Origin of the sequence: Paenibacillus sp. FSL H8-0457 (assembly GCF_038051935.1) — a bacterium.
In the GTDB taxonomy this organism is placed as follows: Bacteria; Bacillota; Bacilli; order Paenibacillales; family Paenibacillaceae; genus Paenibacillus_AQ; species Paenibacillus_AQ lautus_A.
Map to the genome: position 1 here is coordinate 6490001 of NZ_CP150293.1, position 57671 is coordinate 6547671.

The window sequence follows — 57671 nt, forward strand, 5'->3', positions numbered from 1 at the left end:
TTAGTAACCCACTCGAAGCCCAACTGAATAGCTCCGGCATCTGATCCCTCAACCTGATTCCCCAGTACAGGAACTATAACGAAAAATAGCACGATTGCAATGGTTGCATAGAACACTGTTCTATATCTCATTTCCTCCCACCCTTCATCGAATTCAGGCGTTACCAAAATATTACACGCGCTGGAATATCGAATCAACCTATTTGTTGAATCTAACAAGCAGCGAGCGCATTAAAAAAGAGGAGATGCCCCGTCAAGTCGCATGACTTTGGAGCAGCTCCTCTTTTAGCTCAACCTGAATTGTATTGAAGCAGCTTAGCTTTCATTAGATTTTGTTCAGATAATCCAGCAAACGGTACACAATGACGGATACCTGTGCCCGAGTGGAAGTCTCGCCCGGTGCAAACCGGTTACCACTCACTCCCTTCACCAGTCCTTCGTTTACGGCAAAGGCCACGGCCGCACGTGCATCCTCCGAAATCAGATTCGTGTCGCTAAATGACAAGGATGCCGTCTCGGAATCCATCTTCAACGCTTCCGCAATCATGACTACCATGTCCTCGCGGGTCAGCGGATGCTTCGCCCCCGCTTCTTTGCTGCGTGTTTCCCAATCGATGCCTGTCTCGAAAATGCGATCAAGCAGCGTCGCAAATTCGGCACGGGTTACCGCATTGTTCGGCGAGAACCGTCCTGCACCGGTACCGTTCGTGATATGCTGCGAGGCAGCAACTTCAATCTCATCCTTAGCCCAGTGGCTGACGATGTCGTTAAAGGTTACGTTATTCTCGGCAGCTGCATAAGAACCCGGTCCGTTGATACGGAACGTGATCGATCCGCGCTCAGCCGATTGCAGCAATCCTGCGGATTGCAGGTCTCCTTTTTCCGACTGCACGTAGGCACCTACCTTGCGTGTATCCTTCACTTTTGTATGGTCATAATTCAATGTCAGTAAAAGCGGATGTTTAAACTTGTCCCCGTGTTTGACCGAAACGATTGGGGATACAGCGTTCAAGGTGTTCCCGGATCCCGCTTTGCTTGCAGCTACGGAAACCGTCAAACTGAATCCGCTGCTCGTCGTGAAATCATCCAGGGCATCGACAGGCACCGTCAAGGTAAAACCATTACCCGTGATAACAAGCGGTTTGCCTGATGCTTTCAGTTTATCGATTGCTGCCTTACCAAGAGTAAGAGCCACGTCGCTGTATTTGCTGAAATCCAGCTTCGATATGTCCAGCTTCACTTCCTTGCTGTCACCTGTAATTCCTGCCGTAACCACTGCTTCAGACAGAGCCGCCGTTGCGGACTCGGTGCCATCCGCATTTTTCTTCGCCGTTACTTTGGCATCGCCCGATACTACAGGTGCAGGAGTGGACGGGGTTCCCGTGGAACCGCCGCCGGATCCTCCGCCATTACCCGGGTCCGGGTTGCCCGGTCCAGGTGCGCCTGTCAATTGCAGGTTAACCGTCGCTTTACCTTCAAGGCCTTGGCGATCCTTGACGGAAAGCTCGACGGTATAGTTGCCCGAAGCCAATCCGTCCAGTGCGATGGTAAAGTCGCCATCCTGCTCGACATCAAAGCTGCCTTCCTTCGCTACCGTTTTATTGGCTCTTTTAATCACATAAGTGGCATCCAGCCATTCGCTGACGTCAAAATCAATCGTCCATTCATCCCACATTGCTGGAACTACCGTTACATAGAGGTCATCGATCGTGCCGGTTAGTGCAGGCTTGTTCTTGCCGGAGATTTTGACATCAAGCTCAGTTTTGACCTCAGGTGCGGATCTCTTCACGAAAAAAGGAATTGTGGCATAATCCGAATAAACATTCCCATTAGTACCGAGAGAGAGAAGTTCAACCGAATACAGGCCGTCTTTAACCTTCTCGATTTCCTCGGATGTGTAGTTGAGGTACTCACCATCCCAGTAGTGTGTATATTCCGTATTAGCATCAAAAAGATACTCATCCGTACCAAAAATTTGCCCAATCAATCCATCTTGATCTGGTCCTGATTCTGGATGAAGGCTGTCATACAAATCTACGATCACGATTCCCATAGGATTATAGAATTCAAAACCTATATTCAGTTCGCCCAGCTCTCCTTGTTCATTCAAAGGGAAATGCGGCAGATAGTTCTCGTTCTCACTGTAGACCTTCGTATATTTGACGCCGGTCATCTCGAGATTGAAGTAAGCTACGTATGGTACAGAGTAAGTGCGGGTTTCGTTTTTAAAAGTAATGTAGCCTTGCTGTTCCGAAACTCCTGATACACCTGCCGGAACTTGAAGCGTTACAACCAGTTCTTTCTCTCCATTTAGATCAAAGGAAGATTGATCCACTGTAACAGCTACTCCAGGGGTTGATTGCGTTGTAGTAACCTCGACCTCAAACCGTCCGCCAATGTCACCAATCTGTTCTACTTTTACTTTCTTCTGAACGGTTTGTTCGGTTGCTCCTGTAAAATTACCAAAGTTAATGCTTCCAGTAATATTATCCTGCTCTTTACTTGTTCCGTTCTCTTGATACGAAGTCTTGTCCAACACCTTCACCAGCGCCTCTGCCTGGATGGTCTGGAGCGCCTGTACGCGCCCGGCCCCTTGATCCGTCACATCGTAGGATTCGGTATTCAGCACTTTGGCATTATTCATCAAGGCGACTTTGACATCGAACGGAGTCCAGTCGTTGTGCTTCTCCAGGATGAGAGCCGCAAGCCCTGCCACATGCGGGGACGCCATACTGGTGCCTGTTAAACGGTCATAGGACTGACTGTAATCTGCACCAGCAATGTCCTTCCCGTATGCCGGAACGGATGACAAAATGCTCGTACCCGGCGCTACCACGTCAGGCTTGATATCCAGTGTCTTCTTGGCTGGGCCTCTGGAGCTGGAATCGTTGATTTCATCGCCTGCGGTTCGGTTCTTAATAAAGTCCGTGAAATTCACTTTCAGATCCGGGTTGGCATCGAGCAGCGATTTGATATAATCGCCGTCTTCTTTGCTCATACTAAAGGTTGGAATGAAGGCAAAGCTGTCTCCGAGCAAGACGCCGATCGGGCCAGGGTTCTGGTTGAATACGATGGCACCCGTCGCGCCTGCTGCCTTAGCGTTCGCAATTTTTTCGACGAAGGCGAGTTCGCCGCGTTTAATCAATGCGATTTTGCCCGCTACGTCTTTGCCAGCGAAATCCTCTGGTTTACCTAGATCCGCATAAATCAGTCCGAAATCCCCATTCAGGACGACTTCCGGGTCCTCGGCGAGATTCCACGCCATTAATTCAAGCTTATACGTAGCATCTACCACGGTAACCGGAGCGGCATCGTCAGCCTGAGGGGCTACTTCATCGTCGGCAGATTCAACAGGCACTTCATCAGTGGCTGGCTCCTCTGCTGCGCCGTCACCCGATTGAACTGACTCCTGCTCCGGATCGACGGAAGGTGCTGTCTCATCCATAGCAGCCGCATCGTCGGTCGATGCCGCCTGGGCAGCTTCATCGAGCTGTACTTCTGCCTGCTCGTCATGCGTGACGGATGGTGTTGGCCCTGCTCCAAGCTCAACCGTTCCCTCATTGTTTTCAATGGGCTCGCCCGGCAATTCCGCGTCCGTGAAAAAGTGCGATGTTGCCGCCATTTCGTCGCTTGGACCCGTGGAGTTTCCTACCGTAATCGGAAATGCCGCCGCCCCCGGCGATCCAACCGTCCAGCGGTTTGGTCCTGTATTGCCGCTTGCAACAACCGGCGTGACACCAGCCAGCGCAGCATTGTTAAGTGCTACGGACGTTACATAATCCGGATCATTTCGGGAATTGCCCAGGGAGAGGTTGATTATATCCATTCCGTCCTGAACGGAACGGTCAATACCTCCAAGTACCCAGCTGGAATAGCCGCTTCCGTACGGCCCAAGAACGCGGTAAGCATAGATATCCGCTTCGGGTGCAATGCCCACGACTCCATATTCGCCGGCATCGCGGGCTCCGATGGTACCCGCTACGTGCGTTCCATGATCGGTCCAATACGTGCTCCCCCTGTCATCGACCTGCGGGGGATTGGAGGGATCATTCTCCCAGTCGAGCGGAGTCGTCTCATAAGGATCATTATCATTGTCGACAAAGTCGTACCCGCCCTTATAAGCATCCTTCAAAACCGGGTGAGCGTAGTCAATACCTGTATCAATAACGCCGACTTTAATGCCTTTGCCCGTATATCCGAGATCCCAGACATCAGGAGCACCGATGAACGGCCCCGTGTCTTTCATGTATGGATTCACTTCGCCCTTCGGGCCAACCGTTACCTCCAGATCGGGATAAACGCCTAGAACGCCAGGGATATCCAGCAGCGCTTCAACCTTGCTGCCATCGATCTCCATGGACACCCCGTTGAATGCGTAGCTATATTGATCGGAGATTTCATGCGTGATGTTCTTCGTGTTCAGGCTGCGTATAAAAGTCTGCTGCTCCAGTTGTACCTGTGCCTCGACCTTCGCCTCCGCGGAAGAACTAAAGGATTGGCCCTGAATAGAGGAAAGCCCTTTGGCCAGAGCCACTGGTTCGGTCGACAATTCTACGATAACCCTTGTAGGCCCCCCGGCCGATCTTTGCAGGCTTTGATCAAGCGCGGGAAACTCCGCAAGCTTAGCTCGCTGTTTCAGCATATCCTTTAACTGCCTAGCTTCTTCGGCACTGAGCGGGTTGTCCAGCTCGATCTGCCGTTCTGACGGAGCCGCCCCGGCCGCTGGTACAACCAATGATAGCGTTAAAATAAAACTTAGTAGTGCAGACCATAACTTTTTACTCAAGGCTTTGCCCCTCCCATAAGATAGATTTCCCAATCAAATTAGGGTCCGGGATGTCATCAGCATATCTGCGCTGCCTAACGATGGTATCCACTCCTTTCCGCATAAGACTGACCCGTGGTAAATTATTCTAGAATCCAAAATTAGATTCCTTCATCCTTTTCTGTATGTTTTTGTTAAATTCAGTCGAATGTTTAGGAGCTTTTGACGAATGACCGAAAACGTCATAGATTCAAGGAAAATATGGCTTACATCGCAAGTAAGGGAGGAGAAAGGAATTCGGGAAAAAGAAAAAACCGAGGCTATCGATAGCCTCGGTTCTTATGGGTTCAACTGATATTTCAAAATATATCCAGGGTATGCTGTTATTCGTTTAGCAACCGCACGAACTCTTCTTCGTCCTCCAGGATGTCGATGCCGAGCTGCTGGGCTTTGGCCAGCTTGCTGCCGGCTTTTTCGCCTGCAATGAGGAGGTCGGTTTTCTTGGATACGCTGCCTGTGACCTTCGCTCCGAGCGCTTCCAAGCGTTCGGTTGCCTCTTCGCGGGTCAGCAGATGGAGGGTGCCTGTCAGCACAACCGTTTTGCCGCTGAAGTAGGAATCCGTGCTGACCGGCTTCGGCGCTTCCGGCGCTTTCGCTTGGACGCCCAGCGAGAGCATCTTCTGGATGCTTGCTTGGGCAAACGGGTCGGCGAAGTATCCCGCGATGCTGTCGGCCACGATGCCGCCCACGTCCGGCAGCTCGACCAATTCTTCCGCGGTCGCGGCCATCACGCGGTTCAGATCACGGTAGTGATCGGCCAGCATTTTGGTTGTGGATTTGCCGGTATTCGGTATGCCCAGTGCAAATAGGAACGATGCAAGATCCCGCTCCTTGCTCTTCTCGAGGGCATCCAGCAGATTCTGGGCTTTTTTCTCGCCGAAGCGCTCCAGCTTCAGCAAACTGTCAAAAGATAGCGTGTAAAGATCAGCAGGTTCTCTCACGCCCAATTCATCATATAACTGGATCGCGGTTTTATCGCTGAACGTCTCAATGTCCATGGCGTCCCTGGAGGCAAAATGCGTGATCCGGGCCACGATTTGCGGCTTGCACCCCGTCTTGTTGTTGCAGAAGAGGTGGGCGCCGCGCTGTTCCAGCGGAAATCCGCAGGATGGACACTGTTCCGGATACAGGATCTCTTCGCCATCCTGCTCCTCCGTCACTTTGCCGAGGATCTCGGGAATGACGTCATTCGAACGGCGAATGAAGACCCGCGAGCCCAGCGCGAACTTGAGATTTTTGCGCTCAATATCCCCGATATTGTTCAGCGTACAATTTTGCACCGTAACTCCGGCAAGCTCAACAGGCTCTACACGGGCTAGTGGCGTGATTTTTCCGGTCCGTCCCACATTCCAGGTAACCGACTGCAGCACGGTCGTGGTTTCTTCCGCTTCGAATTTGTAAGCGACCGCCCAGCGCGGGAACTTGTCGGTATATCCGAGCACCTCGCGGATGCGGAAATCGGTCACCTTCACAACCGCCCCGTCAATGAGGTAATCGAGCTCGGAGCGGCGTTTTTCGATATCGGCCAGCTGCTCCATCACATCATCAAACTGCTCGAAATAGAAAATGTACGGGTTGACCTTGAGCCGGTTCTCGCGCAGGAAATCCATCATTTCCTTGTGGTCGGCAAAAGTGATTCCATCCGAGTAGCCGACATTGTAGAAGTACGCGTTCAGCTTACGCTCGGCCGTCACCTTCGGATTCAGATTGCGAAGCGCTCCTGCAGCAGCATTGCGCGCGTTCTTGAGCGGCTCGGCCGCGGTTTGATTGTATTGTTCCAGCACGGACAGGTTCATGATGCCCTCGCCCTGCACTTCGATCGTGCCTTCCGCGTACGGGATCGTCATTGGCACCGACTTGATGGTCTTCACCTGAGCCAAAATGCCTTCGCCTACCGTTCCGTTCCCCCGTGTCGATGCTTGAACGAGCTTGCCGTCCTGATAGGTCAGATTCAGCGTCAGCCCGTCAAACTTCAGCTCCAGTGCATAACAAGGCGACGGCAGAGGATTGCCGGGATTCTTCGTATTATAGTCATTGACCAGCCTGACCACGCGATCATGCCAGGTACGGAGCTGCTCGATGTTCTGGGCTTTATCGAGACTCCATAACGGAGCCAAATGGCGGTGCGGGGCAAAACCCTTCAGAATCTCCCCGCCCACCCGCTGGGTCGGAGAATCCGGGAGCATCACTCCGGTCTCTGCCTCCAACGCTACCAGCTGGTCGTACAGGGCGTCATACTCCTTGTCACTTACAAGCGGCTGATCCAGCGTGTAGTAATGGTAATTGTAATTGTTCAGCTCCGCAATGAGCTTCTCCATCTTTTCCTTGAAATCCATGCAGGGGCAATCCTCCTTCAATATAATAAGGCCATCATGGGTCACGCTGCTTTAGATGCATATTTACCTAGTTCTATCCTTTATTCCACCTTCGTAATCGGCGCAAAGCCGGCAAGCAGGCGTTTCACGCCCACAGGCGCCGGGAATGCAATCTGCAATTCCATGTCGTTGCCGCTGCCCTTCACCGCTACGATCGTACCGGTCCCCCATTTGCCATGGGCGACTTTGTCGCCGGCCTTAAAATCGCCGCTGCCCGAGGCAGCCGCTGAACGGGATGACCCACCGGTTGTCATCGTCACCCGGCTCTTCGGCGTGGCTTGCGCGGATGCGGTCGATCCGCTGAGGGAGAGGTCCACGCTGCGGCCGCCGCCAAAGTTGCTGCCTCCACCGCCGCCGAAGCCGCGTCCCGCATAGGAACCACCTACATTGCTTCCGCCGCCTCGGCGGTAGCGGTCATGCGCCATCTGAGTGTCTTCCTTCAGCTCTTCCGGGATTTCCTCCAGAAATCGCGATGGCATGTTCGCCGTCGTGCGGCCAAATAAGGTACGCATGCGCGCACAGGATAAGAACAACTGCTTCTCGGCGCGCGTGATGCCTACATAAGCAAGTCGGCGTTCTTCTTCCAGCTCCTCGTTATCCATAAAGGCACGGCTGTGCGGGAATACTCCTTCCTCCATACCGATGATGAATACCACCGGGAACTCCAGGCCTTTGGCGCTGTGCATGGTCATGAGCACGACGGCATCGTCACGTTCTTCCTCGTCATCGTTCATCGAGTCGATATCCGCGATCAGCGCAAGATCCGTGAGGAAGGAGACGAGCGACTTATCCTCGTTGTTCTTCTCGAACTCTTGCGTCACCGACAGGAACTCGTCGATGTTCTCGAGACGGGATCTGGATTCGATCGTATTCTCGTTCTGGAGCTCGAGGCGGTACTCGGACATCTCGAGAATTTTTTCCGTAAGCTCGGTCACCGACAGAAACTCGACCATTCGGCTGAGCGCGGCAATCATGTCGTAGAAGCCCACCAGCGCATTGCGCGTCCGTCCGGCAAAACCGAGGTCGTCCACAATTTCCAGCACGCGGAAGATCGAGATGCCCCGCTCTCCGGCTGCTGCAGCCAGCTTCGCGACGGTTGTGTCGCCGATGCTTCTTTTTGGCACGTTAATGATCCGCGTCAAGCTGATATCGTCGTCCGGGTTGGAAATCAGGCGCAGATAAGCAAGCATGTCCTTGATCTCTTTGCGATCGTAGAACTTGATGCCGCCGACGATCTGGTACGGAATATCCGACTTGATCAGAATTTCCTCGATCACCCGGGACTGCGCGTTGGTCCGATACAGAATCGCGTGGTCCTGATAGCTCTTGCCGTCCTTGATGTTCTTGCTAATTTCCGAGGTGACAAAATACCCCTCATCATGCTCCGTATCCCCGCGGAACACTTTGATCTTCGGTCCTTCACCCTGCTCGGTCCACAGATTCTTCGGCTTGCGGCCCGTGTTCAGGCCAATAACATTGTTGGCAGCGTTCAAAATGTTCGCTGTCGAACGGTAATTCTGCTCCAGCAGAATCGTGCGCGCCTCCGGGTAATCCTGCTCAAAATTCAGGATATTCGTGATATCCGCGCCGCGCCAGCGGTAGATCGACTGGTCGCTGTCCCCGACAACGCAGATGCGGTGATGGCTGTCCGCCAGCATGCGGCAGAGCATGTACTGCGCCCGGTTGGTATCCTGGTATTCATCCACGTGGATGTACTGGAATTTGCGCTGGTAGAAGTCGAGTACCTCCGGCACTTCCTTAAACAGCTGGATCGTGGTCATGATCAGATCGTCGAAATCAAGCGAATTGTTGCTCTTCAAGCGTTTTTGGTATTCGGTGTAAACCTTGGCTACAAGGGTTTCAAAATAGTCTCCGGCTTTCTGTTCATACTGCTGCGGGGAGATCAGTTCATTCTTCGCGGCGCTCATGGCCGCTTGAACCGCCTTCGGCTCGAATTTCTTCGGATCGATGTTGTGATGTTTCATCACGTTCCGAATTACGGACAACTGATCGGTAGAGTCCAGAATACTGAAATTCGAGGTAAAGCCAATCCGTTCAATGTCTCTGCGCAAAATCCTCACACACATGGAGTGGAATGTTGATACCCAGATGTCCTGGCCTTCCCGGCCGACCAGCTTGGATACCCGCTCCTGCATCTCGCGGGCTGCCTTATTCGTAAACGTAATCGCCAGGATGCTCCATGGTGCGGCTTTGCGCGTGGCGATCAGGTACGCGATCCGGTGCGTCAGCACCCGCGTCTTGCCGGAACCGGCTCCGGCCATAATGAGCAGCGGTCCGTCGGTTGCTTCAACGGCCTGGCGCTGCTGTGGATTGAGACGTCTGACGGCGTCGTGTATGTCAATGGAATGCATAAACATTGCCTCCTAATAGATGTAGATTTGATAAGGGATAAGCTTGGGTAAAGGTGTAACGATCAAAAAAGGTTTGAGTCTGGCATATAGATTTATTTAAAGATGATGAATCGTACTGAATGCTGCCTGTCTAAAGCACGGTGCGTTCTGCATGGATATTCAATGAATAAATACATGCTTACCGGCAGAGGAATTGAAAAAGCGATTATAGAGCCTGAGCTGGCTGACTTAACGCGACACTATATTTTTCAGCAGATCAGTTAATAGGACCCATCAGCCCTTAATTGCCTTGACTGTTTCGAGCGCCTGCTCCAGATGATCGTACACCACGTTGCCCACAACGATCGTGTCCGAAATAGTTGCAGCCTTCAGCGCCTGCTCGGCATTGGTTATTCCGCCGCCGTAGAACAAACGGGCGTTATCCAGCGATCTTCGAACCGTGCGGACCGTTTCCATGTCCCCGAACGCGCCGCTGTATTCCAGATACACGATCGGCAGATTCATCAGCTTGTCCGCAATCTGGGCATAAGCGGCAGCCGCGCTCGCTTCAATCGAAGTCTCTGCACCGGTCAATTTGGCCACTGCAGCGTTCTCGTTCAACACGATATACCCCTCGGTCACGACCAGATCCCACGGGATCATGTACCCGTAGCGTTCGATTCCCTCGCGATGCCGGCCCATGATCCAGGTCGGATCCTGCGTATTCATAACCATCGGGACCATATATAGATCAAATCCGGGTACAACGGCTTCCAGATCGGATACTTCCTGCACGCACGGCAGCTCGTAACGCCGAACTCGGGACAGCAGATCCACGGTATTTTCATAGGTGACTCCGGTTGAGCCTCCGACCATAATGGCATCGGTTCCTGACAAGCATACCGCATCCAGGGTCTCGTCATCGATCTCCTTGTCGGGGTCCAGCTTAAACACATGCCTCCAGGATTGTATCATCTCTTTCAAGCGTCATTCCTCCACGTTCACGGGTTACTATCATACTAAAATAAGTCTATGCTAGCACGGTAAGCAAGTCAATTTATGTTCGTATAAAATGCGAACATTTTTTTGGTAATTGCGGTTTATCGGTCCAGCCGATATACGAACTGCGCCGCTGGAAAGGGATTTGGGCGGATACCTGGTTAAGAAAAACGTCTACCGACGTACAATCCCAGACCGCATGACGCACAATCCCAGACATATAGATGGTGGCTTTCTGTGATATCAAGTAGGCCAAGCTTCGAAGTTTATGCTTTCTGATAGCATGAAAAAGCCCGCGATCTATTATGGAGATCACGGACTTCCATGCCCAGCATTATTATGGATGCAAACAAACTTCTCCACAGACGGACGCGATATGATGCGCGACATGTAAGGTTAAGTCTACTCTAGTCACTTTGTTATGGTATATCTCAGGCTGTTCCGCTCCAGCTCCGGCTCTGTCAGCAGATCCGAGTAGACGCCGTACACGCCCCATTTTTCATAATTGTTCACGGTGTTCGTGTCATTGATGGTGTGGACATAGGTCACGGCTCCCGCTTGCCTTAGCTTGGCTACGAAATTCGGGCTGACCTTGTACTCCGGCATGGTAACCGCGTCAATGTGGTTCTCCTGTACGAAGGCGGTGATCTCAGCAGGTGAGTCCTGCGTGGCATACAGCGTATATATAATCGATTGAAACGGATAGATGTCCTGAACCATATCAAGCATCGGCTCATTGTAAATTTGGACGACGACCCGATCCAGAAGCTTCGGATCCCGTTCTGTAGCAGCGTTTACAATCTCCGCGAACAGGTACTGTATATCCCGGTCCTTCTGCTCCTTCGTATCCGTCACGATGTAGATATCGGGATGACGCTCCATCATATCCATAATCCCCTCAATATCCATCGGCTGGTATTGTTCCAAAATCGGCGTGTTAATAAATTCCTCATGGCTTAAGCGGGTGGCCTGCTTATCGTCCGGAAGCTTCTCCTTTTGACCCAGCTGCTGCGTCATGCTCTCCGTCCACTCATGCCTGGCTACGACTTTGCGATCCTCCGTCAGCATCAAATCAATCTCGAATACCCGGGTGCCTTTCTCGTAGTTAACAACCATGGCTTCATAAGCGTTCGTATAGGGCTGTTCGCCGATGCTTCCCATGGCATGGGCAATCAAGCGATAGGCCGCGAATCCTTGCGGCGCTTCCTCCTCCATCTCCAGATGAGTCAGAAGCAGTATCATAATGGCGGAAAATAATAGAAGGACAGCTGCGATCCGTTTCATGGTATCCCCACCCTTTGTTTCGTTCATTGCTGTTGCTAGGTAAATACCCGCTTAATGGAGGGGCCAAACAAAAAAACGCCACTTGGCGGCTGCCAAATGACGGAACGATTTTTATGATGCTACGGATCACTAGCTCTTGGCCTTCAAAAGGTGAATATACCATTTCAATCCCGCGTTGTGGTTAAACACGCTGACTTTATCTACGACATCAAACCCATCACAGCTTTCGATTTCGCCGATCTTATGCTCTACCATGAGAAAATCGGGATCCTGGGTGTTCTTATGTGAATATAGGGAAGATATGATGACGCCATTCGGAGTCAGGAAACGCGCATATTCCAATAGCTTGCTAGCGGTATTAGGCACGTACTGCAGCGATTCATTAAAAACGATGACGTTGTAGCTTTTATGAGGAACATAATGGTTGATGTCCGCGCGCTGAAATAAGTTCCTTGACGTTTTGCCGGATGCGATTCGAATCGCTTCCTCGGACAGGTCTACACCGGTATAATTCGATTTTTCATCGTCCAAGAGCATGTCATACAACAGGCCGGCCCCGCATCCCATATCCAAAATGCCCTCTTCCCCAAGAAACTTTCGGATATATCCGTACACGACCGAGTATCTGGCATATTCCGTGATGTCCGATAAATAATCCCACATGCGGGATCTGTACTCTTCGTCCCATTGCTCTTGGCTGCTTTCGATGAAATCCTGGACCTTGGCGTTTTCCATATCGATTCCTCCCATAATGCGTATTGGATGTGATCCTTCCCTTAGGCAAATGAAGCAGCAAGATAAAAATACGGTTATTTCGAAAACAATAGAAATCTCCATAACACTGAGATTGGACCATCATAACCAACCTGTGATCCTGCGTAATGAACAAACTCTAGCAAAATATCGATGAACCTAGTATTTCTTTATAATAGTATTACAGTTATTTTTTGTAAATCATTCCAGACTACTATTGTCCGCTGTGTTGTACATGCATGTTGAAGTGAGCGGAGTGGATCGAATGTCCGAAGTTTTTCTCGGCTATGTCACAAACTTACAGGAAGCGACAGCATTCGGTATCTTTACAACGGGACTTGGTAAGCAGCTTTAGTCGAAATATGCTTCTAGGACAGGTAAATAAAAGACGCCATCCGGCTAATGCCGGATGACGTCATCACAAAATTACTATCAGTATGCATTTTTGAATCCGTTACGGATCGTGCGCAGAATGATTTTGATATCAAACAGAATGGACCAATTCTCGATGTAGAAAATATCGTGCTTGATCCGCTCTTCAATCGAAGTATCCCCGCGCAGGCCATTGCTCTGCGCCCACCCCGTGATGCCCGGGCGTACGTGGTGTTTCACCATGTACTTCGGAATCTCCTCTTTGAACTGTTCAACGTAATAAGGTCGTTCCGGTCTTGGGCCCACCACGCTCATATGTCCGAACAGGACATTAAAGAACTGCGGCAGCTCATCCAGACTGGTCTTCCGGAGAAACGAACCGAACTTGGTGCGGCGCGGATCATTCTCCACCGTCCAGCCCGTATCCGGCGCCCCTTCCGGCAGCGGCTTCATCGAACGGAACTTATACATATAAAAGTTTCGGCGGTTCAGCCCGACCCGCTCCTGCTTAAAAATGACAGGGCCCCGGGAGGTCAATCGGACACCGAGGTAAATCCCGATCATCACCGGCAGGGTGAGGATAATCGCCACTAACGAGAATACGATATCAAACGCCCGCTTGAACAGTCGGTTTGCCGCCAGGTCCAGCGGAATATCGCGCACGTTGATCATCGGCATACCCGCAAAGTTATCAAACACCGGCCGTGCCGGGAGGTAATCGAAAAAGTCCGGGATAATTAGCGTTCGGACACCTGCTTTTTCACAAGCAGCAATGATCTCCGGATACTTGTGGTGCGCATTTAGAGGAAGTGCTAGCACGACCTCATCGACGAGCTTTTCGTTTAGCACCTTATGTAGATCGCCGACCGAACCCAAAATGGGTTTAAGCCTTCTCGCTTCGATCTCGTCCCACTGCTGGTAATCATCCAGGAAACCGATGACTTCATACCCCAGCTCCGGATACTGCTTCAGATTTTTGAAGAAGCGCTTGCCGAGCGACCCTGCACCCACGATGAGCACGAATTGGCGGTTGTAGCCTTTTTCCCGAAAATGCTTGAGGGATTTCTTAAGGAAGTAACGGTATAGGATGATGATTGCTACATTGAGAATCATGTAGATGGCGAGATACCAACGGGAGATATCCACCTCTTTAACAAAAAACATAATACTGAGGAGAATGAACATCCCGATGAAATGCATCTGGAAGATCTTCATGAACTCGTCGGCAAAGCGCTTTTTCCGCTTCGGCGAGTACAAGGTAATCATGATGCCGACAACCACCGCAACCGCTCCGTACACCAGACTCCACAAAGCATAGGTTTCGAGAGGTAGCGGCTCTTCATAGGGAAACCAGCCACTCTCGAATTTCACCCACCATGCGAGCAGAAACGCCAACTGGATAAAGGCAAAATCGGTCAACATATACAATTTGGTCAGAAAGCCCTGATTCTGGCGGATCATGATTTCACCTCCACTCCACCTGAAGATTGCGTTATCGTTGCTGGACGAATGGGCTTAAGCCGGTTCGTGAGCAGGGACAGGAGCAATTTCAGACCAACGCCCGCATACACGGCTCCATTAACGAATATGTTGTATTTCTGCCGGTAATGCTTCCGATGAAAAAGAATCATCGCCCGATGGAACTCATAAATGATCTTGAACGGCCGGCGCCGGGCGCTGCCGCCTTTATAATGGATGATCGTCGTCCGTGGATAATAGTGAATGCCCCATCCCGCCTGCTTGATGCGATAACACCAGTCGATATCCTCCCCGTACATAAAAAACGTCTCGTCCAGCCCGCCCACCTGATCAATCGTCTCGCGGCGTACCAGCATGAACGCACCGACCAAACAATCCACCGGATACTCTACGTCCGGATTCAAATACCCCAGCTGATACTGGTTAAACTCCGGCTTGTTGGGGAACAGCTTGCTGAGACCAAAGGCATAATAGAAGGACGCCGAAGGCGTTGGGAACCCTCTTTTGCAGGCCTTATCCAGGGAACCGTCCGGAAGGACGATTTTGCAGCCGGAAGCCCCTATGATCGGGTTATAGTCCATAAAAGCGACCATCGTCTGGATCGTATCCTGCTGGATCATCGTGTCGGAATTTAGCAGCAGCATATAGCGGCCTTCCGCCACTTCCATCCCCTGATTGTTGGCTTTGGCAAAGCCGGTATTTTCCGCGTTCTCGATCAGCTTGACCTGCGGAAATAACTCTCGGATGGTCTGAACGGACTCGTCCTTCGAGTTGTTATCTATCAGAATCACTTCGTATGTATATTCCGTCTCCGATGCAAACACGGATCGCAAACAATCCACCGTCAGCTGACAGGTATTGTAGTTCACGATTAAAATGCTTAAATCCATTGCATAACGTCTCCTGACAAATATAGTAATCTATCGACATTATAGCATAGTTCGTAGGGAAATAAGGAATATTATAGCTTAACTACCTTACTTCAACTTTTGGATAATCTATAACCTCTATTTGTTTTTTATTTTTGAAATATTTTTTTAATTTCATCGCATGCTTCTCAATTATATGCCAAGAAAGAAACGCTAGGGCTAACGTAATTGGCAAACTGATGGCCAAGTTCAACCAAGGAGAAAGTTTACTATTAAAAAAATATGTAACTGTCTGCTGTACTGGAAAGGCGTAAATGTATAACCCATACGAAAAGTCTCCAAATTTGGAAAATCCATGAAGTTTAATCTTGGGATGATACACAAAGTACATTATTAAGTAAGTTCCGGAGAACAGTAGTACAAACTTAAATCCACCGAATTGGGAACTTAAAAGTAATAAAAAAAACGATATGCTTGCATACCAGCTACTTATCATAATCTTCTCCCTGTAATAATACATTATCATACCGGCTGCGAAGAAAGGAAAAAGATCGATAAATGATGGCCAATATACTTTAGGTGTTCCCATAATATAAGGTCGCAAATATATTAGTGTGTAAAAGGATAAGCAAAATAAAAAAAGGATAAAATTACGACGTTTATTAAGTTTTAATATTCCAATAATAGCCACAACTGCGTAGCACAGCACTTCAAAAGGGATTGTCCACAATGATCCATTTATGGATGTATTTCTATCTGAACCATATTCAAATACTCCTGGAAGATTCCACTGCATAGGAAAAAGTAACATTGCTTTTAGATACGAGTATGTCTCGCGACTCGAAAAATATTCCCTCATCCCCAGTGTTGTTACTAGCGGTCCAATTAATAATGCTCCAAATAAAATAGATACAATAAGTGCTGGGTATATCCTAAGTATTCTTGCTGCAATAAAATGTATTATATTATTAGATCTATCGTAGCTCTGTGAAATTAAAAACCCACTAATCACAAAAAAAATAGCAACTGCTACATCTCCTAACGACTGTTGGCCTTTAGTAAATAAAACAAAAAACTCACCCATATGACCAGATAGAGGATATGCATGACTAATAATAACCAGGCATGCAGCAATGAATCTGAGAATATCATAATTATTTTCTTTATTTATAATAGAATCCTCTATAGTAATGTTGGCCAATCCTATACCCCCAGACCAGGTTATAATGCCACCGAAACTCAACCACAACATGAACTCTAGACTTATAAAAAAATTGATTAGAAGCAAGGTCTTTTAAACTTCATATTGCTTCGCTTAACTTCATATTGCTTCGCTTAACTTCTTATTGGTTTGGATAGATAATTTAGAAGTTTCAGTGCTTAAGGAAAGAAATTAATCGGTTAATCTCGATGATATTCAAATAAAAAATCCTTTAATCCATCGCGCCATGGCCTTAAATCCTCAAACCCATTTGCCCGAATAGCTATATGCTCAAGTACTGAATTACGAGGACGAGGAGCGGGTCTTGAATAAGACTCCGTTGTACAAGGCTCTATAATTGCTGTAAATGAATTTTCCGCTAAATTGTTCATCTCTTGACTTATGGCTCTGGCGAATTCATACCACGTGCAAAAACTACTATTAGAAACATGATAAACCCCGTATTTTTCCGTTTGAATTAATGCAATTAAAAATCTAGCAATATCTTTTGTAAAGGTCGGTGATCCCTTTTGATCGTTAACTACTTGAAGAACCGGTCTTGTTTGACCATAATTTAGCATTGTTTTAACAAAGTTATTTCCAAAATGTCCAAATACCCATGAAGTTCTAACAATAAACCATTTGGACCCCAAACTTTGAACTAGCACCTCACCCGCACGCTTTGATTTACCATAAATGCTCAATGGATTTGTATTATCATACTCATGATATGGAAGTTCACTCTGTCCATCAAACACATAATCCGTGCTAATGTATACAAGTTTAGCTTTAATATACTCTGACGCAATAACAATATTTCGAGTACCTATTGCGTTAACAAGATAGGCTTTATCAATGTTTGTCTCAGCTAGATCTACAGCAGTATATGCTGCACAGTGAATAATACACTCTGGACGATACTCTGAAATAATTCTCCTGCATTGTTCTAAGTCAGTGATATCCAATTCTTCTTTACTATATCCCTTGACCTTAAAGCCTGTTCGTTTTAGAAGCCTAACCACATCCTGCCCCAATTGCCCACTTGAACCAGTTACAAGAACCTTCATAATTGCTCACCTAATCGCTTAGCATACTGTTCCAAAAAATAGTCTTTGTACAATCCTGATTGAATTCTTCCCCACCAGTTCTTGTTGGCCAAGTACCACTGAATTGTTTCCTTAATTCCGGTTTCAAAGTTATATTTCGGTTTCCAACCAAGTTCATTCATGATTTTCGTTGGATCAATTCCATAACGACGATCATGTCCCGGGCGATCATCTACATAAGAAATCAGAGACTCCGGCTTCCCGAGCTCCTGAAGTATCTTTTGAACGATATGAACATTGGTCCGTTCATTATTCCCACCTATGTTATACACCTCACCGCTAACGCCTTTGTGAATAACCAAGTCAATAGCACTACAATGATCTTCAACGTACAACCAATCCCGGATATTCAACCCATCGCCGTAGACAGGTAGCGCTTCATCATTAAGTGCACGGGAGATCATAAGCGGGATTAGCTTCTCTGGAAATTGAAGAGGGCCGTAGTTGTTAGAACAGCGGGTAATATTGACCGGGAGTCCAAAGGTCTCGTGATAAGCTCTAACAAGTAGATCTCCTCCTGCTTTACTAGCGGAATACGGGCTGTTGGGAGCTAGAGGCGTCTCCTCAGTAAAAAGTCCCGTTTCACCCAGTGACCCATAAACCTCATCGGTTGATACTTGTACAAACTTCGTTACGTTATGTTTCTTGGCCGCATCCAACAAAACCTGAGTGCCAAGCACATTAGTGTTCACAAATACTTCCGGCTCCAAAATGCTTCGGTCCACATGAGACTCAGCAGCAAAGTTAACCACAACTTCAATCTGATGCTGTTCAAAAATTTGTTCAACCGCTTCTTTATTCGCGATGTCCGCTTTAATAAACGTATAGTTAGCGTTATTTTCAACGGATTTGAGGTTCTCTAAATTCCCTGCATAAGTTAAGGCATCCATGTTGACGATCTCATATGTGGGATATTGTTGTAACATGTATATAACAAAATTGCTTCCTATAAATCCGGCGCCGCCGGTAACAAGTAATTTCATTACAGTCCCCCCTAATTAAAATTCAATTCTGCGTTCTTCAGTAACGGGTGGTTTTTATCTTTATCTGAAAGAATCGGATTTGAAGTTGGCCAATCAATCCCCAAAGCCGGATCATTCCATAATATTCCTCTGTCGTGTTCAGGGGAATAAAATTCATCTACTTTATAAAAAACTTGTGTATTTGGAACAAGTGTACAAAATCCATGTGCGTACCCTTTTGGGATCAGTATCTGGCGTTTATTATACTCGCTGAGAATCACACCGATCCAATTGCCAAAGGTGGGGGAATTTTTGCGAATATCAACAACAACATCGTATATTGCCCCTGAAAGGACACGAACCAATTTGGTTTGTCCTTTGGGGTTTAGCTGATAATGCAACCCCCTCAAGACACCTGCATCGGATGAGAGAGAGTGATTATCTTGAATGAAATAATGATCAATATTTTGTTCTTTTAAAACTGCGGTGTTATAGCTCTCCATAAAAAAACCCCTATTATCCCCATGGATTTTTGGTTCAAGCAGCTTAACGCCATCTAATGCCATAGAGGTGATAATCATTGTCCCACTCCTCCTAAATTTTCAATTTACCGAATTCCTCTGTAAACACCAAGTCACGAGCTAGCTCATTGGCCCTTGCTAAGGAAACATGTGTACCAGCATCAGTCCACCAACCATTTAGGATATCATAAGTCAGCTCACCTCTAGCAATATATGCATTATTAACATCTGTGATCTCTAATTCACCACGGGCAGAAGGCTTCAGTGTTTTAACAATTTCAAACACATGATGATCAAACATATAAATTCCGGTTACTGCATAATTGGATTTGGGATTATTCGGCTTTTCTTCAATGGATACAATGCGGTTACCCTGTATCTCAGGAACGCCAAACCTTTTCGGATCTTCAACTTGTTGAATTAATATCTTAGCCCCCTTCTCCTGTTCGCTAAAATTTTCAACAAACTTAGAGAGGTCATCTTCGAAAACATTATCTCCTAGAATAACAACCATTTGATCAACACCAACAAAATTTTCAGCAAGATCCAATGCTTGAGCAATTCCACCTGCTTCATCTTGAACTTTATAAGTAAAAGTAACTCCCATCTCTATTCCACTTCCAAGGAGATTTACAACATCACCCATATGCTCTTTACCAGTCACAACAAGAATATCTTTTATTCCTGCATGTTTAAGTTTAAATATAGAATGAAATATCATTGGATATTTACCTACGGGAAGTAAATGTTTATTGGTAACTTTGGTTAATGGGTAGAGACGTGAGCCTGTGCCACCTGCTAATATAATTCCTTTCAATGAACTCATCTTCTTTCTATTATTATTACTTAAACAAACTCTCTTCACTAAACTTGTTTCCAAACAGTAAATCATATTCCAACAATTCGTATTTATCTAAAATATCTTCCTTATCTACTTCATTTGATATTTCTCCATTACTTTTAATCATTAGATCTTTGGATAAACCAATGTATTCTTGATTAAGTTCATGAAGAAAATCATAAAATAGTGGCGGCTGTATGTTTGCTAGTTGAAAAACTTTAGGAAGAAGAAGAGAAGGACTAATCCCATCTAATTGTGTATCCATACTTTTACCAAGATTGTTCCATATTAATAATGGAGTACTTTTTAATTGTTTTTGTTGTTCAAGTCCTGCATCTCCACCGAAGTCCAAATCTTGATAAACATCCGCACCTAAATTCGGTAAATGATCACCAAAAAAAACTACAATTGTTGGCTCGTCAATATTATCTATTAAATATTTTAATGCTTCGTCTGCATCTTTTACTCCTTGCGAATATATCTCTAAAACTTCCTTTGTCTTTTCTCTAATATCACCAGTAATTTCTATTTCTGATGGATACTTGGATTCTTTGTTATAAGCTGAGTGATTTTGCATAGTTATTGCATATATGAATGTAGGATTTTCGCTTCCCTGTATTTCTTCAATTATTCTTTTAGACACTTCAATATCCGCAATATATACTCCACGTCTCTCGGGATTAACAAAATCGTCTTCACCAATAAATTTATCAAAGTTAAAATGCCGATAAACATTGTCCCTATTCCAAAACCATTTTACATAAGAATGTAGAGCGATGGTTTGATAACCACTCTTCTTCAATACATCGGCTAGTGAAGGATACGGTCTTTTAATGTATTGTTGATATGGCATTGATCCTTGAGGTAAAAAACGCATTGACAAACCTGTTAGAGCTTCAAATTCAACGTTAGATGTACCACCTCCAAATTGGGGCGATAACAACCAACCTGTCGTACTGCTATCTTTTAAGGAATTATAAAAAGAAAGGGGATTCTCTGAAAATTCAATGTTTTTGGATATTGTCGGATCCCAGAATGCTTCATTCATAATATAAATAATATTAGGAGCCTCTTCCAAAGCGTTATATATTGTCAAACTCGTCGGACTATTTATGGAATTGACTATCTGAAGTATGTTTTCTTTATTATAGTTCGCGGGCGGAACAACTATTGCATTAGGAACATTTAATACAAAACCTAACAAGGATCCGTTCTCCTTGTAATTCAGCGACTGCTCCCAATTAATATTTACAATACTCATTTTGTTTAAGACACTTTTGGATAAAGGGATTTTATCCCATAGGCAGAATGATATAATTATACAAACTGAGAAAAAGAATACTACTCCCCTTTCTAGAAGGGATATTCTAACAACTAATACTCGCTTCCTTAATTTAATTGAAGCAATTAATAATACAGCTAAAAAAAGCAGATATATAAAGTTTATTTCTTTATACATACCTGGCAGGAGATTTAAAATTTGTTTGGCAAATATAAAATCCCATGGGAAGAAAGGCTCCTCTAAAAAATTCATTTTGTATTTCTGAATTAATCCAAATAAAGACACAAGCAGCTGAAATAAACTAAAACCAACAATAAAGTTCGGAATCACAGACACTAATATCAATAGAATTGATATACATAATAAATAATTGATAATAAAAGCCCCAAAGCTTTCACCAATCCATACAAATGTTAAAGTTAAACTGCCTCTGACTATAGATTCTAGGATAATCAGACCAACAAAAGTTCCTAATAATACCGTGAGAATTCTATGGATGCGCTTATTCCTGATTATGTTCATTACTTTATAACTGTTCTCCTAGTGTTTATGATGTTTTCAAAGGTTTCAATCACTTCTTGATCGGATAACTTACTGATATCAATATTGTTACTGGAATAAATATAATCATCCGCAATGATTAATTTATAATCAAAATAAAATTGCGCCAATGATCTCAACATCAATTGAGGGTTATATCTAAATCGGATGTACTCTTGTTCCTTTTTATTCCTCTCCTCGTCAAACATTATATGATGATGAATTAATAGAGAGTTTGGAGAATTTACAAGTCGTTTCCCTGAATTCCGCAATAAGTATGAAATTGCAGAATCTTCATAGACATTTGGGTAACCTTCAACCTCTGGGAACCACCCCTTGAACAATGTTGCCCCTACCGGATTCCAATCTGTATCATATCTCTCTAATGTTGAGAGGTCATACACTGATTTGTTAATATTGTACAACTTGAATTGAACTCTATTTCCTGATATTTCTTCATAGCCGCCTGTAAATTGTAGTACATTACTTGGAAATGTCACTCTACAAGTTACCGAGCCTATATCATCTGATTCTTCAGCACGAACTAACAATTCCTCAAGCCAACCTTCAGTAACTTCTATGTCGTTATCAAGGGAGATATAGTATGAATTTGGTGTTGCATACTTCATCGCTTCTTTTCTTCCGCCAGCTGGGCCTAAATTTGATGAATTGTATATAACTTTTACCCCCGGTATGCCCTCGATATGTTCTTTTATAAATGATACGCATGATTCGGAAGAGCCATTTTCGAATAGAATAATCTCATGTGGAATCTTGACTGTACTCTTAATAGATTGGATACATTGTAAAGTCTGATCTTCTTTACCAAAAGAGATCATTATAAATGATATTAATTTATGAAAAACACCATCTCTAATTGACCGACGTAGTTTTGCTTGATCGGAGATGACTATAGACATATTTTTCTGCTTATCGTTAGATTTTATTGATTTTTGATTGGTATGGATACGATGTTTATATAGGAATTCTGGTACATGAACAAATGCGGAGTTCGGATAATGAAACGCTACTCTCAGTACCATGTCATAATCTTGTGCACCATCATATTCCGAATTAAAAACCCCTACTTTTAGAAACACATCCCTACTAATCATTTTGAAGTGTGACGCATACATTCTAACATCCAAATGATCTTCGAATATATTATCTTTCGGTAAGTGGTCACAAGAAAACCTTCCAATCTCCTCCGAATCCTCATTAATATGAATTCTATTTGAGAAGGAATATTTAGTTCCAGGTTCCCAATACTCTAAGCACTTCTCGATAGCATTCAACTCCAAAATATCATCACAGTCCAAAAAAGCTATAATGCTCCCTTCTGATTTTGCCATACAGATATTTTGTGTCTTTGAAATGCCTTGATTATATTCATTCTTAAATAATCTAACCTTCTTATTATTTTTGTAGGTATTTAATATCGAGCTTACTTTTGGATCTGATGAGCAATCATCCACAATAATAACTTCAATATGTCGATACGTTTGATTGATTGCTGAGTCAATGCAAGAAGCTAAGTATTCGACATTATTATAGACGGGAATAATAATTGATACTAAAGGATACTCATTTTTTTCACTTGTATTAACTTGTGTAACTAAATTTGCCTCAGGTTTATATTTTATTTTTGTTTTAAGGGAGAGCAGTTTATAATATGTTTTCTTAAATTGTGATCTAAATGGTTCAGGTGTTCTTCTCATGACGTTGAAAAATTTCCCATGAGCCTTTCTTATTGTTTTTGAATTCTCTGCTTTTACTACCACTGGTTTTATGATACTTTTAATTGCACTATTCGACTTTCTATAAAGAGCTTTATTATATTCATTAATTACTCTTAAAGGTTTGGTGAACTTCCAAGAGGTGGAGTTCAATAATTGATTAACTAGAGCATTCGCCTCCAGATTAGCTTCCACCAAAACTTTATTAACTTCTTCAGCTTTATTCACTTTTTCAACTAGCTCATCCTTTTCATACAACAGGACTTCTATTAAGCTCCTATTTCGAGCGTCCTTTTCACTCAACTCTTGTTCTTTGAGTTGATGTCTTTCTATTAACGATGCAATTTCATTCTTCTGTGAAGCAATCAATTCCGAAATGCCGTTTACTTCTCCGGCAATTGATGTAGGAACATCTTCGGACAAACAGAGCGTGATTTTAAATATACCCTTCGTTCTTTTGATTTCCGGAAAATCACAAATGATCTGAGTAGACTCATCCAGAATCAGAAATCTCCGTGTTTGCATACTTGGTAATTTAATTGCACCTTCACTATATCTAAGTAATGATTCTGTGATAGCTGGGTTAAACCAATCTAAAATAAGATTATTGTTTTCATCCAGGAATTCAAGCTTTGTTATTTCTAAAAACGCGGGTGCAATGCAGTCAATCAGGATATTTAGTTGTTCAGTTCCTGATCCCACGACCTTAAAACTTAGTTCGGTATATCCACCATTACTAGGCAAAGATACTACTTCTGTTTCGCCTTGAAAATCGGGTGTAAATTTCAGCGATGCTTGATGGTACGGATTCACTTCGTTCACATAATTATTTACTTTCTTGGAATTGACAATCTTTTTCCTGGATACGTTAATAAATTGATACACATCGCTATCAGATTTCCTTTGAAGATATTTCTGCAAACTATTAGGAAAATCACTATATCGTTGCCTTAACTCTGTTTCTTCAGGTTTTAGAACTGACTCGTAAGAATCAACGATCTCTAATCCCGCATGTTCCATAAGGCTGTGTACGCTTTTTCTTGTAAAAAAACGAATATGGGTGTTATCTAACAGCCCTAAATTGGTATAATCAAATTCACCAAGGAGCAGTTTCATGATTACAGCATTATGTCCTATATTGGGAATAGATGTTAAGACCTTCCCCTCTTCATCAAGAAATTTTTTGGAGTATGTCAATACATTCCATGGATCCCTTAAATGTTCTAGCACATCCGCAAATATAAGAAAGTCAAATTGCTGTTCTCCTAACTGAGAACCCCAATATTCTAGTTCATCCAAATCTGCCACAATCATTTTATCGCAAAACTGAGAAGCGATAGAAGCTGCATCAGCATCTATTTCCACACAATATACGATGCATCCAAGTTCCTCTTTGAGATACTGGGTCATATATCCAAGTGCAGGACCAAACTCTAGAATACGTGATCCAGGCTTAACTTGTCTCAATATTAATGAAAGAGAATTGTCACTCGACATATCAATGTTATATTTATACTTCATTGCTGATTGCTACCACCTTACTTTGCCAATTATGATCTAGCAAAACTAAACCTTCCGCAACATACTCCGGATGTTCAACCCAAAAAGAATTCACACGACTTTTATAGTCATATCTAATAAGAGCTGAACTCTCAAAAAAGCCTACATCAACTAGGTACGTACCCGGTAACAAGTTTAATTCCTTATACTCAAGAATTAATTTATAGGTTCCACAACTTCCTTCTAAAGCTTTTTCATCAATCTTAGTGTTTAGTCCGCAAATGTAAGTGCCCTGATTATCGAAAATTGCAACACCGCCTACAAGACCATCAATTGGTTTGTGGATTGTGTATGTTACTTCAACAAATATATTCCCACCCATTTTAAACTTCGAATTAACTGTACCTGTCTTATCAAGAAAAACAACTTGATCGATGGAAAGATGCTCTTTCCTTTCAATTGCTTCTACTTTTTCATTAGACTCTTCTACTTTTTCAAGTCCGTATTTTACGAAGTCTTCATACTGTTCAATTACAGTATTCACATCACCTCGCGCATGAACTTGACCATCCATCATCCAAATTACCTCATCACAAAAATTCCTAATTGAATATGAATCATGACTAACAAACAGTATCGTTTTCCCCTGTTCTTTAAATGATTTCATTTTCTCAATACATTTTAGTTGAAATTGCATATCGCCTACAGCTAATGCCTCATCAACAATTAAAATGTCAGGGTCTACATGCACTGCACAGGCAAAAGCCAACCTAACCAACATTCCTGATGAGTAAGTTTTAATTGGTTGTTCAATGAATTCACCTATCCCTGCAAATTTTTCGATTGATTCCATTTGATCAAGGATTTGTTTTTTTGTTAATCCCATAATTGTACCTTGCATAATAACATTATCTCTTCCTGTAAACTCCGGATTAAAGCCACTCCCCAGTTCTAGTAAAGCAGCTATTCTACCGTTTATCGTTTTTTCTCCTGATGTTGGGTTAAGTGTTCCTGCTATAATTTGAAGTATTGTGCTTTTTCCCGAACCATTCTTACCGATTATACCTATAGTGGTGCCTCTCTTTACCTTGAAAGACACATCTCTCAGCGCCCAAAATTCATCATATTTTTTTTTGTTTTTCGAGAAACTCTGGATAATCCGATCTTGTGGCCTATTATAAATTCTATAACATTTGTTTATATTTGAAAGTTCAATTGCGTTATCAAAGAACATCTGCAAACGCTCCTTTAGTTTTTCTAAACCAAGCAATACCCAACATAAATATAATCAGACCTACCAATGTCCCCACTAAGCACCATGTCCAATTAGGAGTAGATCCCCAAATTAAGATATTACGCATATCTTCGACAACATAACCTATAGGATTAATGTAATAAATCGGCCTTAATGTTTCAGGAATTATACTGATAGGGTAGAATATTGGACTCAGAAACATAAGTGCTTGGACTACGACCACTAAAATATGTTGAATATCTCTAAAAAAGACACCTACAGAAGAAAGAAACCAAGCAATGCCCAACGAGAGCAGCACAAGAGGTAAAAGGACAAGCGGCAGGAAGACAACAGTCCAATAAATTACCCCATTTATGATTAAATTTCCAATCATAAGAATAACTAAGCTAATTATTAGTTGAACAAATGCAGAAAAAAGAGAGACGACTGGGAGTACCTCTAAAGGGAAAACTACCTTTTTTACATAATTCACATTACTTAAGATCAGAGAAGGAGACTTGGTGACAATCTCAGAAAAAAAATTAAACGTAGAAATACCGCAGAATAATATTAGTGCAAAGTCAAGCGTACTCGTTCCTTGTTGCCCCCAACGAGACTGGAGAACAAAGCTGAAGAAATAGGTATAAATGACTAACATAAATAATGGGTTCAAAATAGACCATACCACTCCGAGATAGGATCCTTTATATCTAAGCAATAAATCTCGTTTAGTTAGTTCCATTATTAAATCTTTCTTATCCATAAAATAAGTGATAGGATTTCTCATGATTCCTCCATAAATTAAATCTGTAAAATGTGTATTAGAATAATTATTATGCTAAAATATTGTCGTATCTACAAGAAAAGGAGCTAATTACGTTGTCGAATCCAGTATACGGTAAAAAAGCCGCTGAGTCGAGGATAGAAGGAAAGAGACCAGCTTTGTTTTGGGTGTTAATACCAGGAATTATCTTGTTTCTGTTTTGGACGCCTTTTCAAACGGCTCTATTTAACGGTCAAGAGTTACAATTTGAAAAACCGATTTTTTGGGCTGCTATACTAGCAACACTATTATTATTCCTTTGGATTGCACAGTACTATAAAAGCATCCAACTCAAGGATGAAAGAGATTGGCTTGCTGTGGGTGTGCTTTTACTACCTCTAACTTACATTCTCTCACTCATCAGTGCAGTTTCTCATAGTCTTGCCATGAATATGGTCGTCATAAATTGCATTTATGCCATGATGTTCATCATTGGATTGTACGTACTTCGTGACAAGTTAGGAAACCGAATCATTCAAAGTACCATCATGGCTATCGCATATCTTATTGTTGGTTTCGGTCTACTCCATTGGTTTGGCCAAGGCAAGACAGCAGGAGCTATTGTAAAATGGTTTTCTAACACGGTGTTAAACGGTACATATACTCATGCTGTAATGACTGATTCTAATGGTCTTCGTCTGACTTCAGTATTCCAGTACGCAAATACTTATGCAGCTTTTCTTATGGGTTTCTTGTTCGCAGCAGTCTTTTTTGCTACAACATCCAGAAAATGGTATGGACAAGCCTTTCATAGCTTCATGCTGGTACCCATTATTGTATCGTTGCTTCTAACGTTATCTCGGAGCGGTCTTGTGCTGTTACCTGTTGTGTTTGTTCTGTTACTCCTATTCCTGAAGCCGGCTAAACAATTATTGTGGATTCTTTATTGTGGTATAGCCGGTGTAGCTTCGCTGATCATTTCCAAACCGGTAACAGAGTTAGGGTTGGATCTGAATGAAACCTTCAACAGCGGTGGCGCCCTTAAGGGCTGGGGCATTTTGCTCGGCACGTCCGCTATTGTAGGACTTCTTGGATGGGTCATTCAAAGTTTCATTGCTCCAAAACTGGAGAAAGCATTAAGCAATTGGTCCGCTAAAAAGGCCTCCAACATGTGGATTCCCATCAGTTCCTTAGTTTTGGGTGGCTTGCTGATCTTCCTATTCATCGGCACCAATCTCAAAAATGTATTGCCACAAAATATCAGCGTCCGGCTCGAAAACATTAATTTCAACCAACATAGTGTCCTTGAACGGTTCACATTCTACAAGGATGCCATGAAAGTGCTGGCAGACTACCCTATCATCGGTGCTGGTGGCGGCGCTTGGGCTTCACTGTATGAGCAGTATCAGAACAACCCCTATACAAGTACTCAGGCCCATAACTTTTTCCTTCAGTACTTAATAGAGGTTGGTCTTATTGGATTTCTAATATTTATGTCATTCATTGCGTATGTCTTCTATAAATACGTCCGGGGGTATATTCGAGCTGATGATGAGGGACGCAACAATCATTTCCTATATCTCATCTTAGTACTGTCAATTTTGATTCACAGTATTTTGGACTTTAACATGAGTTATGTATTCATGGGAATCCTTGTGTTCCTTGGACTCGGTGGCATGGCATCCGTAATGGATAGCAAACCAATCAAAAAGTGGAATATGCAAGATTCGACAGCAAGAAATATCTACTCTGCTGTTGTAGGCCTTGCCTCTATTATTATACTAATTACTTCAATACGTTATGTGCAGGCTGCTGAAGCTGGTTTGGAGGCTCGAAAAATTGTCCAGGTCAGTACATCGTTTGAAGAGATTAAAGCACCACTGGACAAAGATCTCAGCATTCGACCTAGCCACCCGGAATCCGTCCTTCTATTAAACTCATTGTATCAATCTCTTTACCAACAGAGTCAGGATGAAGGCTTTTTCCGACTATCTACTAATCTCTTAAATCAAGTTCTTGAAGATGAGCCTCATAACAAATCTATGCTGAATCAATTAGTAAAGAGTTATGAAATGAACAAACAGCCTGAACAAGCTTATGAAATTCTTATCAATAATGCCTATAAGTTTAAATGGGATATCAATTGGTACGAGCAGATAATAAATAAAGGATATGACCTGGGAATGAAAGCCCTAGGTGAAGGGGATACTGCCGGAAAAGAAAAGTACTTTAATTTGGCAACAGCGGCCTTTGTTAAAGTACAAGAAGGCATTCAACATTTAAAGACATTACCTGAAGGACAATTCCAAGGTAACCCTTTTGAGAATTCTGCTGACATGATTCTCCATGCGGGCAAAATGTACTTCATGATGAATCAACCGGAACAAGCGTCTGAAGCTCTTAAGATTGGCATACAAGAAGATCTCACCCAGACAACCCAACAGGAGATTGTACGTTGGTATCTGGCAGCATTACAAAAACAAAACTTGAGTGATGATGCCCTTATGGCGAAGCTAACCCAAGTTGATCCGAATGCGAAGCAAAATGTTCAACAGCTTGCTGATCTTCAATTCTAACTAAAAAAAGGGACAGTTCGTGGTAGAAAACCTCTACCCAACTGTCCCTTTTTCCTTATCGCTATGAACGTCTACTACTGCACCTTCGCCAAAACCCCACTCAAATAAGCAATCAAATCATCTCTCAACTCTTCACGCTGCAATGCATAATGAATGCTGGTTTCAATAAAACCCAGCTTCTCGCCGACATCATGGCGCATCCCATCAAAGTGATACGCGTGGATGGGGCTCCGATGAGCTAAGGTGGAAAGCGCATCAGTCAGCTGAATTTCTCCGTTCTTCCCAACCTCCTGATTCTCCAGCAAATTGAAGATATCCGGCGGCAATATATAGCGGCCCATGATGGCCAGGTTGGAAGGCGCCTCGGCACGGGTTGGCTTCTCTACCAGTCTCGATGTTTCATAGATTCGATCTGATTTTTGCAGTCCATCTACGATCCCGTACCGATCGACTTCGTTCCAATCGACGGGCTGAACGCCTACAATGGCTGATTGGTAAGTGTCGTAGACCTTCATCATCTGTTTTAAGCAAGGTACTTCCGACTCCACGATGTCGTCGCCGAGAAGCACCGCAAACGGCTCGTCCCCGATGAATTTGCGTGCACACCAAATGGCATGGCCCAGCCCATTGGGCTCTTTTTGCCGAATATAGTGAATATCCGCCATGTTGGAGGGTTTACGCACTTCTTCGAGAAGTCCCCACTTGCCCTTTTCCGCTAAATAATGTTCCAGCTCAAAGGAAGAATCAAAATGGTCCTCAATCGCCCGCTTCCCCTTACCCGTTACAATGATAATGTCCTCTATACCGGAAGCGACCGCTTCTTCGATAATGTATTGTATGGTCGGCTTGTCAACAATGGGTAGCATCTCTTTCGGCATCGCTTTCGTGGCCGGCAGGAAGCGAGTGCCCAGTCCCGCCGCCGGTATGATCGCTTTACGAATGTTCATCCTATCTTCTCCAATCCCGTAAGTCTCCCACTTTGATGACAGTGTATCATGAGTCTGGGTAAATCTCCTGGTATTCGGGGAGCAAAACCGTTACCACACACCCAAAGATTCTGGAACTTGTACAGAAATATAAACCGGACTTCAGGACACCTATCTACTACCTGTAATAAGGTAGGTATAAAAAGACAATCCACCTGATCAGGAACGTGGACTAACTGTCCTTGATTTTTCTAGATTATAAAAGATTGATTTATATTATAGGTAGTGGGAAAAACGACCTGGTTTGCTCTGTTATGTATTAACTCTGTACTAAATTACAATGTAGTGAAAGTTTTATTAGGCTTCTCCTCCATACTGTTGTTATTTCCCTCTGTAAAAACAAAATTTAAGTTTGGTTCGATTATCCATCTCGTGCAATGCCTTACCAAATTAGTAGATAGCAAAATCGTGATCAAAAGCCCAATTCCTATTAGTATTAGCTTATCTATTGTACTTGTGAAATATCTATAATATTCAACGTGTTCAAGATATTTAATAATAAATCCGTGAAGAATAAAAACATACAATGTATTTTTACCTAAGTTTGATATAATGGGCAGTTTCTTTGTTGGCGTCAGTGATAGGATACAAGCACCAACAACAAGAGAGAATACATAACCTACTAGTCTATATACTCCTGAATACCAGTCTTCATATCCCAAAGATTGATAAGGCAGTGTACCAAAAAACCATTTAACATGAATCGAATCATTTATCATTAACAGTAAAAAAAAGCATGCCAAAAGCAGGATCACAGCTCCTATTTTTATTCGTGGCTGATTTAATTTTTTTATCCATTCTCTTTTAGAGTAAAAACCTAAAAGAAAAAACGGGAAGAAGTACAATATACGAGAAATGCTTGCATAGTATTCCACATCCTTAGCGTAACCTGCTAATAGGGAAATAACGACACATACCAGAAAAATAAATTTTATTTTAATTAAATAAGGAGTGATTATTTTCCAAATAATCATACTGAACATAAACCACATGATCCAATAAGGATAGAAATAAGTAAACTCGAGCTTATCTTGCTCAAAAATGTAGTAATCAAAAATAGTATAGATGGTTTCAAATATTAAATAAGGAATCACAAAATTGATTATGACCTTTTTATTATAGTTTTTGTTATCGACATTTTTAGAAAAATATCCTGCTACAAAAATAAACAACGGCATATGAACCGAATAAAGGAATTTAAATATTGGGCCAATCGTTATCCCTCCATTGAATGGTTGAAACAAATGACCCATCACTACCAGTAATATAAGGATGAATTTTAGATTGTCAAAATAAACATCTCTTTCTTTCACAAAAAATTAGCTCCTTTAAAAGTTTATTGTTCTATATTTCGACATAGTTCATGTCTTTCCTCTATTTACGAAGTTTACAAACGATTAGAAAATTAATTATCACACTTAGAAAACCACCGTTTAAAAAATCCCTATTAAAAGCCCCTCTCACCCTACTCCAAATACAAAAAACATGCCTGACCCTTTTAAAGATCAGACATGTTGTATTTACAATCCGTTCCTTACTTCACCAACTGCCCCCGAGTAACCCCAAGCTGGTTGGTCGCCTTCAGCTTCTTCCACACCTGGGTGCCGCTGATCTCGCCGCGCAAGGCGCGGTTGTAGAGATCGATGACCTCGTGGACTTGCTCCGGCGTTTCCTCGAGGAACTCTACGCGGTAGCTGGATACGCCAAGCTCCATGAAGTTGGCCAGGTACTCGGCGCCGGATTGCTCGATGGCATTGTACACCGTGTTCCGGCAGCCTTCGTCGACCCGTACCGGATGGGACATGCCGATCCGGTCCTGCAGGGAGACGCGGCTCTCTTCACAAGGACGTCCACAGTTCGTGAAGTCCGTTCCTTCGCTGAGGAAGGTACAGTACACGCAGTGCTCCGTATGGAACATCGGCAGATGCTGATGGATGACGATCTCCATCTTGGATGTGTCGGCCTTCCCGAGAAGATCCACCATCTGCTGGATGTTCAGATCATAGGAAGGCGTGACGGTGTCGCATCCGGCTTCGACGAACAGGTCAACCGCCTTGTGGTTGGCAATGTTCAGGGAGAAGTCGCCGATCAACCGGGGATGCTTGGCCCCCGGGTTCTCCATCCGGTGGCGCAGGTAGAAATACAGCGCACCGGTGTTGCGCACCAGCACGGCGTCCGGCTGGAGGCGCAGGATGTTGTTGTGGTAGCCGTTCTCGCCCGGCATGTGAATGCGCGGCGTTGCCAGCGCAATCTGCTTGCCGGCTGCACGCACGGCTTCCACCGCTGCCGGGAACTGCTTGATGAACTCGAAGTCGGCGTAGATCATCTCGACGCCAGCCTCAAGCGCAGCCTCAACCTGCGGGAGGCTGCGGCACAGCGCGGTGAGCTTCGCCTCACCGCGGGCCACGGGCGCTGCGGGCACAGCCGCATCGCCATACACCGACACCGCCCGTTTCACGTACACGGGCGGCTTCGGCCGCTCGCCGGCGAGCAGCTCCACCGCACGGCGGCGGATGCTGTTGAGCTCGCGAATCGGCACGATGACGTCGCCGTACAGGTCGACGTCGAGTGCCTCGAGCTGGAACACCGTTCCGCCCAGGCGGCCAAGCTGCTCCTCCAGGATCTCCTGGCTGAGCGGCCGCTTCTGGGCGATCTCCAGTTCCAGCTCCGAATCCACCTGGACCGTCGTGCCCTTCTGCACATCGGTCCACCAGGTCGAAAGCGGCTGTCCGGGACGGCCGCTGACGCGCACATGTACCGGGAATACCCGGTACGGCTTCTCCGTCTCGTACGTCTGACGGAGGCGCTTATCCAGCGCCGGATCGTTGGTCTTCCAGATCCGGTCGCCGACATGCAGCTTGCGCAGGTCCACGTCGCTCCGGCCGGGAACGATATCGACGATCCAGCCTTCCTGCGCCTCGCCCTCCAGCTTGACGCCTTTGCGGCGCACGTCGTAGACGCGACCGCCTTCTTCTTTTTTCGTTGGGTCGCCGGCATCGAATACGATACCGTCCCCGCGCTTCAGCGGCGCGTCCAGCTTGCAGACGACGCCGTCGCGCAGAATCTGCTCCACCCGGCCGAGGTACACGCCGCGGCTTTTCGGGAACGTGCCTTCAACCAGCTTTTTATTGTTCGTTCCATCCAGGAAACCATGGGTGAAGCCGCGGGAGAAGCTCTGCTGCAGCTCACGCACCTCTTCCTTGCTCGGTCTCACATCCTCGCCGTCAAAATACCGATCGATCGCCTTCCGGTACTTGCTTACCACGTTGGCCACATATTCCGGGCTCTTCAAACGGCCCTCAATCTTGAACGAGGTCACGCCCGCTTCAATCAGCTCCGGCATCAGATCGATCGCCGCCAGATCCTTCGGAGATAGCAGGTAGGCAACGTCGCCCATCGGCTTCTGCTCGCCATCCACGATCAGATCGTACGGCAGACGGCAGGCCTGCGCGCACTCTCCGCGGTTGGCGGACCGGCCGCCCCACATTTCGGAAGTCAGGCATTGGCCCGAGTAGGATACGCATAGCGCACCATGCACGAATACCTCCATCGGCAGCTTCGCCTGCTCCCCGATCTTCTGGATTTGCTTCAGATTGTTCTCACGCCCGAGCACGACGCGTTCCATGTTAAACGGCTTCGTAAACTCAACGGCCTCCGGCGACGTAATCGTCATCTGCGTTGAGCCGTGGATCGGGAAATCCGGAGAAATCTCGCGAATCATTTTCACCAAACCCAGATCCTGCACGATCACCGCGTCCACACCGGCATCCACGCAGGCATCGATCAGCTCCTTGGCATCCTCCAGCTCGTTCTCAAACACCAGAATATTGAAGGTCAGAAACCCCTTAACCCCATAACTGTGCAAAAAGGCCATAATTTCGGACAGCTCGTCCATCCGGAAATTGTTCGCCCGTGCGCGCGCATTGAATTTTTCGACCCCAAAAAAGATCGCGTCCGCCCCGTTCGCCACCGCGGCCCGCATGCAATCCCAATCCCCTGCCGGCGCCAGCAGCTCCACGTCTTCTCTTCGTAATGCTTTCGTGTCCATCTATATCCTCCCAGACCGGTCCAAGCCGGCGTGCTGTGTACTACTATTCTTCCATTGAAACCTGCTAGCCATACTCTATGTTCATAGAACAAGGCATCCGACATCTATATCAAATGTTTGTAAATACTTTGAAAGCTTTTCAACTTATCTAGTGTACCAAAAGTCCGGCTTCTCTTCTACCTGCTAACTGGATTTCCACACATTTGATAGTGTTGCCATAATCCGCATGGCACTCGGTTTTGTACAAAACAAAAACAAGCCCTCCCATCGGAAAGCTTGCCTCACATTATCCTCTGCGGCTATTACTGGCGCATGATCACCGTGCGGGCTAGTGCTCTTAACTCTCATTTCTCTGCCTAAGGAGATTACTTCCCCTTTCCTTTACCAGGGATATTGCATTACCAATACTCCGAATCCTTTAGTCAGAGCCTTCTTAACATCTCAGCGGTCGACAGCCATCCAAGAATGCCCCAACGACCACGCACCGTGTGCAGAGGGAGCAGTGCACACGATGTACAAAACTTTAGATCGGAATCGTCCCGTACCGTCACCTGGTTCCAGGATTCTTTTCCACAGGTTTGTCTTTGCACGACCTGCCCCAGGTTTGCCACTACATCGTCCTGCACCACGCCCCCTACTCTTACTCCGCACCCTCCAGCACAAAATCCATGCTCGCCAACCGCTTGCCGTTCACGACGATGTGAAGGCGGTGATCGCCGGAATAGAAACGGCGGGTGGAGATCGGTTTAAACGATTGCTTCTTCTCGACCTTCCAGCATCCCGGCGCATAAATCTTGTCCGAGCATTTATAGCGTTTCGGCGCAAGCTTACCGCTTGCCTTCATATAATCGATCTCGTAGTCGATGCGGAGCGCCATCGGATAGCCGGTTTCGTTGACTACCTGAAAAGCGAACTCCAAATCGTCCCCCATCGTAATCACGGAACGTTTGATGCGCAGCTCGCGCACCTCCAGTCCTTCCAGCTTCTCAAGCTCCTCGTATCCGAAAATAGCCAGTGCCCGGATATCCCCTTTTCGCAGCAGCGAACGCAGCGCATGACGTACGATCCAATCCGTTAGCGGATGCTTGCCATACCATTTGGCGGCGATCTCCAGCACAAGCTCCGGGTGATCCTTGGAGATATCGTTCAAGTGATTTGCGACGCTTTTTCTAACATACAAGGAGGAGTCCTCTTTCAGCTGCTCCAGAATCGGCAGCGCCGGGCGCGGATCCTTGATCAGGGCCGGCAGCTGCGGCGCCCAGGGCAGGCGCGGTCTACAGCCTTCGCTCGCCAATCGGCGCAGATGCTCGTCATCGGACTGCGCCCATGCCATCATCTGGGCCAGCATCCGATCCTGGTCCCGGATAATAAAAGGCCGGACGGCAAACTCCGCCGTGGAAGAATGCGTGAATACCGCCAAAGCTTCCATCGACGTCTCCAGATCATCCATGCCGTTCACCTCGACATAGTCGGGAAAAAACACGTATTCCACGCCTCTGAAATGCGGAGCCACCTGCTTCAGGATCCCGACGGCTTCAGGGTAAGAAGCAGGCAGCGTGTCCGTTAAGGCCAGCGTAATATGCCGGATGCGCTGCTTGAACTCCTCCTGCTCCCAGGCTTCATTATGAATCAGCGTCATGAACCGGTCCGCATCGAATGCCGGATAAGCCTCCTTCAGCCGGTCGGTCACTTGCTGGAACAACGTATTCGAATATAGATCCTTCAGCGTTTCTCTCATATCAGATCTCCCCAAAAAAATAATTTTTACGATCTTGCATCCACGTCTCATGGAATCCTGAAAGCCCTTTATTTATGCGATAAACCGGCGGTTCCGCCTCATCCCCAAATGAGCCGTCGGCCGCTCTAACCCCATTCCCCGCCTCTTCCCAATCCAAAACATGTGGTGTAGGATGAAGTTGCACGCCTTTCGCTTTAGTGCGGTAGTCTGGTTGATTCCAGTTTACCAAATTGGGGGGGCGTTTTGCTTTATCCGCATCCAGATTACCCTGTTGGGACCTAAACCGATGCACGGATGGACTGAACACCAATCGAGACCGCAAAGTCATACGTTTATCGACGTACTTACTCAAGTGAAAGATCCACATGTAAAGGAAGCGTTTCTTCCAAAAATAAGGTGGGTAAGCCCATGAAGCTTACACTTTCTTATTTCTGATACATGTAATACATACACCATTACTTATTTAAAAAGACAGGAGGCGAAGCTCGAAGGAGTACAACAAATCGCACATCAGGAGATGAAGAAGACATGGAAAGTTGGAAAAAGAATTTATGGATACTATGGTTCGGCTCATTTATCGTTTCATCAAGCTTCTCGATGGTCATACCATTTCTCCCGCTTTTTCTGATTGAGCTCGGCGTTACCAAGCATACGGAATTGTGGTCGGGACTGCTGTTCAGTTCCGCTTTTTTTGCGGGCGCCTTGTCCTCTCCCTTCTGGGGAGCCGTCGGCGATAAATATGGACGCAAACCGATGATTATCCGCGCGGGCCTGGTGCTCTTTGTCATCTATGTACTGATGGCATTCGTCACGAACGAGTATCAAGTGCTGATTCTCCGCCTGCTGCAAGGCCTTCTCTCCGGCTTTATTCCGGGCGCGATCGCGATCGTAGGCACCAATACCCCCGAGAAAAAAGTCGGCTACGCCCTCTCCATGATGTCCACGGCCACCGCAACCGGCGGCATCATGGGTCCAATGATCGGAGGCACTCTGGCCTCCCTGTTCAGCAACCGGATGGCATTCGGATTGGCAGGGATGCTGTGCTTCGCAGCCACGCTGCTCGTCATATTCTGGGTCAAAGAAGAGAAATTCGTACCGAGCAAAGAGCGCGTCTCCGTCATGAACACGTTTAAGGTCGCCGGACACAACAAGGCGCTGATGACCGTGCTCATGCTTACGGTACTGACGCAGTTCTCCGTCATGACGATCGAGCCCGTACTGCCGCTGTATATCGCTCAGATCGGCGGCTCTTCATCGCATACCTCGATGATTGCCGGCTTTGTGTTCTCCATCGTCGGGATCGCCAGCATCCTGTTTGCGGCCCGCTGGGGACGCCTGGCCGATAAAATCGGGTTCCAAAAGGTGCTGCTGATCGGCCTGCTCGCCAGCGGAATCGGATCGCTCGCCCAGATCCTGTTCAGCAACATTTGGGCATTCTCGGCCATCCGCTTTGCTTACGGCGCGTTCTTCTGTGCCGTGTTCCCAGCGCTTAACGGCCTTGTGGTCAAACATACGCCAAGCGAATTCCGCGGGCGCGCGTTCAGCCTCAACCAAACCGCCAACCAAATCGGCGGGATGGCCGGGCCGCTCGCGGGCGGCATGATCAGCGGCATCTTTAACATTCACTCGGTCTTCTTAATGACAGGCGTCTTAATGCTGATTACGACCGCCATTACGTATTGGACGATGCGGCCGTCTCGCGGGCAGCCTGTAGAAAAAGGCACCCTATCTTCATAAATGCCTCCCGTATGCGCACGCGTTAAGTTTTGATATGACGCGTGCGCAATTCATTACGGATATCAATAAACCCTCTCCCCGGTTCTTTTCGAGAAGACCCTCTTCATGAACCAGCATGTACATACATGAATCCCACAGCTATTTTCAATCACACCTTATTGAATCCATCGTCTCCCTTACAACCGCGAACCTCTTGTCTAACCCCTTAACCGTCTATTCGCTTTCACATTACACCGCATCACACATGCATGTGGCGATCCGCTTCATCCCAAGGCACCGCATAACCGCTGCCCTTGGCGCAGAATATCGAAGAGGAGCTGTATTCCGGGTCTGCGTTCTTGTCGTATCCTTTGCGTTCGATGACCTCTGCCTCGTTATGGCACCGGTCATATCCGCCGTATACCAGCGATATCGTACCTCTTCCTTTGGTGTACGCAGCTAATTCCATTCCATATTTCATCATGGTGGATACGGGTGCCGATCCCGTGACCGTCACCTTGTCTCCGACCGTTTCCGGAGGATCGAAGCTTGCTTTGGCCTGGGTCAAATCCGACATTAACCGTCCGATAAACTCGGCATCCACCTTTACCTTGAAATGATAGTATGGCTCCAACAGCAGACTGGTTGTTTTCTCCAGCCCCTGTCGCAAAGCGCGATACGTGGCTTCCCTGAAATCGCCGCCATGCGTATGCTTGTTGTGCGCCCGTCCCTTCAGCAGGGTAATTTTCATATCAGTGACCGGCGAACCTGTAAGCAAACCATGATGATCCCTCTCGCCAACATGCTGGGCAACCAGATGCTGATAATTGACCGGCAGCATATCGGGATGGCACGCATTAGCAAACACGATGCCGCTGTTCCGCTCTCCCGGCTCCAGCCGGAGGTGCACCTCCGCGTAATGCTTCAACGGTTCAAAATGGCCGCTTCCCACAACAGCCTCCGTTATGGTCTCTTTATATAAAATCTCCGGCTCGCCGAAGGCAATACGGTAACCGAACCGCTCAAACACGATTCGTTCCAGCACTTCAAGCTGAATGATGCCCATCACATGAATATGAATCGCCTGTGCCGGCTCGTCCCACTGCACGGACAGGGAAGGATCCTCCGCATCCAGCAGCCGGAAGCAGCGCAGCATATCCTTGGGATGAATCGAGGACTCGAATTGCACCTTGGACTTCAGCGTCGGCACCAGCTCGTATACCGTCCGGCCGCTAAGAGCCCCCATCCCGACTCCTGCCGCAGCAGCGGAAATGCCGGTTACCGCAAACAGGTCGCCCGCATGCACACGGTCGACAGGGGTTGCCCGCCCCCCATTGATCAAGCGGATATGCGTCACCTTCTCCGTGATCGTCTCCGTTCCGGAGACATACGTGATTTCATCCCGCACCTGCAGCGTGCCGCCAGTGGCTTTGATATAGGTCAGCCGGGCGCCCTGTTCATCATGGCGAATCTTATAAGCCCTCCCGGCAAATGCCGCCTCGGGATCGTAATCCGTTACAGTCAGCAGATCCAACTGATTCATGAAATGGGTTACGCCCACGTTCTGCAGGGCGGATCCGCTGAAGCACGGAAACAGCTTCCCCTTCCGTACCATTGCTATCATTGCATCCAGCCACCGCGAAGCCTCATATCCCTCTTCCATATAGAGCTCCAGCAGCTTCTCGTCCCGCTCCGCAATAAACTCAATGAGCGAAGACTGCATCAGGCCTTCCTGCAGCACATCCTCCTCGGTGATCCAACAGACGTCTTCGGCAAGCTCGCTGCGAATCTCCGCCAGCACGCGCGGCACGTCTGCGCCTACCCGGTCGATTTTATTGATAAACAGGAACGACGGCACGCCATGCTTACGCAGTAACTGCCATACCGTCTCCGTATGCCCCTCGACACCTTCCACGGCGCTGATGACGACAACGGCGGCATCCATGACTTGTATGGCCCGCTCCATTTCCGGCGAGAAGTCGACGTGACCCGGCGTATCGATTAAATAATACGTGGAACCGTTAAAATGCATGGTCGCCTGATCGGCAAATACGGTAATGCCCCGTTCTTTTTCAATGTCATGACGATCAAGATATGCGCTCTGGTGATCCACCCGGCCGCGCTCCTGAATCGTATGGGTCGTATATAACAACTGCTCCGCCAGCGTGGTCTTGCCCGCATCCACGTGGGCGAACATGCCTATCGTTTTTTTCATCCGCTTATCCCTCTTCTGTAAGCCGGTTTCATGAATGATCCATTTGCTCTCACTTTTTAATTTTAACATATCAGGCTCCCTGATCGGCACATATGTTCTACATTATTCGGATGAGGGCCCGTCATTCCGCTGCCTAAACCAAAATAGCTGCCCATCCGCACCATGAGTGCAGCAGGACAGCTATCGGTGTTATCAAACATTCGCTTTATTCCATATGATGTGAGTTCATAATTCCATTCTGCGGGTTATTTCACGAGCTCAAACGAGGAGAGCGTACGCGCCAGCGCCGCTTGCTGCACTTCCGTTGCATTGGCATCATTCAGCGTGGTCATGATCGTGTACGCGATATCCCCGCTTTCAAAGACGATCTCCTCGGTCGTATAACCAACGCCGTTCTTCACCTGATGCACCTTGAACGACACCGCAGGCACGCCGGCAAACGTGATCTTATCGACGCCCAGCAATTTCACCGTCGAAGCTGCGCTGGCCTCGTTATAATACCGTTTCAGATTGCTGATGATGACTTCGGCTGTTGTATCCTTTTGGGCGGTAATTTCAAAGCCGCCCCCGGCAAAGCCGTACTCCACGATTCCCTGCTCGAACTGATCGTTCAGCGGCTCCCAGTACCTTGGAATATCGATATGATAACGGTACGTCTCGGAGCTTTTGCTTCGCATCTTGGTTTTATCGGTCAGGTAGCCCTCTTCGCCGATGCGGCCGAAATTCGCCGGTACCACATCGTAATCGATCTCGATCGATTCGAGAACCTTTTTCCAGTTGGAAGCCGTCCGTTCCTGCCCATCCGGTATCGCATACTCCAGATAATAGCGGTAGCCGTTCTTCTGGACCATCACTTCATATTCCGTTATCCATTTATTCCCGAAGTTGTAGCGTACCTCTTGAATCTGCCCTTTGACGCCGGAAATCTCCACAGGCGTAAGTCCGATGTATTCGTACGATTCCTCGACAAAGGATTCGGCCAGCCAGTCTTTAAGGCGCTGCCCCCAAGCGGCGAGGGTACCATCAGCCCCCGTCGGAGCGGATGTCACCGAGACGGACAGATAGCCCTCTCCTTCGCTGCCGTATAACATGTCCTTGTTGTTGATTTCCCAGCCTGCCGGAATGCCGAACCATATGCCGTATTCTTCGTTCCCTGCTTCGCGGAACCCATCTACGATGGAGGATACGTCTTTTACCGATTTGTCTCCTGCCCGATAGGCCGTTCTGAAAGAGCCCAGCAAGCTTGCGTGTTGGTCCATATCTTTATAGTGAACCGCTTCGGCATCGGCAAAATACAGTTCATAGACGCGGTCGTTGGCATAGTACTGCCGACCTTCCCACAAGACGCCGTCGACATCGCGGGAGATCACTCTGGCATACGGAACCGCCGCGCTTGTGACCGTCTCTTGGTGAAGCACAACGTCTCCGGAGTCGCCCACTTCCTTCAGGAGCCGTTCCAGCAGATCATCGGGACTCAGCTTCACCTTGTGGGAGGATGCGTGCACCTCCAGGTAATAGCGGCCCGTAGCATCATTGAAAGCCGAACCGCTCTCATCGTCCGTGCCTCTTCCAACCATCATCCAGGAGGGATAATTCAAACTCCAATCATAATAGCTGTTCCCGATTCGGGTCTTCCCGGTCGTGTTGTTGATTTCGCCTTCATCCTGCTTCTCTTCCTTATCCGTGACCATGAGGCTGATGGCCAGCTTGCCTTGGGAGGAGCTTACCTTGGCGCCGATTCCCGCCGCAACCGGGCGCAGCGGCACCATCAGCGTACCGGACACCATGGTCGGTTCTACCGGCAGCTGCACCTTTTTCCCGTCGATCCATGCCGTCTTGTTGTCCATGACGAGCACGACCGTATGCGGCCCTTGCAGCAGCCGTATCCGGTTCTCGCCCTCCAGCCTGATCTCGCTGCCAAACGCTTTCTTGAATACGCCCAGCGGTACCATCAATACGCCCTGCTTCAGCTGCGGCTTGGCAATCGTGTAGGAAGTCCCATTGACCGAGGCTGTGCTGCTGCCGTTTTGCACGGTCAGTATGCGCTTCTCCGGCACAACCGCCTCGTCTCCCCATACGGGAAGCGACAACGTCGTAAATAACATCAGCGCCGATAAGGTCCCTGCTGTCACCTGCCGCAGGCGCCGGCTAGTTTCCGTTCTTTCTCTCTTGTCCATTACTCGGCCTCCCCAACGCTTGACGAAGCAGCTCCGTTACCGTCCTGGCTGAGCGTCAGTTTTACGTTCACGATATCCCCATCCCGCTGCATCAGCAGCTGAACCTGCTGACCGGGTATATAAGGCTTTAACCGTTCGTTGATATCAACAACGGAATAAATGCGCTTGCCGTTAATCGCATATAATACGTCATCCTCTTGAATACCGGCCTGCTTGGCCTGCTCGGACAACACCTTTGTAACGGTCAACGGATCGTCCGAAGGGAGACCCACGATGGCGGACCAGCTTTCCTCCAGCTCCAATCCGAGGCCAGCCCTAATAACCTCGCCGTATTTCAATAAATGGCCCACAACGTAGCGGACCGTTTCCGCAGGTATGGAGAAGCCCATATTTTCAATGCCGACGGCGGCGAACTTCTTGCTGTTGATCCCGATGACCTCGCCCTTCAAGTTGACGAGCGGACCCCCGCTGTTGCCCGGGTTAATGGCGGTATCGGTTTGAATCAGGCGATAAGAGCCGTCTACGCTCCGGTTTAGCCCGCTTACCACGCCCACCGAGGCCGAGTTTCGCAACGAGAACGAGATCGGCGTGCCAATGGCAACAACCGTTTCTCCAACCAGCGCATGCTGCGCTGTTGCCGCAAATTTGGCCGGCTTCAGGGACTTGGCATTGATTTTGACCAACGCAATATCGCTCTTGGGATCGCTGTATACGCCCTTGGCTTTATAGGATTTGCCATCTGCGGTCACGACCGTGATTCCGGTAAGCCCGTCCACCACATGGGCGTTCGTCACGATCCAGCCGTCCGACTTCCAGATGACTCCTGTGCCATGCGCCAGGTTGTATCTGTCGTCCACTTCGCCGCTTCCTTGAGCGGCCTTCCCGATAATGCCGACCACCGACGGCGACATCCGGCTGATGACTTGAGGCACTTCGTTTTGCTCATATGTATTCTTAGGCTTCGCGCTTGCTGCATCCGCAACCTCTGCCTGTGTGAGCATGCCGCTGCTTCCTGCCAAAATGACGGTCCCCAGCAGCATGGCCGCGGATCTTTTTTGCCATTGTACGTTTTTCAATTGGTATGTTCCTCCCCCGGTTCCATCCTCTACCCAACTTGTACTCCTCAATTTATCATGTTTTTCCATTTGTAACCATTGCTGATAGACCTATTTCTTTTACGTTTTTCCTGCGGATCGTGTAACTTGCCCTCGAAGAAACAAAAAGACGCCTTCACACTGCAGGCAGCAGAAGGGCGTCTTGTTTGTATGTATTTCATTTCATTCGTCATGAAGCCGCTTTAATAGCGTGCATCACGCCAACCTAATTGTTAAACCATCCTGTAATCATGGCATAGTCAGAATACAAGAACACAAATAAGCTGACGAGACCGAAAGCGATTGCGAATTTATTTTTTTGACGGGCCATCAACAGGCGAACCACGCCAACAAAGATCAGAATCGTAAACAAAATCATGAAAATATCAAATGTCTTAAATGTCGCGGTCGCATCCGATGCTGCTGCAAGGATCATGAAACGTACCTCCTCGTGGGTTTCTTCTCGGGCAAATTTACATATCTTCTTCTATGTTATCCATGTGCCCGTCCAGATGCAAGCCCCTCGCCCCTAAAAATGAAAAAAAGTCATAGAAATTTCTCATTTTTAACCAAATTGTCAGACATTAGCATGACTTTCATCATGGCAGGGACTAAATCAAGCCTACGAAATGGAGCCTAACACAGGTTGTTCCGTTATCCAAGAGGTACCCGGGTGGGATCGAGAAAGGGATCCTCATACTCCACCTGATCCTCTTGTTCCTCTGGAGCCGACTCCTGCTCGGTTACCGTCTCCTCCGCCAAATCCTCGCTTGGCAAAGCTACGGAAGGATCCGTGATCGTAATCCGATCCACGGGGTCCTTTCTGACATCCAAAGTTACCTCGTTGGACGGTTCGCTGCGGATATGCCATTCGTTCACTGCGACCACATGGATCGTATACCGGCCGGGCAGACCTGCCAGCATATGGAGATTCGGAATGAGATAGGCCGGGCTCTTTAACGGTTCATCGTTCAGACGTGCCCCCACTCCGTCGGGTCCTGTGTAGTATACATGATAGGTTACGCCTTCCTGTGCATCGGACCAGGTTAAAGCAATGGATTCATCTTCCTCATTTAGGATGGCCTGAAGGCCCGACACTTTATTCGGGCGGCTCGAAACTTCGTTAGAGTAACCGCTCTTGCCGAAGCTGTTCACAGCCTCGATCACATAGTAAGAAGGCTCTTGAAAACGTACATCCGATATCGCATAAGAACCTGCGTCCACATTCGATCCCTCAGCTAATAAGGCATACCCCGCTCCCGATTTTCCGCTGGAATAGATATTGTAGGTTACGCCCTGCTGATGCGTCCAGGTTAATTGAGCCTGCCCCTTCACATTGTGGAACCTCAGATCATTCGGAGCTGATGGTGCCGTTGTTGGCAAAGCCTCCGATACGGTAGCTGAAGGTCCCGTCTCTGTCGGAGCTTGCGTTGGTCCGGAATGAACAGGAGTTGCCGAGGTTGATCCCGATGAAGTAGCAACGACGCCATGAATGACCGGAAGAGGGCTTTTCGGCGGTGTTTCCGTTTCGCCCACGTCAGCATTCAAATCGATTGACGCCACGGATTCCAGCCATTTGGCTGTAGCCCGGACAGCTTCTTCCCGAGTGACGATACCCTTGGGGTTCAAACCGTCAATGCTGGATACCCGAAACAGTCCTAATTCCAAGGCCAGTGCCATAGCTTCCTTAGCATCATTGCTGGAGGACCCCTCCTGTAAATTCTGCTGAGAAGGTTGCGCGCCGGATCCGATCTTATCGGAAATCCCTCGCAGAGCTCTTTGATACAGCATAGCCATATCCTGGCGCGTCAGCGGCAATCCAAGCCCGAATCTCCCGTTGCCGACCCCTTTTACCAGCCCTTCCTGAACCGCAGCTTCGATTGCGGTGAAGGCAAAATGATCCTTAGGCACATCCTTAAAGGTAATGACTTCCGGAGGACTATCCGCATTCAGGTTTAACGTATGGACGATGAATATGACAAAATCCTGCCGGCTTATAGCCTCTGTCGAGCTAGACTTCCCCTGCCCGTCTAGAGGAAGGAACCCTTTATTTAATCGGGTAAGGGCTTCCTGTGCATCGAAGTGTTTCACACCCGAAACGGATACCCCCATCTCTGCCTGCACGCGATCCGAAACGGGTATCCCTACCTCTGCCTGTACACCGTCGGTTGAGTTTATGTATAAAGCACTTGCTGCCAAAACGATCAGAATGGAACAGGTGATCCTCTTCATACAATCCCTCCGTTTTATCGAAATCACCAAGATCATACCATATCCTGGAATGCGAGGATATTGGAGGATAGCATGAAAATAACACCGGACATAGGTGCATTCCTTGAAGGTTTCTCTAAATGACTTGCTCGCACCACTCCCTGTCCGCAGGGCTCGTGGTCCGGGGCATGCTTCGATGGCTGTCGACCATCATAGAAAAAAGAGCCCCTGGTAATTCCGCCAGGGACTCCTCTCATTTTTATACCGATACCGGCATTGAAAATGGCAATGCGCCATTCCATGGCTAGGCAATTCCCATGCCGACAAGGAACAGATTCACGTCCGCTGACGTTTATTAGCGGGCTGCTTCCACCTTGTTCAATTCCTTGGTTCGCTTCGTATCGCGTTCCAGAATCGGCTTCAGATATTTGCCTGTGTAAGACTCAGGCACCTTGACCAGATCCTCAGGCGTTCCCGTAGCGATAATGGTACCGCCACCGCTGCCGCCCTCCGGACCCAGGTCGATCAGATAATCCGCGGTCTTAATGACATCGAGATTATGCTCGATGACGAGGACGGACTCCCCGGATTCCACCAGGCGGTGAAGCACGACGAGCAGACGATCGATATCGTCCACGTGCAGGCCGGTGGTCGGCTCATCCAAGATATACATCGTTTTGCCTGTGCTGCGGCGGTACAGCTCGGAAGCCAGCTTCACGCGCTGCGCCTCGCCGCCGGACAGCGTGGTGGCAGGCTGACCCAGCGTAATGTAGCCCAGGCCCACATCCATCAGCGTCTGCATCTTGCGGTGAATTTTCGGAATGTTCTGGAAGAACTCCGTTGCATTCTCCACCGTCATCTCCAGGACTTCGGCGATGTTCTTGCCTTTATATTTGACTTCCAGCGTTTCGCGGTTGTAACGCTTGCCCTTGCACACTTCGCAAGGCACGTAGATATCCGGCAGGAAGTGCATTTCAATCTTGATAATGCCGTCTCCGCGGCAGGCCTCGCAGCGTCCGCCCTTCACGTTAAAGCTGAAGCGGCCCTTCTTGTATCCGCGAATCTTCGCTTCATTCGTCTGGGAATAGATATCCCGGATATCGTCGAAGACGCCTGTATAGGTTGCAGGGTTGGAACGCGGCGTACGCCCGATCGGAGACTGGTCGATGTCGATGACCTTCTCGATGTGCTCCAGACCTTTCATTTCACGGTATTGCCCAGGCCGTACTTTCGCCCTGTTCAAATCCCGAGCGAGCGTCTTGTACAGGATCTCGTTGACCAGCGTCGACTTGCCGGATCCGGACACACCCGTTACCGCCGTGAAGACGCCAATCGGAATTTTCACGTTGATATTTTTCAGATTGTTCTCTTTCGCGCCCTTAATCTCCAGCCAGCGTCCATCGGTCTTGCGGCGCTTGCTGCTGACCGGAATGAACTTACGGCCGCTCAGGTATTGGCCCGTCAGCGAGTTAGGGTCGTTCATAATCTCCTTCGGCGTTCCTTCCGCAATGACCTGGCCGCCATGAATGCCCGCGCCCGGGCCGATGTCGATGATATAGTCCGCGGCCATCATCGTGTCTTCGTCATGCTCGACCACAATCAGCGTGTTGCCCAAATTCCGCATATGCTCCAGCGTCGAGATCAGGCGGTCGTTATCCCGCTGATGCAGCCCGATGCTCGGCTCGTCCAGAATGTACAGCACGCCCATGAGGCTCGACCCGATCTGCGTGGCTAACCGGATCCGCTGCGCTTCGCCGCCGGACAGCGTTCCCGCCGAACGGCTGAGGGTCAGGTAATCCAGCCCGACATTAACCAGGAAGCCCAAGCGGCTGTGAATCTCCTTCAGAATGAGATTGGCAATCTTTTTTTCTTTCTCGCTAAGCTCCAGATGATCGAAGAATTTCAGGGATTCTCCGATCGACAAGCTGGTAACATAGGCCATGTTGCGATTATTGATCGTAACGGCCAAGCTTTCCTTGCGGAGACGATGGCCTTTGCATACATCGCACGGCTTGCTGCTCATATAGCCTTCGATGTATTCGCGGATACCCTCGGAGTTCGTATCGCGGTAGCGGCGTTCCAGATTCGGAATGATGCCCTCGAAGGTGACGTGCGCTTCCTTCCGCTGACCGAAGTCATTCTCATAACGGAAGTGAACCTTCTCTTTGCCCGTGCCATACAACAGCTTGTTCATCTGTTCCTGGCTAAAGGTACTGACCGGCTTGTCCAGCGGAATGCCGAAATGCGCGCAGACCGATTTCAGAAACTGCGGATAATACGTGGATGTGCCCCCGCTCCATGCGGCAAAGGCGCCTTCCTCGACGCTTTTGCTCATATCCGGCACAAGCAGTTCGGGATCCACGATCATCTCGACGCCCAAGCCGTCGCAATCCGGACAAGCACCGAAAGGGGTATTGAAGGAGAACATTCTCGGCGTCAGCTCTTCCATGCTGAAGCCGCAGATCGGACAGGCAAAGTTGGAGCTGAACCGCAGCTCCTCCTGACCCATGATATCGACCAGGAGCTGGCCGCCTGACAGGTTCAGTGCCGTCTCGATCGAATCGGCGAGGCGGGCCTCGATATCTTCTTTAACCACGATCCGGTCCACAACCACCTCGATCGTATGCTTTTTATTCTTCTCGAGCTCGATGTTCTCCGACAGATCGCGAAGCTCCCCATCGACGCGCACCCGAACGAAGCCCTGCTTCGCAATGTCGGCAAACAGGTTCTTGTGCTCGCCCTTGCGGCCGGAAATGACCGGCGCGAGAATTTGCAGCCTCGTCTTCTCGGGATACTGCATGATGCGGTCTACCATCTGCTCGACCGTCTGGGAGGTAATTTCCACCCCATGGTCCGGACAGTGCGGGTGTCCGACCCGGGCGAACAGCAGACGCAAATAATCGTAAATTTCCGTCACGGTGCCTACCGTCGAGCGCGGATTGCGGCTCGTGGTTTTCTGGTCAATCGATATCGCCGGCGACAGGCCTTCAATGGAATCGACATCCGGCTTCTCCATCTGTCCGAGGAACTGGCGCGCATAAGCGGACAAGGATTCCACGTAACGGCGCTGACCCTCGGCATAAATCGTATCGAATGCGAGGGAGGATTTGCCCGAGCCGCTAAGCCCCGTCAGAACGACAAACTTGTCACGCGGTATCGTGACGTCGATATTTTTCAGATTGTGTGCGCGGGCGCCTTTGATCACAATTTTTTCACTGGCCAAACGATATCATCTCCTACTCCATATGGCATGCATGTGGTGCTTATATTTCACAAAGAGAACGACCGCATAGGCCGTCCCCCTTGTCATTCGTCTCTCCATATTACTCGACCTGCAGTTCCAGCAGCGCGTCACGAAGCTCGGCCGCACGCTCGAATTGCAAATTCTTCGCCGCTTCCTTCATCTCGGCCTCGAGGCGCTGGATCAGCTTCTGACGCTCTTTCTTCGACATCTTCTGTCCTTCGCCCACCAGGTAATCCGCCTTGCCCTCGGCGACCTTTGTCGCTTCGATGACATCGCGTACCTTCTTGCGGATCGTCTGCGGCGTGATGCCGTGCTCCTCGTTGTAAGCAACCTGGATGCTGCGGCGGCGCTCGGTTTCCTTGATCGCCCGATCCATCGAATCGGTGATCTTGTCGCCGTACATGATAACCTTGCCTTCCGAGTTCCGGGCCGCCCGTCCGATCGTCTGGATGAGCGAGCGGTCGGAACGCAGGAAACCTTCCTTGTCCGCATCCAGAATCGCTACGAGGGAAACCTCCGGCAGGTCAAGACCCTCCCGTAGAAGGTTAATACCCACCAGCACGTGGAATGTACCAAGCCGCAGATCGCGCAGGATCTGCATCCGCTCCAGCGTCTTGATATCGGAGTGCATGTAACGGACCTTGATTCCGATTTCCTTCAGGTAATCGGTCAGATCCTCGGCCATTTTCTTCGTGAGCGTGGTCACTAGCACGCGCTCGTCCCGGTCCACACGGTCATGGATCTCGCCGATCAAGTCATCGATCTGCCCTTCGGTCGGGCGCACGTCGATGATCGGATCGAGCAGGCCTGTCGGCCGGATGATCTGTTCGACCATCGTATCGCAGTGCTCCATCTCATACGGTCCCGGCGTGGCCGATACATAGATGATCTGGTTCACCTTCTCCTCGAATTCCTCGAACTTCAGCGGCCGGTTATCGAGCGCGGACGGCAAGCGGAAGCCATGATCAACCAGCACCGTTTTACGTGCCCGGTCACCGTTGTACATCGCGCGGATTTGCGGCAGCGTAACGTGCGACTCGTCAATGACGAACAGCATGTCGTCCGGGAAGTAATCGAGAAGCGTATATGGCGTAGCCCCAGGCTCCCTGAAGGTCAGGGGACCCGAATAGTTCTCGATCCCGGAGCAGAATCCGACTTCCTTCATCATCTCGATGTCGTAACGGGTGCGCTGCTCCAGCCGCTGAGCCTCCAGCAGCTTGCCTTCCGAGCGCAGCAGTTCAAGGCGCTCTTCCAGTTCGCGTTCGATATTCACGAGCGCTACCCGCATCGTCTCTTCGCGGGTGACGAAGTGAGACGCCGGGAAAATGGCGATATGCTCGCGTTCCCCGACCAGCTCGCCCGTCAAAACGTCGATCTCCGTGATCCGTTCGATCTCGTCGCCGAACAGCTCGACGCGGACGGCATGCTCTCCCTTCGAGGCCGGGAAAATCTCGACGACATCCCCGCGCACGCGGAACGTGCCGCGCACGAAGTTGATATCGTTCCGCTGGTATTGGATATCGACCAGCCGCGACAGAATCTCGTTGCGAGGCTTCTCCATGCCCACCCGGAGCGAAAGCAGCATTTCCCCGTACTCGTGCGGCGAACCCAAACCGTATATGCAGGATACGCTCGCCACGATGATGACGTCGCGCCGTTCGAACAGCGAGCTCGTGGCGGAGTGGCGAAGCTTATCGATCTCTTCATTAATGCTGGAATCCTTCTCGATATACGTATCAGAGGAAGGAATGTAGGCTTCCGGCTGATAGTAATCGTAATAACTCACGAAATAATCCACCGAGTTGTTCGGGAAGAATTCCTTAAACTCGCTGGCCAGCTGCGCAGCCAGCGTCTTGTTATGCGCGATGACGAGTGTGGGACGGTTTACCTTGGCGATTGTCTGCGCGATCGTAAACGTCTTACCCGTTCCTGTTGCACCTAGCAGCGTCTGATGTTTTTTCCCTTGGCGGAGTCCTTCGACCAACGCATCAATAGCCGTGGGCTGATCGCCCTGCGGCTGGAATTCAGACTGGATCTCAAAGGATTTGGTACTGACAACTAAATCGCTCATTGCCCTTCATCACCCTCATACTCTAAAATGAAATTCATGCTAAAAGATATGTCGAAACTTCCCGATGATATACTATGGGAAATTAGTGGTGTCTGCGTAAGGAATAAGAATATTTGTTCCCGTCTCATTATACCCTTTACGTTTTTTTGATGCAAACAGTTTAATGAAAATTTCAATAAGTTCCAGGGCAAATGTTTAAGTCCACGGCTTCCACGACTTCGGGAGCCTTCAGCGTTCATGTCGAACGGGCAACATACGAGCCGATGATCTTAATTAACTTCCTTAAGGAGATGATACAGCGTTATGGATATTACGATTATTCTTGGCATTCTCGCCGGTCTGGCCGCGTTGATCGGAGGGTTTTTATGGGAAGGCGGGCATCTGAGCGGCCTGCTGCAAGGCGCGGCTGCGCTCATCGTATTCGGCGGGACCTTCGCCGCCGTCATCGTCAGTTTCCCCGCCACCCGGCTCCGCACGATCCCCGCTGCGCTCAAGCTGGCCTTCGGCCGCAGCAACCGTTCGACGGACGAGCTGATCGATGCCATCGTCGACATGTCGGTAACGGCCAGAAGAGACGGGGTGCTGGCGCTCGAGCGCATCTCGGCCGAACACGAGGATCCGTTCCTGCGGGAAGGCATGCAGATGGTCGTGGACGGCAACGACCCGGAAATGGTGCGTCAAATCCTGGAGCTCGATATTAATGCCGCCGAGCAGAAGCACGAAGGCTATGCCAAAATTTTCGAGTCCGCCGGGGGCTATGCCCCTACCATGGGGATCATCGGTACCGTCATGGGATTGATCCACGTGCTGGGCAGCCTGCAGGACCCGACCGGTCTCGGCCCGTCCATCGCTGTCGCGTTTACCGCCACTTTATACGGCGTCGCAAGTGCCAATATTATCTTTTTGCCCATTGCGTCCAAGATTAAAGCACGTTCCGAAGAAGAAATTGTAAAAATGGAGCTGCTGCTCGAAGGAATCATGGCCGTTCAGAACGGAGAGCACCCGCTGTTGGTTCGCAAAAAGCTCGCCTCCTTCGCTTCCGCAGGCAACACGGACATTCCGTCCTCAAGGGGGATCGCGCATGAGACAGCCGAATAGACGGCGGCGTCAGCGCAAGCAGGCCGAAGGCGAACAGCGCGACCGCTGGATGATCACTTATGCCGACCTGATTACGCTGCTTCTGATCTTTTTTGTTGTGATGTATGCCATGAGCCGGCTCGACACGGAAAAATACAAGCTCGTCACCCAATCTCTCCAGGCCACCTTCCAGAGCGGGGACAGCATCCTGGAGATGGGCTCGGGGATTACCGGCACTGCCGACACGGAGAACCATAAGAATCCTCCGCCGAAGCCTGCTGCCGATGAGGAGGGCGAGGACAAGGATAACGGGCAGGAACCCCTAACGGAGCGCGAGCTCGCTTTCCGTGCCCAGGAGGAAGAGCTGGCGAACTTTATGGGGCTCATTCAGCAATACGTGAAGGATAACCAGCTCGAAGAGGACATCTTCATCTCGGACGAGCCGCAGGGGATTGCCATTACGTTAAGCGACCGCTTCCTGTTCGATGTCGGCAAGGCCGAGCTTAAACCTGGCGCCGCTCCGGTTCTGGGCAAATTAGCCAGCCTGTTCGGCGATTTAAACACCACGGTGAGCATCGAGGGGCATACAGACAACGTGCCGATCGGCCGCTACTCCAGCTATAAGGACAACTGGGAGCTTTCCGGCGCCCGAGCGATGTCGGTGCTGCGATTCTTCCTCGAGCACAGCAAGCTGGACCCGGCAGGCTTCCAGTATGCAGGCTATGCCGATACGAGGCCGGCCGCGGACAACGCGACCGCCGAAGGCAAGCAGAAGAACCGCCGGGTTGAAATCACGGTGTTACGGCAGCTGAAGGAGTAGGCAATTGCCGCAATGACCGGCCCATGTACTTCCATGCTTTGCGTTGAAGGAAATCGTAACACATCCGCATAAACCGAATAAGCGCCCGGCAGACTGAATCGGCATGGATTCAGATCTGGCCGGGCGCTTTTGCATATATAAACAATGGTTGGATCACTAATAACAAACCTGGGCCTCACGATACGGCACCAGGATATGCAACTTCCGGTCGAATCTTCAAGATTTTTATTACGTAGGAACTCCTGGAGCGAATAATTTAAGCGCCGTGCCCAACCCCGCTCTCGCTCGGCCGCAGGACAGCGGAACCGACGGCCAGCAGAATGACCGCCATCAGGCCCAGCACGGCCAGCGGCAGTGCGATATCGGATAACGTGCCGCCCGTAGCCGCGGTCTCCACCGCCTCAATGGCCCATTTTTGCGGGATGAAATTGGCGATCTTCTGCATGAATTCCGGCATGATGGCAAGCGGCCAGAAGCACCCGCCCAGCATGCAGGTCGGCGTGACAATCATGGAATTGATCATGGCCGCATTTTGCCCATTCCGGATCAGCCCGGCGACCGTGCTTGCCACGCCTAACGATACGAGCATGAAGGCCATCAGAATAAGGAAATGCAGCATGAACGGAACTCCGTAATCGTAGCGAAGGACATACCGGCTGAGCACGAGCACGATGATCACCTGCAGCGAGCCTACCACCAGGCTGCCCAGAAAATTACCTAAAGCGATCTGATAGGCACGCACCGGCGCCGTATACATGCGGGACAGCGTTCGCTGCCTGCGGTCATCAATCATCATCGACACCACGCTGGAGATAAGGGTCATCATGAACATCAGAGTAAATCCCGTTACGTTCGAGAGCCCCGGCTTCGCATACAGATTCAAATCCGTGACTTCGGTGTCCACCCGATTCAGGGCGGATTGCTTGAGCACCTCTTGCAGCGCCAGCATACGATCCGCGTCCGGCTCCGAGGTTTCCCGGATCAAGGCAGCCGTACCGCTCAGGCGCGTAACCGCGGAGTCCGCCGTCATTCGGATCATTACCGAGGCCTCCGAGGTGGAGACTTCGTATATTTTAACCACCGGCCGTTGGCCTTCTATTAATCCGTCGCTGAACCCCTGCGGAATATAAACGCCCACCGTGCTTTTATTCTCCACCAGGTCTTCCCTTAGCATATTCTCGGACCCGGACTCCTTGAGCACGTATTGGCCGCTTCGCTCCAGTTCATTCATCAAGTACCGCCCTGCAGGTCCCTCATCCTCGTTCACGTAAGAGACCAGAATGCTCGCGGCCGTGGTCTGCCCCAGAAGAAACACCGTCAAGGTAACGACCACGCAAGGAACCAACAGATAGACGATCCAGCCTCTTTTTCGTCCCAGCGTGCGTCTCACCATATGCCAGGCAATGGTTAAGCTATGCATGGTATCCCACCTTCCTGTACGTAATCATGGCTGCAGCCGACAGGGCCGCGGTAATGGCCGCCAGCATGCCCACGCAAGTGACAATCAAATGCACGTCGCTGTCCAGCATCATCCGCAGCATGCTCTGCATTGCCCAATGGTTGACGGTGAAGGCGCCGAGCTTCTGGAAGAACTCCACCGGCAGCGGCATGAACCCTCCGCTGACAAACGTCATGGCGATAATGATCGCCTGCATCAGCCCTCTGGCTCCTGCTGCCGTTGAGGAGACCAGGGTTATGAACGTGGCTATGGTCATGGACGATAACGTGATTAATACGCAGACTATGATGAGCAGCAAGGGGTGCGGCCCCCATTTGACGCCGTACAGCCACATGGATCCTAGGACGATAGCGGCTGCCTGTGCCAGCGTGATCAGGCTGCATCCGATAATTTTTCCGGCAAACACGGTTCCGGGGTTAACGGGCGCGCTTTGCAAGCGATACAGGGTCCGGCTTTCCCGCTCGCCCAGCAGGCTGCTGCTGGCCATCAGACCGGAATACAGCAAGAACATGATCAGCATGGAGGCTGCGTAATATTGGGCTGCGGAGTACGTCGCTCCTTTCTCGCTCAGCTGCCCGATCGTAACGTTGGGTCCGTCCGACGCATCGACAGGCGCTGCCGCTTGAGCCGCAAGAACTTGGTCTCCGCCCATAACGACTACCTCCGCCTGTTTGTGATTCGCATCTGCGATAAAGGTCTTGAAGACAGTGTCTGCCACGAGGTTTAGTTCACGGTCTCTTCCAGGTAGCAGCTCAAGCTTCACGTCCGCTCCCTGGCTCATTCGTTCATCAAAGGAAGCAGGAACCACCACCGCGTAATCGACCTCGCCCCGGCGCAGCTTTTCTTCGGCTTCTTCGCGGCTGGATACCACCTCAGGTTCCAGTAGGTCCTGAATCTGCGGCAAGCCGGTCAACGCCTGCATGCTCCCCGGCAGCTGTCCTCCAGCCTCGGCATCCAACACCAATCCCACTCGGACCGATGGCTGTTTAAATTCCTGATCATTGCCAAACCAGCCCGACAGCGCATTTCCCAATATGAAAATAAGGATCAGCGGCAGCAAAAATTGGTTGATCAGCACCGATCGGCTGGTGGCCATCCGCTTCAGCTCGAACCAGGCGATAATCATCGTATTCATCTTCGATATTCCTCCTTCATGGATCCCTCTGCTCGTGTCGGTTATGATCAATCGCGAAGCGTTCGCCCGGTCAGGCTGAGAAACAGCGTTTCAAGCCCCGGCTCCTCGCACTGCAGGGAGCGAAGCGTCGTATGGTGTTTACTGCAGATAAAGAGGATATCCTGCAGCTCATCCTGAGCTGACGGTACATAGACTTCGACCTCGTTATCATTCTGCGCGACGCGCCTAACGCGCGGGTGAATGGTCAGTTCCTCCACCAGATCCGGTGTGATCCCATCTGCAGTAAGAATGATTTTTTCCTCATGCGCCACGCGTGCCCGAAGCTCCTGCTGCGTCCCGCAGGCGATAACATGACCCTGATCCATGATGGCCACCCGGTCGCTGATCGCGGCAACTTCCTCCATGTAATGACTTGTATAAATAACGGTAGAACCCATGCGGTTCAACGTCTTCACCGATTCCAGGATATGATTCCGGGACTGCGGATCAATCCCCACCGTCGGCTCATCCATAATAATCAGCTTTGGACGATGCGTAATCGAGCAGGCAATATTCAGTCTTCGTTTCATTCCTCCGGAGAAGGTGGACGGCCTTTCTTTTGCCCGATCCTGCAGGCCGACAAACGCCAGCGCCTCCTCCACCCGTTCCTTCAGCAGATGGCCGCGCAGGCCGTACAATTTGGCAAAAAAAGCGACATTGTCCCAGGCCGACATCTCTTCGTACAGCGCCAGATCCTGAGGCACCAGCCCAATTCTCCGTTTCACTTCCAGCGGCTGCTCCTCGATGGAGATACCGTCTATTTTGATGATGCCCTGATCCTTCGCCAGAAGGCCGCAGATCATATTGATGGACGTGCTCTTGCCCGCTCCGTTCGGTCCCAATAATCCAAAAATCTCGCCTTCGTGCACTTCCAGGTTCATATGATCCACCGACAGCTTGCTTCCATATCGTTTTACGACATCCTTCATCTCCAGAAAGACCGTCATCATCATCATCTCCATTTCCCTCGTATCCATCTGTTGATTACATTTTATCTGGAATCGCCGGATTTTTGAGGTAGAGGAAGTCACCTTATAGGGTGACGAAAGTCATCTCCTTGCCGAAAACATCCATGTGCTATAATGAAGCCAATCGTTTGAACGGTTTGACTTTACAATGGAAAAGGGTTGGATCGCACGTGACATCTCCACTTGCCTATCTCAGGTACGGCCTCATTCTCCTGCCCGCCGCAGCGGACATCTTTTTGCAGCAGCTCGACGATTACGGGGAGTATATGGTGTACTTCCTGCTTTTTCTGGCGATTGCGGTGCTGAGCCGCTTCCTGCCTTCGCCTGCTTACCGGAAAGCAGCCATACTGCTGGAAATCCCGTTGTCCCTATGGCTATGCCACCAATACGGCTTCATGATGGTATTCCTGTCCTTATCCTCCCTATGCGTCTATCTGCCCTTGTTCGAGCGGCCTGGCAAGCTGTGGCTGGCATTCGGTCACCTTGCGCTGCTCAACATCGCGATTACCGATTACGATGCGCTACTGCATACGACGGCCAATCTGCTGTTTCTGTTCTTGGCGGTCACATTCCACCGCATCCATGAAATGAACCAGAAGGAATTGGATCACATTCATTTATACGATGAGCTTAAAAGACTGCATTTCCAGCAGGACGAAGCAGGCAGGCAGCTGCTGCAGTTCGCCCATCAGGTGGAAAGCGCGGCGCAGGCCGAGGAGCGTAACCGCATCTCCCGCCAGCTGCATGACGATATCGGCCATCGGCTGATTCGCGTCAAAATGATGATGGAAGCCGCTCTTCATATCGTGCCGCAGGATACCGCCCGGGGCATGGATATGCTCCATCAAATCCGCGACCAGCTGGGGGAGAGCATGGAGCAGATGCGGACCGCCGTGAAACAGATGAATCCGTCCAGGCGGATCACGGACGATTATTCCCTGGATCGGCTGCTGGAGGAGACCGGCAGGGAGACCGGAATCGAGACCGAGCTTGTGCTGCAGGGAATTCCTTATCCGCTTTATCCGAGCCAACAGGTGGTGTTATACAAAAATGCCCGCGAAGCCATCACCAACGCCATACGCCACGGCGAGGCCAAGCAGGTCCA

General features: G+C 48.6%; 37 protein-coding genes (1 of these 37 cut by a window edge). 5 read left to right on the forward strand and 32 right to left on the reverse strand.

Going from position 1 to position 57671, the window contains the following annotated elements:
- Window positions 1-324 precede the first annotated feature (324 nt).
- The 17 genes from MHI43_RS29425 to MHI43_RS29505 form a co-directional block, all read right to left on the reverse strand.
- Window positions 325-4785 carry a S8 family serine peptidase gene (locus MHI43_RS29425; protein ID WP_036660280.1) on the reverse strand — a complete coding sequence of 1487 codons (4461 nt, stop codon included), beginning with the start codon at window positions 4783-4785 and terminating at the stop codon, window positions 325-327.
- Window positions 4786-5147: 362 nt separating this feature from the next.
- On the reverse strand, window positions 5148-7160 hold the full coding sequence (ligA, locus tag MHI43_RS29430; protein WP_036660281.1) for an NAD-dependent DNA ligase LigA: 2013 nt from the start codon (window positions 7158-7160) through the stop codon (window positions 5148-5150).
- A gap of 80 nt (window positions 7161-7240) precedes the next feature.
- Window positions 7241-9571, reverse strand: coding sequence for a DNA helicase PcrA (gene pcrA, locus MHI43_RS29435; RefSeq protein WP_036660283.1), 2331 nt, complete (start codon window positions 9569-9571; stop codon window positions 7241-7243).
- A 273-nt stretch (window positions 9572-9844) separates the two neighbouring features.
- Window positions 9845-10534, reverse strand: a complete 690-nt coding sequence (locus tag MHI43_RS29440; protein ID WP_036660285.1) for a heptaprenylglyceryl phosphate synthase — start codon at window positions 10532-10534, stop codon at window positions 9845-9847.
- A 426-nt stretch (window positions 10535-10960) separates the two neighbouring features.
- Window positions 10961-11833, reverse strand: coding sequence for a phosphatidylinositol-specific phospholipase C/glycerophosphodiester phosphodiesterase family protein (locus tag MHI43_RS29445; RefSeq protein WP_036660286.1), 873 nt, complete (start codon window positions 11831-11833; stop codon window positions 10961-10963).
- Between the two features lie 129 nt (window positions 11834-11962).
- Window positions 11963-12568, reverse strand: coding sequence for a methyltransferase domain-containing protein (locus MHI43_RS29450; RefSeq protein ID WP_036660287.1), 606 nt, complete (start codon window positions 12566-12568; stop codon window positions 11963-11965).
- 450 nt (window positions 12569-13018) lie between these two features.
- Window positions 13019-14419, reverse strand: a complete 1401-nt coding sequence (locus MHI43_RS29455) for an undecaprenyl-phosphate glucose phosphotransferase (protein ID WP_036660288.1) — start codon at window positions 14417-14419, stop codon at window positions 13019-13021.
- Complete coding sequence (locus MHI43_RS29460; protein WP_036660290.1) at window positions 14416-15327, reverse strand: glycosyltransferase family 2 protein; 912 nt, start codon at window positions 15325-15327, stop codon at window positions 14416-14418. The genes MHI43_RS29455 and MHI43_RS29460 overlap by 4 nt, the downstream gene beginning before the upstream one ends.
- A gap of 82 nt (window positions 15328-15409) precedes the next feature.
- Entirely contained in the window at window positions 15410-16507 is a 1098-nt protein-coding gene (locus MHI43_RS29465) for an acyltransferase (RefSeq protein WP_051425288.1), read from the reverse strand.
- Window positions 16508-16707: 200 nt separating this feature from the next.
- Complete coding sequence (gene rfbD / locus MHI43_RS29470) at window positions 16708-17574, reverse strand: dTDP-4-dehydrorhamnose reductase (protein WP_036660292.1); 867 nt, start codon at window positions 17572-17574, stop codon at window positions 16708-16710.
- Entirely contained in the window at window positions 17571-18596 is a 1026-nt protein-coding gene (rfbB, locus tag MHI43_RS29475; protein WP_036660293.1) for a dTDP-glucose 4,6-dehydratase, read from the reverse strand. The genes rfbD and rfbB overlap by 4 nt, the downstream gene beginning before the upstream one ends.
- 11 nt (window positions 18597-18607) lie before the next feature.
- Window positions 18608-19156 (reverse strand): dTDP-4-dehydrorhamnose 3,5-epimerase, encoded by a 549-nt coding sequence (gene rfbC, locus MHI43_RS29480; RefSeq protein ID WP_036660294.1) that lies wholly within the window; start codon window positions 19154-19156, stop codon window positions 18608-18610.
- Window positions 19157-19169: 13 nt separating this feature from the next.
- Window positions 19170-19913, reverse strand: a complete 744-nt coding sequence (locus MHI43_RS29485) for a sugar phosphate nucleotidyltransferase (protein ID WP_036660296.1) — start codon at window positions 19911-19913, stop codon at window positions 19170-19172.
- 25 nt (window positions 19914-19938) lie between these two features.
- On the reverse strand, window positions 19939-21741 hold the full coding sequence (locus tag MHI43_RS29490; RefSeq protein ID WP_051425289.1) for an LTA synthase family protein: 1803 nt from the start codon (window positions 21739-21741) through the stop codon (window positions 19939-19941).
- Complete coding sequence (locus MHI43_RS29495) at window positions 21741-25016, reverse strand: glycosyltransferase (protein ID WP_051425290.1); 3276 nt, start codon at window positions 25014-25016, stop codon at window positions 21741-21743. The genes MHI43_RS29490 and MHI43_RS29495 overlap by 1 nt, the downstream gene beginning before the upstream one ends.
- Entirely contained in the window at window positions 25006-26265 is a 1260-nt protein-coding gene (locus MHI43_RS29500; RefSeq protein ID WP_341283193.1) for an ABC transporter ATP-binding protein, read from the reverse strand. Before MHI43_RS29500 ends, MHI43_RS29495 begins: the two co-directional genes overlap by 11 nt.
- Window positions 26219-27016: an ABC transporter permease gene (locus MHI43_RS29505; RefSeq protein WP_015737670.1), complete on the reverse strand. Its 798-nt coding sequence runs from the start codon at window positions 27014-27016 to the stop codon at window positions 26219-26221. The genes MHI43_RS29500 and MHI43_RS29505 overlap by 47 nt, the downstream gene beginning before the upstream one ends.
- A 92-nt stretch (window positions 27017-27108) precedes the next feature.
- Here MHI43_RS29505 and MHI43_RS29510 point away from each other — a divergent pair, with 92 nt between their 5' ends.
- Window positions 27109-29568, forward strand: coding sequence for an O-antigen ligase family protein (locus MHI43_RS29510; protein WP_036660299.1), 2460 nt, complete (start codon window positions 27109-27111; stop codon window positions 29566-29568).
- A 74-nt stretch (window positions 29569-29642) separates the two neighbouring features.
- Here the strand turns inward: MHI43_RS29510 and galU are convergent, their stop codons facing one another.
- From galU to MHI43_RS29535, 5 genes are all read right to left on the reverse strand, one after another.
- Window positions 29643-30515 carry a UTP--glucose-1-phosphate uridylyltransferase GalU gene (gene galU / locus MHI43_RS29515; protein ID WP_036660300.1) on the reverse strand — a complete coding sequence of 291 codons (873 nt, stop codon included), beginning with the start codon at window positions 30513-30515 and terminating at the stop codon, window positions 29643-29645.
- A gap of 314 nt (window positions 30516-30829) precedes the next feature.
- A complete protein-coding gene (locus MHI43_RS29520; RefSeq protein ID WP_051425291.1) occupies window positions 30830-31867 on the reverse strand; it encodes an acyltransferase family protein in 1038 nt (345 codons plus the stop codon).
- Window positions 31868-32088: 221 nt separating this feature from the next.
- Window positions 32089-34602 carry a U32 family peptidase gene (locus tag MHI43_RS29525; RefSeq protein ID WP_036660301.1) on the reverse strand — a complete coding sequence of 838 codons (2514 nt, stop codon included), beginning with the start codon at window positions 34600-34602 and terminating at the stop codon, window positions 32089-32091.
- Window positions 34603-35242: 640 nt separating this feature from the next.
- Window positions 35243-36340 carry a DNA alkylation repair protein gene (locus tag MHI43_RS29530; RefSeq protein ID WP_036660303.1) on the reverse strand — a complete coding sequence of 366 codons (1098 nt, stop codon included), beginning with the start codon at window positions 36338-36340 and terminating at the stop codon, window positions 35243-35245.
- 1 nt (window position 36341) lies between these two features.
- The gene (locus tag MHI43_RS29535; RefSeq protein WP_155989832.1) at window positions 36342-36692 is read right to left on the reverse strand and encodes a hypothetical protein; all 351 of its coding nucleotides are present in this window, start codon (window positions 36690-36692) and stop codon (window positions 36342-36344) included.
- A 176-nt stretch (window positions 36693-36868) separates the two neighbouring features.
- On the opposite strand from MHI43_RS29535, the gene MHI43_RS29540 reads away from it, so the two are divergent.
- The gene (locus MHI43_RS29540; RefSeq protein WP_015737676.1) at window positions 36869-38077 is read left to right on the forward strand and encodes an MFS transporter; all 1209 of its coding nucleotides are present in this window, start codon (window positions 36869-36871) and stop codon (window positions 38075-38077) included.
- 238 nt (window positions 38078-38315) lie between these two features.
- Here MHI43_RS29540 and MHI43_RS29545 read toward each other — a convergent pair whose 3' ends face one another.
- The 7 genes from MHI43_RS29545 to uvrB form a co-directional block, all read right to left on the reverse strand.
- Window positions 38316-40271: a TetM/TetW/TetO/TetS family tetracycline resistance ribosomal protection protein gene (locus tag MHI43_RS29545; protein ID WP_036660355.1), complete on the reverse strand. Its 1956-nt coding sequence runs from the start codon at window positions 40269-40271 to the stop codon at window positions 38316-38318.
- A gap of 245 nt (window positions 40272-40516) precedes the next feature.
- Window positions 40517-42448 (reverse strand): stalk domain-containing protein, encoded by a 1932-nt coding sequence (locus tag MHI43_RS29550; RefSeq protein ID WP_036660306.1) that lies wholly within the window; start codon window positions 42446-42448, stop codon window positions 40517-40519.
- On the reverse strand, window positions 42448-43524 hold the full coding sequence (locus tag MHI43_RS29555; protein WP_036660308.1) for a trypsin-like peptidase domain-containing protein: 1077 nt from the start codon (window positions 43522-43524) through the stop codon (window positions 42448-42450). Before MHI43_RS29555 ends, MHI43_RS29550 begins: the two co-directional genes overlap by 1 nt.
- Before the next feature lie 244 nt (window positions 43525-43768).
- On the reverse strand, window positions 43769-43978 hold the full coding sequence (locus tag MHI43_RS29560) for a hypothetical protein (RefSeq protein WP_009594213.1): 210 nt from the start codon (window positions 43976-43978) through the stop codon (window positions 43769-43771).
- A gap of 218 nt (window positions 43979-44196) precedes the next feature.
- Window positions 44197-45774: an S-layer homology domain-containing protein gene (locus MHI43_RS29565; RefSeq protein WP_036660311.1), complete on the reverse strand. Its 1578-nt coding sequence runs from the start codon at window positions 45772-45774 to the stop codon at window positions 44197-44199.
- A 334-nt stretch (window positions 45775-46108) separates the two neighbouring features.
- Window positions 46109-48976: an excinuclease ABC subunit UvrA gene (uvrA, locus tag MHI43_RS29570; RefSeq protein ID WP_036660313.1), complete on the reverse strand. Its 2868-nt coding sequence runs from the start codon at window positions 48974-48976 to the stop codon at window positions 46109-46111.
- A gap of 100 nt (window positions 48977-49076) precedes the next feature.
- Complete coding sequence (gene uvrB, locus MHI43_RS29575) at window positions 49077-51068, reverse strand: excinuclease ABC subunit UvrB (RefSeq protein WP_015737682.1); 1992 nt, start codon at window positions 51066-51068, stop codon at window positions 49077-49079.
- 303 nt (window positions 51069-51371) lie between these two features.
- Between uvrB and MHI43_RS29580 the strand changes: the two genes are divergently transcribed.
- Window positions 51372-52166: a flagellar motor protein gene (locus MHI43_RS29580; protein WP_015737683.1), complete on the forward strand. Its 795-nt coding sequence runs from the start codon at window positions 51372-51374 to the stop codon at window positions 52164-52166.
- Complete coding sequence (locus MHI43_RS29585; protein ID WP_015737684.1) at window positions 52150-52965, forward strand: flagellar motor protein MotB; 816 nt, start codon at window positions 52150-52152, stop codon at window positions 52963-52965. The genes MHI43_RS29580 and MHI43_RS29585 overlap by 17 nt, the downstream gene beginning before the upstream one ends.
- Before the next feature lie 256 nt (window positions 52966-53221).
- On the opposite strand, the gene MHI43_RS29590 is transcribed toward MHI43_RS29585, so the two are convergent.
- The 3 genes from MHI43_RS29590 to MHI43_RS29600 are packed head-to-tail and all read right to left on the reverse strand — an operon-like array spanning window position 53222 to window position 56545.
- Window positions 53222-54385 carry an ABC transporter permease gene (locus MHI43_RS29590; protein WP_015737685.1) on the reverse strand — a complete coding sequence of 388 codons (1164 nt, stop codon included), beginning with the start codon at window positions 54383-54385 and terminating at the stop codon, window positions 53222-53224.
- Complete coding sequence (locus tag MHI43_RS29595) at window positions 54378-55559, reverse strand: ABC transporter permease (protein WP_015737686.1); 1182 nt, start codon at window positions 55557-55559, stop codon at window positions 54378-54380. The genes MHI43_RS29590 and MHI43_RS29595 overlap by 8 nt, the downstream gene beginning before the upstream one ends.
- Before the next feature lie 47 nt (window positions 55560-55606).
- Complete coding sequence (locus MHI43_RS29600; protein WP_036660358.1) at window positions 55607-56545, reverse strand: ABC transporter ATP-binding protein; 939 nt, start codon at window positions 56543-56545, stop codon at window positions 55607-55609.
- Window positions 56546-56736: 191 nt separating this feature from the next.
- Between MHI43_RS29600 and MHI43_RS29605 the strand changes: the two genes are divergently transcribed.
- Window positions 56737-57671 carry the 5' portion of a histidine kinase gene (locus MHI43_RS29605; protein WP_235201623.1) on the forward strand. 226 nt of this gene lie beyond the right edge of the window, so only the first 935 of its 1161 coding nucleotides appear in the window; the start codon lies at window positions 56737-56739; its stop codon lies off the right edge, out of view.

Coding starts and splice junctions, on each gene's coding strand:
- MHI43_RS29560 (WP_009594213.1), bottom strand. CDS start 43,978: ATGATCCTTGCAGCAGCATCGGATGCGACCGCGACATTTAAGACATTT.
- ligA (WP_036660281.1), bottom strand. CDS start 7,160: ATGGATTTCAAGGAAAAGATGGAGAAGCTCATTGCGGAGCTGAACAAT.
- galU (WP_036660300.1), bottom strand. CDS start 30,515: ATGAACATTCGTAAAGCGATCATACCGGCGGCGGGACTGGGCACTCGC.
- MHI43_RS29585 (WP_015737684.1), top strand. CDS start 52,150: ATGAGACAGCCGAATAGACGGCGGCGTCAGCGCAAGCAGGCCGAAGGC.
- rfbB (WP_036660293.1), bottom strand. CDS start 18,596: ATGAAATTACTTGTTACCGGCGGCGCCGGATTTATAGGAAGCAATTTT.
- MHI43_RS29495 (WP_051425290.1), bottom strand. CDS start 25,016: ATGAAGTATAAATATAACATTGATATGTCGAGTGACAATTCTCTTTCA.
- MHI43_RS29595 (WP_015737686.1), bottom strand. CDS start 55,559: ATGAATACGATGATTATCGCCTGGTTCGAGCTGAAGCGGATGGCCACC.
- MHI43_RS29580 (WP_015737683.1), top strand. CDS start 51,372: ATGGATATTACGATTATTCTTGGCATTCTCGCCGGTCTGGCCGCGTTG.
- MHI43_RS29590 (WP_015737685.1), bottom strand. CDS start 54,385: ATGCATAGCTTAACCATTGCCTGGCATATGGTGAGACGCACGCTGGGA.
- MHI43_RS29530 (WP_036660303.1), bottom strand. CDS start 36,340: ATGAGAGAAACGCTGAAGGATCTATATTCGAATACGTTGTTCCAGCAA.
- rfbC (WP_036660294.1), bottom strand. CDS start 19,156: ATGATTATCACCTCTATGGCATTAGATGGCGTTAAGCTGCTTGAACCA.
- MHI43_RS29505 (WP_015737670.1), bottom strand. CDS start 27,016: ATGAGAAATCCTATCACTTATTTTATGGATAAGAAAGATTTAATAATG.
- MHI43_RS29490 (WP_051425289.1), bottom strand. CDS start 21,741: ATGAACATAATCAGGAATAAGCGCATCCATAGAATTCTCACGGTATTA.
- MHI43_RS29450 (WP_036660287.1), bottom strand. CDS start 12,568: ATGGAAAACGCCAAGGTCCAGGATTTCATCGAAAGCAGCCAAGAGCAA.
- MHI43_RS29550 (WP_036660306.1), bottom strand. CDS start 42,448: ATGGACAAGAGAGAAAGAACGGAAACTAGCCGGCGCCTGCGGCAGGTG.
- MHI43_RS29525 (WP_036660301.1), bottom strand. CDS start 34,602: ATGGACACGAAAGCATTACGAAGAGAAGACGTGGAGCTGCTGGCGCCG.
- pcrA (WP_036660283.1), bottom strand. CDS start 9,571: ATGCATTCCATTGACATACACGACGCCGTCAGACGTCTCAATCCACAG.
- rfbD (WP_036660292.1), bottom strand. CDS start 17,574: ATGAAGGTTCTTGTAACTGGTTCAAGTGGGCAATTGGGGCAGGATGTG.
- MHI43_RS29455 (WP_036660288.1), bottom strand. CDS start 14,419: ATGATCCGCCAGAATCAGGGCTTTCTGACCAAATTGTATATGTTGACC.
- MHI43_RS29540 (WP_015737676.1), top strand. CDS start 36,869: ATGGAAAGTTGGAAAAAGAATTTATGGATACTATGGTTCGGCTCATTT.
- MHI43_RS29545 (WP_036660355.1), bottom strand. CDS start 40,271: ATGAAAAAAACGATAGGCATGTTCGCCCACGTGGATGCGGGCAAGACC.
- MHI43_RS29600 (WP_036660358.1), bottom strand. CDS start 56,545: ATGACGGTCTTTCTGGAGATGAAGGATGTCGTAAAACGATATGGAAGC.
- uvrB (WP_015737682.1), bottom strand. CDS start 51,068: ATGAGCGATTTAGTTGTCAGTACCAAATCCTTTGAGATCCAGTCTGAA.
- MHI43_RS29460 (WP_036660290.1), bottom strand. CDS start 15,327: ATGGATTTAAGCATTTTAATCGTGAACTACAATACCTGTCAGCTGACG.
- MHI43_RS29445 (WP_036660286.1), bottom strand. CDS start 11,833: ATGAAACGGATCGCAGCTGTCCTTCTATTATTTTCCGCCATTATGATA.
- MHI43_RS29565 (WP_036660311.1), bottom strand. CDS start 45,774: ATGAAGAGGATCACCTGTTCCATTCTGATCGTTTTGGCAGCAAGTGCT.